Source organism: Microbacterium sp. NPDC089987, assembly GCF_044748505.1.
Taxonomy (GTDB): Bacteria; Actinomycetota; Actinomycetes; order Actinomycetales; family Microbacteriaceae; genus Microbacterium.
Map to the genome: position 1 here is coordinate 786,205 of NZ_JBIVGE010000002.1, position 52,632 is coordinate 838,836.

Genomic DNA, 52,632 nt, shown 5'->3' on the forward strand with positions numbered 1-52,632 from the left:
AGGAGTCCTGAGATGGCGACGACGCAGAGCGCCACGGTGCGCTTCTTCGCCGCGGCGCAGGAGGCGGTCGGTCAGGATTCGCTGACGACGGATGCCACGACGCTGGGCGCCCTCAAGCAGCAGCTGCTCGCCGAGCATCCGGCGCTCACCGGCATCCTGTCGCGCTGCGCGGTGCTGGTCGACGGCGCCCGTGTCGACGACGACTTCGCGCTCGCCGAGGCGAGCACGATCGACGTGCTCCCGCCCTTCGCCGGCGGGTGAACCGCGCTGCCTAACGGGGTCGCGGCTGTGGTCAGCCGCCGATGCCCTTCCACGCGGTCGTGCCGTCGGCCTCGACCTGACGCTTCCACACCGGCAGCTCGCGCTTGATCGCCTCGATCACCTCACGGCAGACGGTGAACGCCTCGTCGCGGTGAGACGATGCCACGGCGATGACGACGGCCGCCTCTCCCACATCGAGATGCCCGACTCGATGGCTGACGGCGACGACGGCATCCGTCCCCTCGGCAGCGGCCTCGGCGATGCGGTGCAAGGTCGACTCGGCATCCGGGTGCGAGGTGTACTCGAGCGCGACGACCGCATCCGCGGCATCCGGATCGTGGTCGCGCACCCGGCCCACGAACGTCGTGACCGCGCCGGCGGTGGTGCTGTCGACGGCGGCGATGTGCTCGTCGAGTGACAGCGGCTGCTCTGAGATGCGGGCGAGTCGGACGGTCATCGGTGGTCCTCTCCATCGAGTTGGCTGAGCACGTGACCGGCGACGGAGAGCACGACCGGCATGCCCTCGGCGACGGCCTTCGGCGAGCCGGGCAGGTTGACGATCAGGGTGTCGCCGACGACCCCGGCCAGGCCGCGGGTGAGCATCGACGCGGGGGTGGCGGCGAGGCCGGCGCGGCGCAGCTCTTCCGCGATGCCGGGCAGCTGCCTCTCGATCACGCGGGCCGTGCCCTCGGGCGTCTCGTCGCGCGGGCCGACTCCCGTGCCGCCGCTGGTGATGATGAGCCGGATGCCCGCATCGCGCAGCTCCCTGAGGGCCTGCTCGACGGCATCCGCGCCGTCGGGAATCACGGTCGCGTTCGCGCAGGCGAAGCCCGCGTCGCGCAGCGCGAGCACGGCGACCGGTCCGGCCGAGTCAGGCCGCATCCCGGCCGCCGAGCGGTCGGAGACGGTGAGCACGGCGGCGGCGGTCATGGCATCCACACTATCCGCGCTGCAGGTCGCCGGGCGGTCGCGTGATTATTCACGGCCCATGTTCGCCCGCGCGCAGACCGGCTCTGGGAGCATGGGAGCATGACCACCACTGCGGTCGCGTACGGACCTATCTCCAGCTACTCGCGCGTGCGCATCCTGCATCTCGTGCAGACGCGGCCCGAGCGCACGATCGGCGAACTCAGCGAGGCGACCGGTCTGCACGCGAACACCGTGCGCGAGCATCTGCAGCGGCTGATCGAGGGCGGCTACGTCATCCAGGCCACAGAGCACCGCACCACGCGCGGTCGCCCCCGCACTCTGTACAGCGCGGCGACCGGAGCTCCCGAGGCATCCAGTCCGATCGCGCGCGACAAGGTCGCCGAGGCCGCCCGGCGCGGAGACCTCATGCGGCGCATCCTGTCCGAGCCTGACTCGGAACTCGGGCGCGACGCGACCTACCAGCTCGACGCCCTGGTCGAGCATCTCGAGGAGAGCGGCTTCGAGCCGATCGTCGACGAGAGCCGCATGACGGTCGACCTGACGCCGTGCCCGCACGCTGCAAGCTCTCCCGAGCACCGCCCGATGCTGTGCCAGGTGCATCTCGGGCTCATGCAGGGCGTGCTGACGCAGGCCGGCGGACCCATCGCCGCCGAGTGCGTGCAGGTGACCCGGCGTGCCGAGGAGTGCACGGTTCAGCTTCGCGTCGTCGCCTGAGTCAGTTGAGCGGTTCGAGCGGCTCCATCACGATGCCGTGCGCCTCGAACGCCTGACGGCGCTCTTCGATCCGCCGGTGCATCTCGGCCTGCGCGTCGGCGACGAGGGCGGCCGGCAGCTCGAGGGATGCCGGACGCGGGTCTGCGTTGCCCGCGGCGAGGTACGCGTCGAGCTCGGGTCCTGACGTCCACGAGCAGATCAGCGCGTATCGTGGCTCGGTGCCCTGATGCCACACGGCATGCCAGAAGCGCTGGGTGTCGACGATGATCCGCGAGCCCGCAGGCAGCGGAAGGCGGATCTCGGTCGAGGGGTCGAAGCGGTCGGAGCGCAGGATGAGCAGCGAGTCGGGGTCGTCGGTGAGGTTGAGCCAGGCCCGCACGACCCAGCCGGTGCCCTCGGCGTTGAGCCGGTTGTTGTCGTCCTGGTGCAGGTTGTAGATCGCATCGGCATAGGTATTGGGCTGCAGCTCGATGACGCGGCAGCGACCGACATTGGCGCCCGGCTCGAGTGCCCGGGCCTGGAGCGTCGGCGCCTTCGCGACCTGAGAGCGGATCCACACGCCGTCCTTGTCGGTGCGCGGTGGTGTGTGGTTCCAGAACCCGTTGCACTCGATGTCGCCGGCGTGACTCGCCAGCGGGGCGAAGCGGGTGATGCCCGACGAGCGCCAGCCGACGTACTCGAGGTCGCGCCACTCGGCGGGGTCGCCCGACTCGTCGTGGCGGTCGAGCACGACGTAGCCCGTCTCGCTCAGTGCAGGGGAGGTGACAAACCCCATCGCGCGTCTCCGTTCCGGCATCCGATCTCGGGTCGATCCTATTCGGAACGGTCATCCGGCGACTCGGGGCCGACCGGGCAAAACCGTGCGGCCTACGCTGGGGGAATGACCCAGCCTAAAGGCGCGCTGCTCGTCGGCAGCGTGAACTACGACGACGCCGAGAAGACCATGCGCACCGCGGCGGCGGTGCTCGGCTCGCGGCTGAAGCGCATTCCGGATGGGGAGGTGGGGCGGCGCTTCCACTGGATCATGTTCCAGCCTGACGTGCTGGGCCAGGCCGAGGGGATCGAGCGGATCGGCGACGAGCCGGTCTGGCTGCGCGATCTCGACGCACGTCCGCTGCGCATCGCCGACGGGGTGGATGGCTCGAGCCTGCGCCTGCCGCCGCTCGGATATGCCGACGCGGCGATCGAGTCGTACGAGATCTTCCGTCGGCTGCGCACCGAGGGCGCGATCGCTGATGGCATCCGGTTCCAGGTGTCGCTGCCGACGCCCGTCGCGGTGATCGGGTCGTTCTTCTTCGGCGATGATCGGGATGCCATCGAGCCGGTGTACACCGCAGCGCTGCTGCGCGATCTCGACCGCATCGTGGCCGCGATCCCGGCCGCCGATCTGGCCGTGCAGTGGGATGTCGCGAGCGAGATCGGCATCATCGAGCGTGCCGCCGGGTATGGCCGGACGATGGATGCCTGGTGGGACGGCGACCCGTTCGACGGGCTGGTCTCACGGCTCGCTGCGCTGGTGGATGCCGTGCCCGACGCCGTCGAGGTGGGGGTGCACCTCTGCTACGGCGATGCGGGGGAGCGGCACTTCATCGAGCCGACGGACGCTGCGACGCTGGTGCGCTTCGCCAATGCGGTCATCTCCGCATCGGCGCGCGAGCTCACCTGGCTGCACCTGCCCGTGCCGATCGAGCGCGACGACGACGCGTTCTACGCGCCGCTCGGCTCTCTCGCGCCGGTCGCGGAGCTGTACCTGGGGCTGGTGCATCGTGAGGACGGCGTCGAGGGGGCGCAGCGGCGCATCGCCGCTGCGTCGCGGGTCGTGCCGGCTTTCGGCGTCGCGACGGAGTGCGGCATCGGCCGCGCGCCCGCCGGCACCACCGAGGGCATCCTCGAGACGCACGCTGCAGTCTCGTCGCCGCTCCCCGCTCCCTGACCCACCCCGGTCGTTGAGCTCACCCCCCCCTCGGTCGTTGAGCGAGCGAAGCGAGTCGAAACGTAGCCACCCGCGCCCCCCCCCGGTCGTTGAGCGAGCGAAGCGAGTCGAAACGTAGTGACCCGCGCCACCCGACCCGCACCCAGACGGCGCCGTTCCCTCCGTCCACGACGCGCCCGGCCTGCGCGACGGCCGTCTCGATTCGCGCACCTGCCCGCCGTGTCGTAAACTGATCCGCGGTGACGTGTCCGAGCGGCCGAAGGTGCAACTCTCGAAAAGTTGTGTAGGGTAACCCCCTACCGTGGGTTCAAATCCCACCGTCACCGCCACAGAAACCCTCGAGTGATCGGGGGTTTCTTCGTGTCCGCGGATGCGCGGCGGATCCGCTCATATGATGAGCGGGATGCTGCGCTCCGCGCAGACGCGGGCCGGCTTCTGAGGGGAACCGGGCTCGCGGCCCTTTCGTGCGCCCCGCGCACCTGACAGCCAGTCGTGCCCGGATGCTGGAGCATCTCGGTGTGCCGGCGGAGTGATTGAGACGAGATGACGAGCGCACCTGCCGCCGGATGGTATCCGGACCCGACGGATCAGCACCGGATGCGCTGGTGGGATGGTTCCGCATGGAGCGAGCAGACCCAGCAGCTCCCCGCGCCGGCGCCTGCTGCGCCTTTGCTGCCGCCGCCGTCGAGGGACTCGCTCATCGCGACCGGCGTCGGTCAGGCATCCCTCGCCGAACCGGTCAGGAAGAGGCTGCCGCTCTGGGCATGGATCGCGATCGGTGTCGCCGCGCTCGGGATCGGCATCCTGCTCTCGCCGATCTTCACCGTCCTCTGGCTCGTCGTGCTCATCACCGGCATCGTCGCGCTGGTGAAGAACACCCCGACGTGGTTGCGGTTCTCGAACAGGGGCACCGCTGCCGTCGTCACCGCCATCGCGGCGGTGTGCTTCCTGCTGACCGGCAGCGTCGCGAACGCGATGACCGGCCGCGGCGGGAACGAGGCCGTCCCCGCGGCATCCGCCACGCCGAGCAGGACTCCCGCTGCCATCACGCCGTCTCCCGAACCCGCCGAGGCCGACGAGGCGACCCAGGACAGTGACGCCGATCCAGTCGCCTTCACCGGGGACGCATCCACTGTCGCGGACACCTCCAGCACAGACGGCGCGACGGCGCTGGAGGTGCTCGCAACGCTTCCCGTGAAGGGTCGCGCCGCGAAGACCGGCTACGACCGCAACCTGTTCGGTCAGCGCTGGCTGGATGTCGACCGCAACGGCTGCGACACACGGAACGACATCCTGCTCCGCGACCTGGTCGCCACCACGCGGGCTGGCTCGTGCCGGGTCATGACGGGCATCCTGAACGATCCGTTCACCGGTCGGTCGATCAGCTTCACGCGCGGTCAGGGCACCAGCGAGCTCGTGCAGATCGACCATGTCGTCGCGCTCTCCGATGCGTGGCAGAAGGGCGCGCAGCAGCTCACCGCTGATCAGCGCGCGACCTTCGCGAACGATCCGCTCAACCTGCTCGCGGTCGATGGGTCGGCGAACGCGCAGAAGGGTGACGGTGACGCCGCCACGTGGTTGCCGAAGAACAAGAGCTTCCGCTGCGCTTACGTCGCGCGCCAGGTGGCCGTGAAAGCCACGTACGGGCTGTGGGTCACGCAGCCGGAGCACGACGCAATCGCCGCCGTGCTCAGTGCGTGCCCGGACGAGCCGGCACCGACGTCGACCTTCGCCGAGGTCGCGCCCGAACCGGCTCCGGCGCCGGTGGCGGAAGAGCTGGCGCCAGTGCCCGCCCCAGCCCCTCCCGTTCCGGTCGCCCCGGCACCGGCGGCCCCCGCGCCACCCGCTCCTGCGCCCGCAGCCCCCGCTCCCGTTGCGCCGAGCAACGTGTACTACGAGAACTGCACAGCTGTTCGTGCCGCAGGCGCCGCCCCGATCCGCGCTGGCGAGCCGGGCTACACCCGCAAGCTGGACCGTGACGGCGACGGGGTCGCCTGCGAATAACGAGGGTGCCTCTTCCTCGCCCATCGTGCGGGATCAGCCCCGAGCGATCGACGCGTAAGCTCGGACTCATGGCGGCAGGCGCGACGATCCACACCTTCGATGTGCAGCTGGCGGACGTCGACCGCGGTGTGTACGACGACCTGGCCCTGCGCCTCGCACGGCATCCGTCCGAGACCGAGGTGTACATGCTCACGCGGCTGCTCGCGTACTGCCTCGAGTACGTGGAGGGCATCGCGTTCACCGGAGGCGTCGCCGCGACCGACGAGCCGGCGGTGCTCGTTCGCGACCTCACCGGCCGCGTCACCGCGTGGATCGAGGTCGGTGCGCCGGACGCCACCCGCCTGCATTACGGCAGCAAGCTCGCCGACCGCACGGTCGTGTACACCCACCGCGACCCGGCGAAGGTGATCGCCAACTGGGCGGGCAAGACGATCCACGATGCGGATGCCATCGTGCTGCACAGCTTCGACGCGGGGTTCCTCGATGACACCGCCGCAGCGCTCGCCCGTCGCAACACGATGACCGTCTCGGTGACCGAGCGTCAGCTCTATCTCGAGCTCAACGGCAGGCATCTGAGCACGGCGGTGCACGAGCATCCGATCCGTGCGATCTGAGCCTCGCATGCCCCGGGAGGGGTTTCGGATATGACAGCGAAAGGCGGGCGAGCTCCGGAATCGGAGCCCGCCCGCCTTTCGGTGACGGATCAGTTGTTCGCGACGTTGTCGCGAGCGTCCTGAGCGTCGTTCTTGACCTCGTTCGCAGCGTACTGCGCCTCGTCCTTGACGGCGGCGACGGAGTCCTGCGCGGATGCCTTGACCGACTCGACCGACGAGGCCAGCGGCTCCTTGAGGTGCTCACCGACCTCCTTGGCGACGCCGGTCGCCTCATCGATCAGCGGCTGCGCCTGGTCCTTGACCGTCGAAGCGAGTTCCTTCTCCTTCGTCGAGGCGGGGAACAGCGATGCGAGCACGAGCCCTGCACCGAAGGCGATCAGTCCGACGGCGAGCGGGCTGCCCTCGGCCTTCGCCACGACGCGATCCTTCACGTCACCTGCCATGTCGCCCGCGTGTGCGCCGGCGTCCGACATCGACGAGCTGGCGTCGTCAGCGGCGCCCATCACTCGATCGCGCACGGACCCGAACGCGCCCCGCACCTTGCCCATCTGACGATCGACGATCTTCGACGGTGTCACCTTGTCTGCCAGGGCGTCGACGTCCATACCCAGGTCCTGACGGGTCCGCTCGATGTCGGAGCGGATCTCATCGGCTGAATTGCTCATCGGTTCTCCTCATTTCTCTTCAGCGTGTCCGGGATCTCCTTGAGGGTCTCCACGGTCTGCGGTGCTCCTTCGACCTCCTGCAGCTGGCCACGTCCGACCAGGAAGAGGACCAGCGCGATCAGCGCCCAGATGACGGCGACGATGACGCCCGACCATCCGCCGCCGATGAGGGTGCCCAGCGCCCACCAGAGCGCAATCGACAGGAAGAACACGGCCATCAGCGCGCTGTAGCCCGCTGCGCCCATCAGCCCTGCACCCTTGGCCGACTTCGCAGCGGTCTCCTTGAGCTCTGCCTTCGCCAGCGCGACTTCCTGCCGCATCAGCGTGGAGATGTCTCGCGACACCTCACCGAGAAGCTCGCCGAGCGACGACGAGGCTGCTCTCTGCTCAGATGGTGTGGGGTCGGTCATAGCCGTCCTCCCCGCTGGCATCCGCTCTGGTCGAGCGGGTCTGGGTGTACAGGGGCGTCTCGGCAGCCGACGTGGCCGTGTCGCTCACCGGCGTGGACACCGAGTGGTCCGGGTGCACCTGGGTGACCGGGGGCACGGGGGGCGCCGGCGGAACCGGCGGAGCAGGCCGCACGGCCGGCGTCTGCGCGGCCGCGTGCTTCTGGTCGGCTGCGTCGGATGCCAGTGCGCGCGTCAGTCTGCCGATGACGACACCACCGATCGCTGCGGCCAGGATGAAAGTACCCGGCTTGCGGCGGGCGTAGCGCTTCACCTCGTTCAGCACCGACCCCGGATCCCGGTCGCCGAGCCAGCTCGCCGCTGCCGAAACCCGTCCGGATGCCTGCTGGACGAGGTCAGCGGCGATTCCGCTGCCGCTCGAGTTGGTGGCCATCTCTCCGAGTTCGTCACCGACGGAGCGAAGACCCGTCGCCAGTCGCTGCTGCTGCGTGTGCGCCTGGTCCCGCAGCTCACGCTGCGTCTGCGCGTACAGATCCTTCGCCTGCATCTTCGCCTCGCCGACGACGCCTGAGGCTTCGTCCTTGGCTGCACCCAGCACATCCTTCGCGTGCCCGGTTGCGCTGTCCTTGAGATCGGATGCCTCGTGCTTCGCGGCATCGACCTTGCCCTGCGAGCCCGAAGGCTGCGAGCCCGAATCGTACGGCTGTGCGCCCGCGCCGTAAGCGGGCGTTCCCGAACCGCTCGGGCTGGTCGTCTCGAAATTGTCCGACATGAGTGCTCCTTTTCGCGGACCGATCGGAGGATCGGTGCACCATGTCTAACCCCGCCTGGTGGCCTGGCCACGCCCCTTGCACTCCCTTTGCTTACGGTGTACATCCCGTGGGTGGGCGAGGTGGTCCCTCCGCGGCCGATCGCCCTATGTCAAGCCTCCTGCGCAGACGGCGTCGGTCTGCTCAGATGACATCACCGTCGAGAGGAGCAGCGAGATGTCGCAGAACACCGCTCAGCAGAACCAGAGCGCTCAACAGCAGGCGAAGCAGCCGAAGTCGGTGCTGGCAGGTCCATACGGTCACCCGTTCCATCCGATCCTGATCACCCTCCCGATCGGCAGCTGGGTCGCGAGCCTGGTCTTCGACATCATCGCCCTGGTGTCCGACGACCCGGAACCGTACGCGCGAGCGGCGTGGATCCTGATCGTGATCGGCCTCGTCGGCGCTGTTCTGGCGGCCCTGTTCGGCTTCATGGACTATCTGCAGCTCGCCCGCGGCACCACCGCGCGCAAGACGGCGACCATCCACATGGTGCTCAACCTCGGCGTCACCGCGCTCTTCGCGATCAGCCTGGTGGTGCGTCTGACCGGAGATGAGGATGACGTGAGCATCGCCGGTTTCGTCCTGTCGATCGTGGGACTGGCGGCTCTCGGTCTGTCGGGTTACCTCGGCGGAAAACTCGCATACCGGTACGGCGTGCGAGTGGCAGATGAGGGCACGCAGCGGGAGGGCTTCCGCTGAAGCCGAGACGGCTGCCGCTGAGGTTCAGACGGCTTCCGCCGAGGCTCAGCGGGAGAGCCGGCGCAGGAGCACCGCCGCACCCGCAGCGGCGAGCAGAAGACGCAGTCCGGTCGCGCGCCATCCGCCGCTGACCTGCCCGGCCGAGCCGGTCGACTCGAAGACGTTGCCCGTGGAAGCGCTCGGCGCTCGACCGTGTAGCTCGACGTGCTTCATCAGCCACCGCGCAGCTGAGCCGTGCAGGCCCGGCGCGAAGTCGTGCACGAGCAGCGCGGCCTTCTGCGTGCGGCCGACGAACGTGACGAAGCGGCGGAGCCCCGGCGCGCGCGCGATCGCGCGCGCCACTCGCCCTGCTGAGGAGACCGGCGGCAGCGGACGCACCAGACGGCCGGTGAAGTTCGCGGCGTGCTGGTAGATCGGAGTGTCGATCGACGCCGGGAGGACGAGATGCACCCGGATGCCACTGCCCCGCAGCTCCTGCCGCAGCGACTCGGCGAACCCCAGCGTCGCGTACTTGCTCGTCACGTAGGGAGAGATCGTCGGCGAGCTGGCCCGTGAGTAGAGGGATCCGACGAGGACCAGCGAGCCGGCGCCCTGGCGCCGGAAGTGGGGCAGCACAGCGCGTGCGCCGTGGATCTGGCCCATCAGGTTCGTCTCGATGACCTGGCGGAACACGTCGGACGGAAGCTGCTCGAAGGTGCCGTAGGCGAAAACGCCGGCGTTGCCCACCCACACGTCGATGCGGCCGAACGCCGCCACCGCCGCATCGGCGAGGCCGACCATGGCTTTCTCGTCCGAGACATCCGCCGGCACGACGAGCACCTGTCCGCCCTGATCGCGGCACTCCTTCGCCACCGTCTGCAGGGCCGCGCCGCTGCGTGCGCAGATGACGAGCTGCGCTCCCTGCCGGGCGAACCGGCGCGCCGTCGCCCGCCCGATGCCGCTGGAGGCACCGGTCACGACCACCACGTCACGCTGTCGACGCGTCATGATCGCACGGGTGACAGGTCGGGGAGATCGTGGACGCCGAACTCATGGCGGAGCGCGCTGAGCGCCGCCAGCCAGCCGGGCATCCCCGTGACGCCCGGTCCGGGCGCCGCGGACGCGGAGGCGAGGTAGACGCCGGGGATCGGGGTGCGCCACGGATCGGGACTCAGCACCGGCCGGCGGAACAGCTGCCAGAGGTTCGGCGCCCCGGCGGCGATGTCTCCGCCCGGGTAGTTCGGGTTGTGCTGCTCCACCTCTCGAGCGTTGCGCGAGCTGGTCGCCAGGATGGTGTCGCGGAAGCCAGGCGCGAAGCGCTCGATCTGGTTGATCACGGCGTCCTTGCGGTCGGCCGTGCTTCCCGCCGGTACATGCGTGTACGTCCACAGCGTGTGCTTTCCTGCAGGGGCGCGGCTCGGATCGAACAGCGTCGGCTGGGACACCAGCACGTAGGGAGTCTCGGGGAGCCGTCCGCGGTGCACCTGATTCTCGGCATCCGCCACTTCGGCCCGCGTGCCGCCGACGTGCAGCGTGCCGGCGCGGCTCAGTTCGGGGTTCCTCCACGGCACCGGCTCGCTCAGTGCGAAGTCGACCTTCGCGACGCCGTCGCCGTAGCGGAACCGCTCCAGCGCGCGTCGGTATCCGGCTGGGATGACGTCGGCCGCCAGGCGCACGAGTGCCTGGGGCGTCACGTCGAGCAGTGTCGCCCAGGCCGGCGGGAGGGCGCTCAACGACTCGACCTCGTGATCGAGAATCAGCTCGCCGCCGTGGCGACGCAGATCGTCGACCATGGCATCGGCGATCGCCTGACTGCCGCCGATCGGGATCGGCCAGCCCTGCGCGTGCGCATAGGTGGTCAAGGCCAGCCCGGCACCCGCACCGGCGATGCTCGGCTGAGCGAGGATCGTGTGCGCTGCGACACCGGTGAGCATGGCAGGTGCGACATCCTCCCGGAAGCGCGCGTTCCAGGCGGGGCTGCCCTGCTCGAGCGAGCGCAGTCCGAACAGGATCGCAGTGACCAGGTGCTGCGGGATCTGAAGCAGAGAGGATCCGGTGAAGTCGGCGACCTTCGTCGCCCGCTCGACCAGCGGCCGAAGGAGTCGATGGTACGCCCTGCCGTCCACCCCCAGTGCATCGGCCGTGCGATCGAGGTCCCGGTAGGCGATGCCCGCGCGACCGCCGTCCAGCGGCTGTGCGAACGACACCTCGGGGGTGACGAATTCGACGCGATCCCGCAGCCCGAAGTCGCGGAAGAAGCGCGACTCGAAGGCCATCGGATGCACGGCGGAGCAGACGTCATGCTGGAAGCCGGGCAGGGTGAGCTCGCGTGTGGCGGCTCCGCCGCCCGGCTGACTCTCGCGCTCGTAGACGCGGACCCGGAGCCCTGCCCTGGCGAGGGTCACAGCGGCAGCGAGCCCGTTCGGCCCGGCTCCGACCACGACGACGTCGGGGTCGTCCCCGCCGGAGCGACGCCGGTCGGTCACGATTCCCGGGCCTCTGCATCCGGAGCCGGTCCCGGTGAGGGTGACGGTGACGGTGATGGAGACGGTGCTGGCGAGCCGCGCCGGGCTCGAACGGCCGCCCGGCCCTCGGCGAGGTAGCCCAGACGGTGCAGCGTCTCGGCATTGCGCCAGCGCACCAGCACGTCCATGATCGGACGCGGGACGAACCGGCCCGGTCCGGCGACCGGCACCTCCTGGATGCGCACCAAGGATTCATCGCCCTTCGAGCGCACCTCGAGCGTGACGCGCGCCTCGCCTATCGGCCACCCTCGCGCACGCAGCACCATCCTGCGCGGCGGGTCGTACTGCTCGACGATGGTCTTGTCGTTGATCAGCAGCGGCCAGACGCCGAATGAGTGATGCAGCTCGGATCCCTGCTCCGGCCAGGTGGAGGCCACGGCGCGCATGCGCGAGGCGCCGACCACCCACGTCGGGTACAGCCACCCGTCTGCCAGTGATTCGAACACGTCTTCCGGAGTGCAGTGCAGCACCCTCACGTTCTGAGCCATTCGTCGCTCCTCCCTGATCGGGCCGATGCTTCCCTCGGTCCAGCGCTTCGCTCGATCCGACGTTACGGTGCTCTGACGTATCAGCAGAGCGGGTTGCGCTCAGCGCTTTCGCGTGTTCACGATCGCTCGTGGCGAAGCAGCCCTCCGCCTGTCTCGTCCGGTTCGGGGCCGGTTGCGGCGCGCTCCTTCTGCCATGGCCGAGTCACAGCGCGTGGAGTGTGCGACGTGCCTCGTCTACGGCCTTCTCGGCCGTCGACAGCTCCTCGGCTGTCTGGCGTCGGCGATGGCCGGCAGCCTCGGCATCCCGCCGTGCCCGTGTCGCGTCCTCGCGTGCTCGAGTCAGCTCCTGCTCCAGCTCGGCGATGCGCTCGTCGAGGTGGTCGACGCGGTCCGAGGCATCCTTCGCCTCGTCGTCGGCACGACGAGCAGCTCTCTCGGCGCTGTCGTGAGCCTTCTCCGCCTCGCGCAGCGCGCGCTCGGCATTGCGCCGCTGCCGCCGCGCGCCCACCTCGTCGGTCCCGGGCTTCGCCTCGACGGGGGCTTCCGGTCGTCCCCCTCCGACGACGGAGTCGGCATCGAACGACCCGGTGGGCTCGAGATCGCGCACCAGACGTCCGGATGCCACGGCCGCCGCCGCATGGGGATCGAAGAACGCCGCCGAGATCGTCTGACGCACCGCCTCGAGCGTGGCGTCCGTCACCCGGGCGCCCTGTGCCGTGGCGAGCGATGCCGCCTCTGTCGCCAGCTGATTCGTCAGCGCCCGACGCTGCCGCCCGAGCTGTGACAGGGTCGCCGCATCCAGATCCTCCTGGGCCTCGCGCAGTTCAGCTGCGAGCTCCAGCGCCTGGCCGAGCCGGGCGGCGCGCTCATAGGCGAAGAGATTCACCACCCACGCGGCCACGCTGGGCTTGCGCAGGGCGCGGATCGCCGCCGAGAGCGCCGCGTCACCGGCGTCCTTCGCGCGCGCGTTGCGCGTCGCGATGAACTGCTCCGGTGCGGCGGCGTACAGCTTGGCGGCGATCCTCTCGAGGTCACCCGCTTCGCTCATGCGAGCGACCCTATCGCCTCAGCGATCAGTTCTTCGTGGCGTCTTCTGCCGCCTGCATGGCGGCGTCGCCCTCTTCGGGAGACTCGGCGCCGGCGCTCGCCGCGGGGTCGTCGCCGGACGCCGGCTCGCCATCCGTCGTCGGCATCTCCTGGCTGTCGAACTGCCCGTCGGGCAGCGCCTCGTCAGCCGGCTGGGGGTCGCCGTGCGCGCCGCCAGCAGCCTCAGAGGAGTCTGCTGCGGCGTCGTCGTGCAGGTCGTCGGGGTTTCCGTTGTGCTGAGTCATGCCCCGAGTATCAGCTGATCAGCGCGATCAGGGCAGGGCCGTGACGACCGGCACCTCGAGCGGTATCATCCGCGTCGGCTCGACAGGATGGCACGCGGCGCCGCCACAACGCTGTCGGGCACCCGCCGCACGTCGATCAGCGCCAGCATCATGCCCGCCGCGACTCCGCCGAGACCGCCGAGCACCATGTCGCCGATCGTGTCCTGGTAGCCGACGTGGATCTGATCGCTGATGAAGACCGACCCGAACCACTCGATCATCTCCCAGACCGCGCTGAGCGCGAGAGCGATCAACGGCGCGAGCACCAGGGGAGTCCGCGATCGAGGGCGAGCCGATGTGGTGATGCCGACGACGTCGGCACGTGTGAGGATCTCCGCCGTGAGGATCGCCAGCATTGCGGTGCAGGCGAAGTGCACCGCAAGATCCCACCACGAGATGGCGGCGTAAAGATCGAACACGTTGCTCCACGCGGCGGCGAGGACGGTCGCGCCGGCGGCGACGTCGAACCAGGCTCGCATTCCCAGCATCCGCGGCAGCATGAGCGCGGGCAGCGCCAGCGCCGCGATCCCGGCATCCGTAGGTTTCAGCCAGATCACGGCCGCGATCACACCGAGGATGCCGATGACGCGCAGCGCATCGGCCGTCCACTCCGCCGCCGTGTGCGGCGGCCGCAGGAAGTCCTCTTTCACGCGACATCCTCTCCGAAGCACAGAACCGCCTGCACGGGCAGGTGATCCGACGGCCGATGACCGCCGGGAGCGCGGGCGTTGACGGCGACCGTCCGCACGCGCACATCCCGCGTCGTCATGATCCAGTCGAGCTGCCGTCCGCCGACGCGCGGGCGCCGGTATCCAGGGTACGTGCCCCACCGCGGGCCGGCCTTCCGCTCGGCGGCATCCCGGCTGTCGACCAGAGCATCGCCGGCCTGCAGTGCGCGCACGGCGGTCGAGCCGGCTCCGGCGTTCAGATCGCCCGTCACCACCGCAGGCAGCCCGCGCTCGGCGACGAGCTGACCGATGCTCCGCGCCGAACGCAGCCGCGACGACGCGGAGAGGTGGTCGAGATGGGTGTTGATCGCGAGGAATCGCTCACCCGAGCTGCGCTCGGCGAACTCGGCCCAGACCAGGATCCGCGGGATGAGGTTCCCCCACCCGGTCGACCCCGCTCGGTCGGGCTGGTCAGACAGCGCACGCTGCCCCCAGTCGCGCAGTTCGAGACGGGCCGCGTCGTAGAGGATCGGACTGCCTTCGCCGCGTCCGCCCGTGGCCCGCCCGGTGCCGATCGTGCGGTGATCGCGGCCCAGCGCCTCCCGCACGAGGGGCATGACCGAAGGCAGCGCCTCCTGCAGGCTGAGGAGCGTCGGCTGCTCCGAGGCGAGCAGCTGGCGCACCGCGGGAGCGCGCCACGACCACCGGTCGGCCCGACGGTGCAGCACTCCGTCCGCGGCACGGCGAATGTTGAACGTCATGACGTGCACGTCGGGCGCTGCGGTCGGCCCGATCAGGGCATCCGCACCCTCGTCCGGCCGGTGAACCGCCACCGTCACCCGTCCCAGTTCTGCTGCGGGGTCTGGCACGTCTCGCGGAAGACGAACTGCGAAGGCAGCTTGCGCTGCGAGCTCGACCAGTCGATGGCCGGGCGCCGCTGCTCCGGCGGCAGGTAGCCGAGGCGGTACACGGCCATCAGCTCGAGGTCGTCTGGCACGTGCAGCAGCTCGATGATCTCGTCCCACCGGCCCGGCGCCTCCATCGGGAACGAGATGAACTGGATGCCCATCCCGAGCTCCACGGTCGTGAGCCAGACGTTCTCCATCGCGGCGCCCATGCTGAACACCGAGTAGAACGACGACAGCTCACCGGGACGGTACTCGCTGCGATCGAGCATGACACCCAGCAGCAGCGGAGAGCCGGCGACGAGCTTCGCGTTCTCGGACCCGAGCGTCTTCGGCACGCCGAGGGAGTTCATCAGCTTCTGCCCGCGCGAGGTGAACACCTGACTCGTGAACGGCCGCAGCACCGCGGGCAGCTTGTCGAACAGCATCCCGCTGCGCTTCTGCTCCATCTCGGCCTGACTGAACCGGAAGTACGGCTTGTACCGTTCGAAGAACGTGCCGTTCGACATCACCTCGGTCATGCTCTCGCCCGAGATCTTCGCGATCCGGTCGATCGTCTCGCGCTGCTCGATCACCACGAAACGCCACGGCTGGCTGTTCAGCTGCGAGGGCGCCCGGCTCGCAGCCTCGATCAGCAGCCGCTGGTGCTCTTCGCTGACCGGGTCGGGAAGGAACGGCCCGTTCGTGGTCTTGCGGCGGCGGATGACGTCGAGGAATTCCATGCTGCTCCTATCGGCTTCGGCGGGAGGTGATGACGCCCGCTGCGACGAAAGGCGCTGCGGTGAGTGCGATGGCGGGATGCCTGCGGGTGTGCGTGCCCGCGTACGGGATGACGGCGAGGGGCGCGAGCGCGGGGGCGAGGGCGAGAGCCGCGCGCCGGTCGCACCGGATGCCGGCGATCAGGGCGAGGATCGTGGTCGACACGGTCGCGATGTACAGCGCGTGGTGCACCCAGCGGAAGCGTCGCGTGTCGATGAGCCGCGTCGCGACGGCGGCTCCGAGAGCGCAGTTGGCGGTGTAGCAGATGCCGGATGCCAGGAATGCGGCCGACGCCGAAGACCGATGCCTTCGTGCTCGCCGCCTGCGTGTCATGGGATCAGCACATCATGTCGCGCGCATCCTGCGCGAGGGGTTGCGCTCTTCGCGCTTGGCCCGCAGTCATCCGAGGGAGGAGAACACGCGGAGGAAGGTGAATCACGCCGGGATTCGCCTGCTCTCGCGTGTTCCCCTGCGCTCAGTGAGGTGGGTGGATAGTGGGAGCCGGGTCGACGGCGGGGGCCGGGTCAGCGGGTTCGGCGGGATTGCGCCGGATGCCGATCCACGACACCACGCCGCCCGCGGCGAACAGCGCCGCGGTGACGATCGCAGCGCTGTGGAAGCCGTCGAGGTCGAGCGACCCGCCCACGATCGTCGAGAGCAGCGCGACCACCAGCAACCCCGCGACGCGCGAGACGGCGTTGTTGACAGCAGAGGCGATGCCGCTGCGGCGCTCGTCGATCGCGCCGAGGATCGCCGAGGTCAGCGGCGCCACGGTGAGCGCGAGTCCGAGTCCGAGCACGATCATCGACGGAAGCACCTGCCACCAGTAGTCGAAGTCGCGGCCGACGGTGAGCAGCAGCAGGGCTCCGACCGCCATCAGCAGCGGGCCCACGGTCATGAACAGCCGCGGCCCCAGCCGCCCTGCCCAGGCGCCGGCGCGCGACGACAGCAGGATCATCAGCACGGTCACCGGAAGGCTCGCCAGCCCCGCCGCCGTCGCACTGAGGCCCGGCCCCTGCTGCAGGTACACGCCGATCACGAAGCCGTTCAGCGAGAGCGCCGCGTAGATGAAGAGCGTCGAGATGTTGCCCCATCCGAAATTGCGCACCCGGAACATGGACAGGGGCAGCAGCGGATGCCGCGACCGGGCTTGGCGCCACAGGAAGACGGCCAGCAGCGCGGCACCGGCGAATCCGGGCATCCAGATCGCCGGCGTCGCCCAGCCCAGCCGCTCCTGCTCGATCAGCGCGAAGACGACGGCGCCCAGGCCGAGCGCGCAGAGGATCCCGCTCACCCAGTCGACCCGGACATCGCGTTCGTGCTCCGGCAGGTCCAGCCGACCGAGCAGCACCAGGGTCACGGCGATCGGCAGCACGTTGATGAGGAAGACGAATCGCCACGACAGCAGGTCGACGAACAGACCGCCCATGAGGGGGCCGACCAGCTGCGCGCCGGTGGTGAACGCCGTCCACACGCCGATCGCCCTCGACTGCAGTTCGCCGCGCATCGTCGCGGTGATCAGCGCGAGAGAGCTCGGCACGAGCATCGCGCCCGCGGCTCCCTGCGCCGCGCGGGCGACGATCAGCACCAGCGGATCGGGTGCCGCAGCCACGGCGACCGACGCGATGCCGAACGCGATGAGCCCGATCCGCATCACGCGCACGCGGCCATAGGCATCCGACAGCGACCCCGCCAGCAGGATCAGCGCGCTCAGCGTAATCAGGTACGCGTCGACCACCCACTGCTGGGTGGCGATGCCGCCGCCCAGCTCTCGACTGATCGCGGGCAGCGCCACGGTGACCACGGTGCCGTCGAGGAAGGTGACGAACGACGCCAGCACGGCCGCCGCGACGACGAGTCGCTGCACGCTGTTGAACGCGGGCGCAGGGGTGGGCGTGGGCACAGGGCGACCCTACTCCCGCCATCGACCTGCGGCGCGGGCAGGCGTACCCTGGCCGCAGGCGGGACGACCAGCCCCGTCAGAGGACCCCGGCGTGAAGCCGAAGACGAGAGCGGTGCGAGATGGATTCGATGATGATGGATGCGATGGCGTCCGAGATGAAGACGTCCGGCATGGAGATGATGGACATGTCGGTCATGCAGGCCTGCATCGACGCGTGCGCGGCGTGCGAGCAGGCGTGCACGGTCTGCTCGACGCAGATGATGGACTGCAGCGTCACCTGCATGAACTGCGCCGACATGTGCGGCACGATGATGCGCTCGATGCTGCGGATGCAGGGCATGACCGCATCCGTGATGATGTCGATGCTCGACGCCTGCATCGCGATGTGCGCGATGTGCATGGACGAATGCCAGGCGCACGCCGAGCACAGCGACGTCTGCCGGATGTGCGCTCAGGCCTGCAAGGCGTGCATGGAAGCCTGCATGCAGATGCGCGACGCCATGACGAAGATGGCCTCCTGACGGTCGCCGTCCCTCCTGGACCGTCGCTATCCCTCCTGGACCGTGGCCGTCCCTCCTGGACTGTGGCCGTCCCTCCTGGACCGTGGCCGTCCCTCCTGGACCGTGGCCGTCCGTCCTGGACCGTGGCCGTCCGTTCTGGGTCCCTGAGCCTGCCGAAGGGTCAGCGCGCGACGTTGTAGAGCGCTCGGCCGACGGCGAGCACGTCGTACGCGGTATGCAGCGCGACCGGCGTGCCCGCCGGCGCCTCCAGCGCCGCCCCGCCGGCGCTCCACACCGAGAGCAGGTCGCCGTCGAGAGTGCGCAGACGCAGAACGCCGGATGCCGCATCCGCCGTCTCGACAACGGCATCCGTCCAGCCGAGCGGCGTCGCCGACGCCATCCGAGCCTGGATCAGATGCAGTGCGTGACCGGGTGCGTACGAGGAGCACACGTCGCCGTGATCGCACATGCACGCCGCACGCTCGCGCACCTCGAGGGGCGAAAGGCGGGTCGGCGGCGTGTTCACGGTGGGTCTCCTCACGGTCGGGATGAACCGAGAGTACGTCCGGCTCGGACGCGCGTCGATCAGCGTCGACACGGGGCGAAACACAGCTCCGGTGCTCGCGTCTCCCGTCAGCGCGCCTGCGCCTCGACGATCGCCCTCTCGAGGTCGCCCCACCTGGTGAGTGTGACCATCCGCCCGTCGACGAAGAACGTGGGTGTGCCCTCGACGCCGAGGAAGGTGCCCTCGGACTTGTCGCGCCGCACGCGTTCGGCAGTGGCGGGGTCGGCGACAGCCTCGTCGTAGGCGGCCATGTCGAGGCCGATCTCCTCGGCGAGCGCGCGGAACGCCTCCGGGTTCGGCTCGGCGGCCTCGCCCCACTCCGCCTGCGTCTCGGACAGACGCTGGTACATCGCCTCGAACTCGCCCTGCTGGGCGGCGGCCTCGACGGCGAGCGCGGCGTCCATCGAGTTCACGTGACCAGGCAGCGGGAAGTAGCGCACGGCGTAGGTGATCTGCCCGTCGTACTTCTGTCGCAGCTCCTCGACCACGGGGTGGAACGCGGCGCAGGCCTCGCACTCGAAATCGAGGAACTCCACGACGGTCACCGCATCGGCTCCGCCGTCGTCGAGCACGTGCGACTCCTCGCGCAGCACCTGCGGCTTCGGGTCGTTCTCGGACTCCGCGCGCTGGGCCACGGCCCACACGAGCACGCCGACCAGCAGCACCATGATCAGGCCGCCGCTGATGATGACGGCCTTGACGGAGTTCTTCATGACTCGATCCTGTCAGCTCTCGTCCGCGGCGTTCCGGGCGTGGGCGAGCGCCGCCGGGGCAAGGGCGCGCGACAGCCGGGCGAACTCGCGCACGCTGCGCTCGCCGGGCCAGTCGTCGGGCAGAAGAGCCGCCGGCAGGCCGGGGTCGACGTAGGGCAGCACCCGCCAGCTGTCGATCAGCCGCACGTACGCGGCGAACGGCTCGGCCTGCTCGAGATCGGCGAAGGATGCCAGGAACCGTTCGTGCTCGGCGCGCAGCGCGTCCAGATCCCACCAGCGCGCAGCGGCGCCGGCGAGGGGCTCGGCCGGGATCGGGTCGCTCGTGCGGAAGAGGGTGGCGTAGCTGCGCGCATCCAGCTCTGCCAGCAGCTGCTCGGCCTCGTCGGCGAGGTGTCCTGGCAGGATCCACAGCCCCGCGGCGACGGCGCCCGCACCCAGGAACTGCAGTCGGCGGCGCAGCTGATGCCTGAGGTCGCGCCGCGTCTCGGGGATCGTCGCCGAGACGAGCAGCCACTCGTCTCCTGCCGTCATGGTCCGCACCGCGAAGATGCGCCGGTCGCCGCGCTCGAGCATGGGCAGCGCCGCCGGGTTGAGGGCGTAGCCGCCATCGGGCGCGGCGAGCAGCAGACCGCGCTGCTTGAGGCGGGTGATCGCCGTGCGCGCACGGGCCGCGGGTATCCCCAGGTCGCCGGCCAGCCGCACCAGCGCGGCCGACGAGATGCGGCCGCCGAGAGGCCGCAGGTACAGACCGATCAGGGTGCGCAGCAGCGAGGTGGTGCTGCCCGGTCGCGCCTCGATGTCATCGAGCACGGCCGCCCCATCTTCGCCGACACCCCCAGTTCGCGCCGAGACCCCCTCGTATTCACGTTCACAGGTGGGGGTCTCGGCGGCAGGTAGGGGTGTCGGCGAGTGGGGGGTCATGACTGCAGGGCGTCGCGCACGGCGATCACGCCGAGCAGGGTCTCCTCGTGCGAGGTGCTCAGGGGCGACAGCCCGAGCCGGATGCCGTCCGGGAAGCGGAAGTCGGGGATGATCCCGTCGGTCCACAGCTGCTTCGTGACCTCCTGGAAGGAGTCGTGCCCGATCGTCACGTGACCGCCGCGGCGCGACGCCTCGCGCGGCGACAGCAGCCGCACGCCGAGCGGTGCCAGCACGGCGTAGTACGCGCGGATCGCGAACTCGGTGAGCGTGATCGACTTCGCCCGCAGGGCGGTGACGCCCTCGAGCTCGATCAGATCGAGCATGCCCTGCATCGCGAGCATCGACAGCACCGGCGGGGTGCCGCTGAGCAGCTGCCGGATGCCGGAGACCGGGGCGTACTCGGGACCCATCGCGAAGATGTCGGCGGCTCCCCACCAGCCGTGGATCGGCTGCACGACCGCACCGTGATGCTCGGCGCGGAGGTAGCCGAACGCGGGTGAGCCCGGTCCGCCGTTCAGGTACTTGTAGGTGCAGCCGACAGCCATGTCGACTCCCCACTCGTCCAGCTTCATGGGCACGACGCCGACCGAGTGGCACAGGTCCCAGAGCATCAGCGCCCCGGCATCCTTCACCACCTGGGTGATCTCCGGCATCTGCGCGAGCGCGCCCGAGCGGTAGTCGACGTGGCTGAGCACGACGAGAGCCGTGCGCTCGGAGACGACCGAGGCCACCTGCTCGGCGGTGACGCCGAGGACGGGATCGGGCTCGACCCAGCGCAGCGTCGCACCGGTCTCGTTCGCGACGCCCGCGGCGATGAAGCGGTCGGTGGGGAAGTTGCCCGCCTCGATGACGATCTCGTCGCGGCCGGGCCGCGCGGCGACACCGGCGCGCGTGAGCTTGTAGAGGAGCACGCTGGTGGAGTCGGCGACGACGGTCTGGCCGGGCGCGGCGCCGAGGGTGATCGCGCCGATGCGATCGCCGAGCTGCATCGGCAGCTCCATCCACTGCTCGTCCCACGAGCGGATCAGGCGCGTGCCCCAGTCGTCGCGGATGAAGGCCGCCGCCTTCTCGGGCAGATCGCGCAGCGGGCGCCCCAGCGAATTGCCGTCGAGGTAGGCGGTGACCCCGGGAGCGTCGGCGAACTCGGCGATGTGATGGGCGAGCGGGTCGGCCTGGTCGAGCTTGCGGGCTTCGGCGAGCAGGTCGGCGGTGATGTCGGTGTCGGTCATGTCACGGCTCCGTGATGTCGGTGTCGATGTCGGCTGGTGTGAGGCGGCGAGCCCGGTTCGGGTCGCCGTCGGGGAGAAGCAGCAGGGGACCGCTCGCGAGCGGGTCGGCGGGGGAGAGGGATGCCAGCAGGTCGAGCCCGTCGAGACCCGCGGCGCGCAGCGCCTCGATCTCCGTCTTGCGAAGGTCGACGGGAGCATCGCCGTTGCCCATGTCGGTGCCGTAGAGGATCTCTCCGCCAGCGGCGATGAAGCGACGCACGTTGTCGATCGCCAGGGCGAGCGTGTCGCCGTCATGGATGGCGAGGGTCGAGATCCAGGATGCGGATGCCGCTTGCGCTGCGATCTCGGCATCGCTCAGACGCTCGCTGAACGGGGCGTGCGCGAGGCGCGTGGCGCCCAGGCGCACCGCGCGCTGGGCCTGACCGGCTCCCTCCGCGTGTGCGACGACGGGCAGATGGTGCACAGCCGCCTGATGCACGACGGCGCGGAAGGCGTCGTCGTCGAGTACAGGTCCCGCGTCGCTGTGAGCGACGATCTTGATGAGCGAGACACCAGCCGCAGCGAGCTCATCGACCGTGCGCGCCGCGTGCTCGGCATCCGGGATCTCCCGCACCGAACCCGCCGGAGCCCACGCGCGATCCGACGGGTACCCGCCCGGTGCGGTCAGGAAGGGGCCGGCGTACCGGACGATGGGTCGGCGTCGCTCCCGAGAATCGGCGCTCACGGACTCGAGATCGGCCGCCGCCTCGTCGTCCGGGTCGGAATCTCCGAAGTCGTGATCCGATACCTCGGCGATCCATGCCGGGTCCGCGCCGAGGTCGACCACCCGCCCCAGTCGTGACTCGGCCAGCAGAGTCGTGTCGACCAGCTGGAGATGCACGTGGTGGTCGGTGAAGAGACCCGTGATCACGCCGTCCAGGCGCGGCGTCCCGGCAGGAGCCGGCCCTTCGACAAGCTCAGGGGCCCATCGCAGCTCAGGGGCCCAATGCAGATCAGGTGCGCCGTCGCGCAGCGTGAGGGTGCCCTCGCGCATCCCTTCGCCGTCGTAGAAGGTGACCGCCCGCATTCAGCGGCCGATCTCGGTGCGCACGCTGTACAGCTCGGGGAAGAAGGTGAGATCGAGCGCGCGCTGCAGGAAGCTCACGCCGCTCGAGCCGCCCGTGCCGACCTTCATGCCGATCGTGCGGGTGACGGTGCGCAGATGGCGGAAGCGCCAGAACTGGAAGTTGTCCTCGACGTCGACGAGCTCTTCGCACGCCTCGTAGAGATCCCAGTGCTCATGCGGGTTCTCGTAGATCTCGCGGATCGCCGCCACCAGCTCGGGGTGCTCGCGGTACGGCTGACGCACGTCGCGCTCGAGCACCGCTGCGGGGATCGGCAGGCCGCGCCGGGACGCGTAGCGGAGGAACTCGTCGTAGAGGGTGGGACGCTCCCACTCGGCGGTGAGCATCGCGAGATTCTCGGGATGGTCGCGGAACAGCCCGAGCATCCGCTCGTTCTTGTTGCCGAGGGCGAATTCGACCGCGCGGTACTGCACCGACTGGAACCCGGACGAGTTGCCGAGGTCACCGCGGAACTGCGCGTACTCGGTGGGTGTGAGGGTGGCGAGCACCGACCACTGCTGGGTCAGCACCTCCTGGATGTGCTTCACCCGGGCGATGTGCTTGAGCGCCGCGCGCAGATCATCGCCGGCCAGCCGGTCGCGGGCGGTGCCCAGCTCATGCTGCACGAGCTTGAGCCACAGCTCGGTCGTCTGGTGCTGGATGATGAACAGCATCTCGTCGTGATGCTCCGGACGGGAGACCGGATGCTGGGCGCTGAGCAGCCGGTCGAGGTCGAGGTACGAGCCGTACGTCATCCGGCCTCTGAGGTCGGTGACGATGCCCTCTTCGAGGGTGCGTTCATTGTCGGCGGTGGCCATGCTGGGAACGTATCAGTTTCGTGCCGGTCGTCACAATCATGAAATTGCCCGCTAGCACTGTGAAGGCGCGCTCGACAAGGGGCACCGGGTCAGCGGGAACGATCGAGGCGCAGCGGATATTCTTCCCAGCATGGGAGACAGCATCAGCTCACAGCGGTTCACTCGGCAGGATCGGGCACGGTTCCGGGAGCAGGTGCAGCGCGGGCTGGAGGCGCTCGAGCTCATGCTCGGCGACGGCTGGTTCGAGGAGGCATCGCAGCCCCAGCTGGGGATGGAGATCGAGCTGAACCTCGTCGACGGCGAGCGCAACCCGGCCATGACCAACGAGCAGGTGCTGGATGCCATCGCGAACCCGGCCTTCCAGACCGAGCTCGGGCGGTTCAACGTCGAGATCAACGTCGCCCCGCGACCGCTCGGCGACGACAGCCTCGCCGAGCTGGAGAAGGTGCTGAGCTCGGCGTTCGCCGCGGCAGACGAGCGCGCGCACAGCGCGGGCAGCGATCTGGCGATGATCGGCATGCTGCCCACTCTCGACGAGACGCACTTCACCGAGCGCTGGCTGTCGAGGGAACCGCGCTACAAGATGCTCGGGCAGCAGATCCTCGCCGCGCGCGGCGAGGACATCGAGCTGCGACTCGACGGGGTTCCCCTCACCGACACCTCGGACGCGGAAGACCTCGACATCATCTGCGACACGATCGTGCCCGAGGCCGCATGCACCTCGATGCAGCTGCACCTGCAGGTCAAGCCCGAGGAGTTCGCCGCGCACTGGAACGCCGCGCAGGCCATCGCCGGTGTGCAGGTGGCGCTGGCGGCGAACTCGCCGTTCTTCGCCGGCCGCGCGCTGTGGCATGAGACGCGAATCCCGATGTTCGAGCAGGCCACGGATACGCGTTCGCAGGAGCTGAAGAATCAGGGCGTGCGCCCACGCGTGTGGTTCGGCGAGCGCTGGATCACCTCGATCTTCGACCTCTTCGAGGAGAACTCACGGTACTTCCCTGCGCTGCTTCCGGAGAGCTCCGACCAGGACCCGCTGGAGACGCTGCGATCGGGCACCGCGCCCGACCTGAGCGAGCTGCGGATGCACAACGGCACGGTCTACCGCTGGAACCGTCCCATCTACGACACGCAGGACGGCGGCTGCCACCTGCGGCTCGAGAACCGGGTGCTGCCGGCCTCGCCGTCGATGGCGGATGCCCTGGCCGACACCGCGTTCTACTACGGGCTGCTGCACTCGCTCGCGCGCAGCGAGCGCCCGCTGTGGAGCCAGATGACCTTCGACGCGGCGCACGAGAATCTGCACGCCGCGGCGCGTCAGGGCATCGAGTCGCAGCTGTACTGGCCCGAGCTGGGCTGGGTCGGACCGCGCGAGCTGGTGCTGCGCCGACTGCTGCCGCTCGCCGAGGAGGGGCTCGAGGCCTACGGCGTCTCGACCGCGGCGCGCGAGAGGTATCTCGGGATCATCGAGCAGCGCTGTGTCACCGGCCGCAACGGCGCCACCTGGCAGCGGGCGAACGTCGCGGCCAGGGAAGCGGCGGGCGAGTCCCGGCCGCAGGCGCTGCGCGGGATGCTCGATGACTACCTGCAGCGCATGCACTCCGGCGAGCCCGTGCACACCTGGCAGCCCTGAGCCCGCCCCCCTGGGTCCTTGAGCTCGCCCCCCTGGGTCCTTGAGCTCGCCCCCTGGGTCCCTGAGCCTGCCGAAGGGCCGTCCCTGAGCTCACCCCCTGGGTCCCTGAGCCTGCCGAAGGGCCGTCCCCGAGCTCACCCCCCTGGGTCCCTGAGTCTGCCGAAGGGCCGTCCCAGCCCTTCGGTCCCTGAGCCCGCCCCCCTGGGTCCCTGAGCCTGCCGAAGGGCTACGCGAGGATCTCCGCCGTCGTCGCGAGGGTGATCTGCGGCGGGTAAAGGCCCATCACGTGCAGTGCGGCGGCGTGGTTCTCGGCCGACGATCCCGCGCAGGCGTCGGTGGCGACGGTGAGGTGCGCGCCGGCATCCGCCCCGGCCAGCGCTGTCGACAGCACGCAGCAGTCGGTCGAGACGCCGGCGAGCACGACATGCGCGCCGCGTCCGACGATCGTCTCGAGCTCGCCGCCCCACTTGCCGAAGGTCGGCAGGTCGAGGGTCGGCTGCGCTGACAGGCTCCCGGCCTCGGGTACGAGGTCGAACAGCTCGTCGGTCGGCGGCTGGTCGGCGAACGGCCAGGCCGTGAAGTACTCGCCCCACGATGTGGAACGGTCGGCGGTGGGCATCCACCTGGTCACCAGCACTCGCTCGCCGAACCGCTCGGCGAGCCGCGCGATGTTCTCCATCGCCCCAGCGAAGAACGGCGAACCCCACTCCGACTCCGGCGAGGCGAAGATGTTCTGCGGGTCGATGACGACCAGCCACTCGTCGCTCACGCCTGCTCCTGCCGGCGGATCCGCCCGGCGCGGGCGAACCAGGTGACGACGAACGAGAGCACCAGGGCGACGAAGACGCCGAGGTTCGCGTACGCCCACTCGCCGTCCTTGCCGCCGATGAGCGGCAGCAGGTAGCCCTGCCAGTTGTTCCACGCGGCGTCATCGGCGAAGAGATTCACGACCAGGCCCCAGCCGATGATCGACGTGACGATCATGGTGCCGATCGAGGTCCAGTCCCACGCGCCGTAGCGTCCGGTCGGGTCGAACAGCGCGGCCTCGTCGTAGTCGCGTCGGCGGCGCAGGATGTCGGCGATGAGGATGCCGGCCCAGGATGCCAGGGGAACGCCGAGCGTGATGAGGAACGACTGGAACGGGCCGAGGAAGCCCTGATCGCCGAAGACCACGAGGATCGTCACGACCGTGAGGATGACGCCGTCGATGCCGGCGGCGGCCGGCCGCGGGATCCGGATGCCCAGGCTGAGCAGCGTGAGGCCGGAGGAGTAGATGCCGAGCACCGCGCCCGAGACGAGGGCGAGCACGGCCGTCAGCAGGAACGTCACGAGCACCCAGATCGGCAGGATGCTGGCGAGGGCGCCGATCGGGTCGTTCCCGACGGCATCCATGAGCTTCTCGTCTGAGCCGGCGAGCAGCAGGCCGAAGACCACGAGGATCACGGGGGCGATCGCCCCGCCGAACGTGTTCCAGAACACGATCGCGCCGTCGGATGCCGTGCGCTTCTGGTAGCGGGACCAGTCGGCGGCGATGTTGATCCAGCCCAGTCCGAACCCGGTCATGACCATCACCAGCGCGCCGATCACCTGCGCCGCACTGCCGCTCGGCCGCGTGAGCACCGCGCCGAGGTCGATGCTCGGGGCGGCGAGGATCACGTAGAGGATCGTGACGACGCCGGTGACCCAGGTGAGCACCGACTGCAGCTTCATGATCGTGTGATACCCGAGCACCGAGGCCGTGACGATCAGGGCCGCGACGATGATGGTGGCGATGATCTTCAGGGTGACGCTGTCGCCGTCCCCGCCGAGTCGAGTGATGACGGTGGCGGTGGCGAGCACGGCCATGATCGCGAGGAACGTCTCCCAGCCGATCGAGGTGAGCCACGAGACGATGCCGGGCACCTTCTGCCCGTGCACGCCGAACGCCGCGCGCGAGAGCACCATGGTCGGCGTCGACCCGCGCTTGCCGGCGATGGCGATGAGTCCGCAGAGCAGGAACGACACGACGATGCCGATGATCGAGACGACCGTCGCCTGATAGAACGAGATTCCGAAGCCGAGCACGAACGAGCCGTACGACATGCCGAAAACCGAGACGTTGGCGGCGAACCAGGGCCAGAAGAGGTCGCGCGGCTTCGCCGTGCGCTGGGATTCGGGGATGATCTCGATGCCCGCTCGCTCGATGAGCGCGGGCGACGTGATGTCGGTCATGCCCTCATCCTGGCACCGCAGTCCGCATTGCGGGGCGAAGCGACCCTGGTCAGCGTCCGAGCAGCTCGGAGATGGCGGAGATCGCCCCGTCGGCGACGCGGAAGTACGCCCACGTGCCGCGCTTCTCGCGCTCGAGGAACCCGGCTGAGACGAGCACCCGCAGGTGATGCGAGACGGTCGGCTGGCTCAGTCCGAGCGGTTCCGTCAGATCGCACACGCAGGCCTCGCCGTCGGCGTGGGCGGAGATCATCGAGATCAGCCGGAGACGGGCGGGGTCGGCGAGCGCCTTCAGGGACTGGGCCAGCGACTCCGCGTTCTCGACGGAGATCGGCGCCCGCGTCAGCGGCGCGCAGCAGGAGCGCAGATCGCGCAGCGGGATGAGCTCTGAGGTGGGCACGGTTCGATTCTGTCCGACATATTGACGTTGGTCAATATATGCGTCACGATCGCAGGGTGAGATATCGATGAACGTCGATGAAGGGAGGTGCGAGATGGACGACTGCTGCGAGATCCTCGACGACGGAACGTGCGTTGCGGACTGCTGCTGACACGTCGACCACCATGCGCTGCGGGCCGGCCTCCTCCGGCCGGCCCGCGGCGACGGTCAGTGCTCGAGTGAGTGGATCAGTCCCTCGATGCGGCGGCGGATCTCGTCGCGGATCGGGCGTACAGCCTCGATCGACTGCCCGGCCGGGTCATCGAGCTCCCAGTCCTCGTAGCGCTTGCCGGGGAAGATGGGGCAGGCGTCCCCGCATCCCATCGTGACGACGACGTCGGCCTGCTTCACCGAGTCGACGGTGAGCAGCTTCGGCTCGCCGGCGCCGATGTCGATGCCGACCTCGGCCATCGCGTCGACGGCGACGGGGTTCACGGCATCCTTCGGCGCAGAGCCGGCGGAGCGCACGTCGATCCGGTCGCCGGCGAGGTGCTGCAGAAAGCCCGCAGCCATCCGAGAGCGGCCTGCGTTGTGCACGCAGACGAACAGGACGGTCGGTCGCTCGGTCATGCGGGTGCCTCTCAGCCGGCGAAGAACGCGCGTGCGACGCGCGACAGGTCGTAGAGATCGCTCACGCCGGCGAGTTCGCGGGCGGAGTGCATCGACAGGATCGGGATGCCGACATCGACCGTCCTGATGCCCAGCCGGGTCGCCGTGATCGGGCCGATCGTCGATCCGCACGGAACGGCGTTGTTCGACACGAACTCCTGCGAGCGGATGCCGGCCGTCTCGCACCAGCCGGCCCACGCGGCGGATCCCACGGCGTCGGTGGCGTATCGCTGGTTGGCGTTGATCTTGAGGATCGGGCCGGAACCGAGCACCGGCTGCACGACCGGGTCATGTCTGTGCGGGTAGTTCGGGTGCACCGAATGCCCGACATCGCTCGACAGGTGCCACGACGCGGCGAACGCGCGACGCTGGTCGCTGGCGTCGGCGCCGAGCGACGCGTGCACGCGCACGAGCACGTCTTCGAGGAACGGGCCGGCAGCGCCCGAGCGCGACTGGGAGCCGAGTTCCTCGTGGTCGAAGGCGGCGAGCACCGGGATCGTCCCGTCGGCAGTGCTGGCGGCCTCGATCAGCGCGATCACTCCCGCGTGCACCGAGGCCAGGTCGTCGAGGCGACCCGAGGCGAAGAACGCGTCGTCCTTGCCGAACACGGCGCCGCGAGCGGCATCCGCGACCACGGCGTCGAACCCGCGGATGTCGGCCGCATCGACACCGGCTGATGCCGCGAGCTCGGCGAGGATGTCGGCGGACTCGGCGTCGCCCAGGCCCCACACCGGCTGGGTGCCGGTCTGCTTGTCGAGCGCGAGACCGTCGTTCACACCGCGGTCGAGGTGGATCGCGAGCTGCGGCAGCCGCAGCAGCGGGCCGGTCGCCGCGAGCACGATGCGGCCGTCGGCGAGCGCGAGGCGCCCGGCGAGGCGCAGCTCGCGGTCGAGCCACGAGTTCAGCAGGGGCCCGCCGTAGACCTCGACGGCCGCTTGCAGCCAGCCGCGCGAGCCGGTGGTCGGCTTCGGCTTGAGCTTGAAGCCGGGCGAGTCGGTGTGCGCACCCAGCACGTGCACGGGCGTGGTCGCTGCAGCATCCGCGGGAACAGCCCAGGCGATCGCCGCACCATCGCGCACGACGACGAACCGGCCGCCTGCCTGCGCGGGCCATTCCGCGGTCTCGTCGAGGCGGATGAACCCGGCCTCTTCGAGGCGACGCGCGACCTCTTCGGCGGCGTGGTAGCTCGACGGCGAGGCGGCGACGAAATCGGCGAGATCGGCGGCATGCGTGTGGGCGGGGGAGACGGCAGGCATGATCACGAGCCTAATCCGCCTGCTCCGTCACGGCCCGCGCGGGGCCGGCGCGGGGCCGGCGCCGGGGGAGCGGTTAGGGTGGTCTCGGATGTCCGGTATCGCCATCGCTCTCGCGCTCGCCGCAGCGGTCGTCCACGCGGCATGGAACATCATCGCGCACGACGTGAGTCGGGCAGGCGCCGCGTTCCTCTGGTGGGGTGCGGTTGCGAGCACGGTGATCTGGGCAGGTGTCATTCCGTTCACCGGCGGGCTCGGCACCGACGATCTGGCGGAAATCGCCCTCGGCATCGGGGTCTCCGGTGTGCTGCACGTCATCTATATGACCGTGCTCCAGCGCGGGTACCGCGCGGGCAACCTGTCCACCGTGTATGCCACTGCGCGCGGCACCGGGCCGTTCCTCTCCGTGATCATCGCGATGCTGCTGCTCGGAGAGCGTCTGGAGCTCGCCGCGCTCGCGGGTGTGCTGCTCGTCATCGCGGGAGTGGTCGCGATCGGACTGGTCGACAGGCGGCCCTCGTCGGAGAGAACAGGCCTCGACCCGGCGATCGTCTTCGGGCTGCTGACCGGTGCGGCCATCGCGGCGTACACGATCTGGGACGCCTTCGCGCTGCGGAACTGGCACCTCTCGCCCGTCGCCTTCATGGTCGGAACGGCGGCTGCGGAGATCCCCTTCTTCACCGTCGCCGTCTCGGTCGGGCGCGGATGGCACGCCGTCGGCGCGCTCTGGAAAGTGCAGTGGCGGCGCATCCTGGCTTTCGGGCTGCTCTCGCCGCTCGCCTACATCCTCGTGCTGCAGGCCATCACGATGGCACCGGTCGCGCTGATCGCACCGCTGCGCGAGGTGAGCGTGGTGCTGGTGAGCCTGTTCGGCGCGTTCGTGCTGCGCGAATCGCGGCCGGCGTGGCGGGTCGCGGCGTCGGTCGTGGTGGTCGCCGGGGTCGTGCTGATCGCGGTGTGAGTGCGCTGCTTCTCGGCGAGCGGTCAGCCGCCGACGGCGCGGAGGTACTGGCCGTCGGCCGAGATGCCGGAGCCCGCGACGGTGAACCGCACGACGTCACCGAGGTAGCGGTCCTGCGACGCCTCGAAGACACGGCCGTCGGCATCGCGCGAGACGCGGCTCAGCCGCAGCAGCGGGGTGGCGACGGGCACGCGCAGCAGCCGGGCATCCTGCTCGTCCGCGGCCATCGCGTCGATCTCGTGCTGCAGCCCGACGATCGGATGCCCGTGCTCGGTCAGATACTCGGTGATCGACACCGCATCGGTGTCGACCTGGAAGAGCAGGCGGCCGACCTGCTCGGTGTAGTTCAGATGCTCGACCATGGCCGGTCGGCCATCGAGCATCCGCAGCCGCAGCACACTCACTATCTGCTCGTCGGGCGAGACGCCGAGGGAGTCGGCGAGTTCGGCCGCGCGGCGCAGCGAGACCTGCTGCGTGTGGGCTCCTGGCTCCACCCCCAGATCACGGGCCCAGCGGGTGAACGGCACCGACATGTCGACCGCCTGCGTCACCTTCTTCGAGACCACCCGAGCCGGGCGTCCCCGTGTCGTCTCCACAAGTCCTTCCGCCCGCAGGGCCGCGAGGGCATTGCGGACAGGGCCGCGTGAGGTCTGCCATCGCTCGGCGAGCTCGGCTTCGGTCGGCACGTCATCGCCGGGGCGCAGAAGTCCCGACGCGATCCGCTCGCGCAGATCGTCGGCGATGTCGATGTACACAGCGTGGGGCACATAGGCATATTACTTGCGCAGGTCTCGCGCGCGCGGCCGGTTTCTTCGATGCTCACCCGGGCGAACCTTTGGTGAACGAGCGGCGAACACTGTCGAGATAGGTACATTTCTCGGCATCCGGCCTGTCAGAGTCTCTGTCGGACACCTCCCCGACACCCCTGAAAGGTCCTCATGAAGCTTCGCGCTCTTCCCGTTCTCGCCGGTGCCGCCCTGCTGGCGCTCGGCCTCGCCGCATGCTCCGGCTCCGCCGGCGCGGCGCCCGGCAGCGGCGCGCCCGCCGACGAGACCAGCGGATACGCGGTCGACGAGAACACCCTCGTCTTCGGCGTCGTGCCCGACTCGGTGGACACCGAGACCAACTATCAGCCGCTCATGGACTACATCGCCGAGAAGACCGGCAAGTCTGTCGAGTACCACGAGTCGACCGACTACGCCGCGCTCATCGAGGCCGCCATCGCCGGCAAGGTCGACGTCGCCTCGTTCTCGGGCTTCACCTACGTCACCGCCACGAACAACGGCGCGAAGCTCACCCCGATCTCCTCGATCGTCACGAAGGAGGGCCAGGAGCCGGGCTACTACTCGCAGGCCATCGCGCCCAAGGACTCCGACGTCGAGACCATCGCGGACTTCGCCGGCAAGAAGGTCTGCTTCGTCGACCCGTCGTCGACGTCGGGCTACCTCTTCCCGTCATACAACCTGCTCGATGCCGGCATCGACCCCGAGAAGGACATCACGCCGGTGTTCGCCGGCAAGCACGACGTCAGCGTCACCAAGACCGGCGAGGCCAAGGAATGCGAGGTGGGCTTCGCCGAAGACAGCGAGGTCGCCAAGTCCGACAGGGTGAAGGTCGTCGCCGAGACCATGGTTCCGGGCGCGCCGCTCGTCTACAGCGAGACCCTTCCCGAAGAGGTCCGCGCGGTGCTGGTCGACTCGCTCGCTGAGGTCACGATCGACGACATCATCGCCGCCGGCATCGACAGCGCCGACTCCGACGCGTTCCGCTCGGTGTTCTACGCCACCAAGCCGGTCGATGACGAGTACTACGACCTGATCCGCGACATCTGCAAGAAGACGAACGCGACCCAGTGCCAGTCCTGACCGACGAGCGCCGCGCGAAGCGCGTTGCGCACGTCGGAACGGTCATCGAGCGACGCGGCGTAGCCGCGGAGTCGAGATGCGGGGGCGTCACGTTCTCACGTGGCGCCCCCACCCCACGCCAGCACGAAGAGAGATCACCATGACTGAACCCGTCGTCCGCATCGAGGCGCTCACGAAGCGCTTCGACTCGACCACCGCGCTGTCCGACGTCGACCTCACCGTGAGCCGCGGCGAGATCGTCGTGCTGCTCGGCCTCTCCGGCTCGGGGAAATCGACGCTGCTGCGTCACGTCGACGCTCTCGAGACCCCGACCAGCGGCAGCATTCACGTGCTCGGCGAGAACGTGTCGGCACTGCGCGGCGGCGCCCTGCGCACCCTGCGCAGCCGCGTTGGCTTCATCTTCCAGCAGTTCGAGCTGGTCGGCTCGCTCACCGTGCTCGAGAACGTGCTGGCCGGCGCGCTGGCAGGTCTCCGCGGCCCCCGTCTCGGACTGTTCACCTACTCCCGCGCGCACAAGCTGCGCGCCCTCGGCCACCTCGATCGCGTCGGCCTGCTCGATCGCGCCTACCAGCGCGCCGACACCCTCTCGGGCGGCCAGCAGCAGCGCGTCGCGATCGCCCGCGCCCTCATGCAGAACCCCGAGGTGCTGCTCGCCGACGAGCCCGTCGCCTCGCTCGACCCGGAGTCGAGCTCGCAGGTCATGGCGCTGATCCGCCAGATCGCCGCCGACGACGGGCTGACCGTGCTGTGCAGCCTGCACCAGGTCGATCTCGCGATCGACTGGGCCGACCGCATCGTCGGCCTGCGCCATGGCGAGGTCGTGCTCGACACCACGACCTCGGGCCTCGACAAGGCCCAGGTCATGGAGATATACGGCCGCGTCGCCACCAGCACCGCAGAGATCCGGGCGCTCGAGACCGAGCTGCGGGTCGTGGAGCCCGTGGCATGAGCTCCGTTCTCGACAGGGCAGGCAGCCCCTCGGCAGGTCCGGATGCCCGGGGCCGGGCGGCAGCGGAGGCGGATCTGCTCGTGCGCGCCCCGCGACGACGGACCAGCCCCGAGCGTATCTGCGCCGCACTGACGCTCGTCGCCATCACGGTGATCGCCGTGGTGTCGCTGATCGACCTGAACATCAGCCTCGCCGGCATCGCCGACAGCCTCGGCAACGCGCAGAACTTCTTCACCCGCGTGGGCGGTCTGCGCTTCCCGGAGCCCGCCGAGCTGCTCGAACTCACCGTGCTCACCGTCGGTCTCGTGCTCACCGGCACCCTGCTGGCGGCTGCGCTCTCGGTGCCGATCGCGTACCTCGCTGCCGCCAACACCACCCCGCACCACACGCTGCGCGGAATCGCACGCTTCATCGGCGTCTTCACCCGTGCGCTTCCCGACGTGGTGCTGGCGATGGTGTTCGTGCTGATGTTCTCGCTGGGCACGCTGCCCGGCATCCTCGCCATCGGCATCCACTCGATCGGCATGATCTCGAAGATGTTCGCCGACGCGATCGAGCAGATCGACGAGGGCCCCCGTCTCGCCATCCGCGCAGCGGGCGGCACGCGCTCGCAGGAGTTCTTCGCCGGAGTGCTGCCCCAGGTGCTGCCCAGCTGGGTGGCCACCGTGCTGCACCGCAACGACATCAACCTGCGCGGCTCGGTCGTGCTCGGATACGTGGGCGTCGCGGGCCTGGGCCTGGAGATGTCGCACGCGTTCAAGTCGCTGAACTACGGCCTCGGTCTCGGGTACGCCCTCGTCATCTTCCTGCTCTGCGTCGCGATGGAGATCATCTCGAGCGTCGTTCGAGTGGCGATGCTGGGGGAGGAGGATGCCGGGAGGGGCGTCTTCGTGAAGCTGTTCTCACGTGGTTCGATCCTTCGACAGGCTCAGGAACCCAAAAGGGGGCACCGATTTGGGACCGTCGAGCAGGCGCTGCGGCGGCCGTGGACGGCAGCGCGCGTGCGCAGCACCGCCGCCGGCTGGATCGCCGTGCTCGTGGTCATCGCCTCGGTCGTCGTGAGCGAGATCGTGTGGAGCGACCTCCTCACCTTCTGGGCTCGCATCCCCGAGGTCGCCGCCCAGTTCTGGCCCCCGAGCTTCGGAAGCTACGGCTTCGAGGTGATCGGCGCCGCCATGCTCGACACGATCCGCATCGCGCTGGCCGCCACCCTGATCACCCTCGTGCTCTCGCTCGTGATCGGATCGCTCGCCGCCCGCAACGTGGCGCCGAACCGTGCAACCCACCGCGGCTTCCGGCTGCTGCTGGTGATCGTCCGCGGCATCCCCGAGCTGATCCTCGCGATCGTGCTGATCATCATCACCGGCCTCGGCCCCCAGGCGGGAGCCATCGCGCTCGCCTTCGGCGGCGTCGGTCTGCTCGGCAAGCTCATCGCCGACTCCTTCGAGGAGGTGCCGCGCGGGCCCGAGCGCGCACTGCTCGCCACGGGCGCGACGCGCCTGCAGATGTACGCCGCGGCGACGTTCCCGCAGGGTTCGCGTGCGCTCATCGGGCACACCTTCTACATGCTCGACACGAACGTGCGCGCAGCCACCCTGCTCGGCATCGTCGGCGGTGGCGGGGTCGGCTACTACCTGCTCAATGCGGGTCAGGGTTCGAACTACCCGCTGGTGGCCAGCATCGTCATCATGATCCTGGTCACCGTGCTCGTCGTCGAAGGCCTCGCGATGTGGATGCGGAAGGTGTTCCGATGAGCGCGGCACACGCTGATGTCGTGGTCGTCGGCTCCGGCATCGTCGGTCTGGGCGCGGCCTACGCGGCGGTGCGGCGTGGACTGCGCGTGATCGTCGTAGACCGCACCGAGACCCCGGTCGGCTCGAGCATCCGCAACTTCGGTCACCTCTGCATCGGCGCGCAGACGGGTGAGGCGAGACGGTATGCCGACATCGCTCGCGAGCACTGGCTGCGACTGGCGACCGATGCCGGATTCCGGCTCCGCGAATCCGGCACCCTCATCGCCGCCCGCCATGACGACGAGCTCGCGCTGCTCGCGGCCGCCGCCGACGACGTCCGAGACGACATACGGCTGCTGGATGCCGATGACGTGCTGCACCGTGCGCCGCTGCGCGCCGACGCGGTGCGCGGGGGAGCGCTGATCGCACCCGACCTGCAGGTCGATCCCCGCGAGGTCGTACCCGCGCTCGTGCGCCACCTGGCATCCCTCGGGGTCGTATTCCGGTTCCGCACCGCGGTGACCGGCGTCGTCACCGGCCGCGTCGAGACGACGCGCGGCACCATCCGCACCGGACACGTCATCGTCGCCGTCAACCATGACATCGATCAGCTGATGCCCGAGCTCGCCGAGAGGGCCGGGATCGTCCGGTGCGCGCTCGACATGATGCGCGTCGCGGCCGACCTGCCAACCCGGCTCGACGCGCCGCTGCTGACCGGCTGGTCGCTCGTGCGGTACGGCCGATTCGCGGCGCTCGAGGAGGCCGCGGCGGTGCGCACGCGGCTGCATGCCGATCGCCCTGACCTCGCCGCTCTCGACCTGAACCAGATGTACACCCAGCTGCCTGACGGCACGCTGATCCTCGGCGACTCGCACGCCAAGGCCGTGCAGCCTTCGCCGTTCCAGCCGGAGGCCGCGTTCGATGCGTTCGTCGACGAGGCGATCGCGCTGTTCCAGACCGACGGGTTCCGCGTGCTCGAGCGCTGGCAGGGCGTGTACGCCGCAGGGCCGCGGGAGTTCCTGCGCGAGACCCCAGCCGAGGGCGTCACCGTGATCGCGGCGACCACCGGCATCGGCATGACCTGCGGTCTCGGCCTCGCCGAATCGGCGATCGCCGACGCCCTCACCACCACATCCACGACACCCGCCACGGAGGCACTCTCATGACCAGCATCGAACTCGTCGTCCTCGACATGGCCGGCACCACCGTCCGCGACGACGGCGTCGTCGAGCAGGCGTTCCAGCGCGCCGCCGAGCGAACCGGAGTCGCCCACCGGATGCCCTGGGATGACGCCCTGCAGTACGTGCGCGACACGATGGGCCAGTCGAAGATCGAGGTGTTCACCCACCTCTCCGGCGGCGACCGCGCGGCCGCCGAGCGCGCGACGGCTGCGTTCGAAGGCGCCTACGACGAGATCGTCGCCGAGCAGGGCGCCGAGGAGATCCCCGGTGCGCGCGAGGCGATCGAGCAGCTCAAGGCCGACGGCATCCGCGTCGCCCTCACCACCGGGTTCGCACCCGTCACGCGCGATGCGCTGCTGGATGCGCTCGGCTGGCACGACCTCGTCGACGTCGCTCTGTCGCCGATCGACGCCGGCCGCGGGCGCCCGCATCCCGATCTCGTGCTGTCGGCGCTGATGCGCACGGGCACTTCGTCGGTGCAGGCCGTCGCCGTCGCCGGCGACACCGTCAGCGACGTGCGCTCGGGCCTGCGCGCCGGTGCCGGCTTCGTCGCTGGAGTGCTCACCGGCGCTCATGATGAGGCCGCGATCCTCGATGCGGGAGCGCATGCCGCCCTGCCGAGCATCGTCGATCTGCGGGCTGCGTTGGCCGCTCGCGAGCTGCTCGCACCCACCGCGGCGCGCTGAATGGGCGCGCCGACCGCTCGGCTGCTGACGCGCCGACCTGACTCGCCGGACGGCAGCCGCACCGACATCGTGCTGCGCCCCTCGGCCCTCGCGATGGTGTTCGTCGGTGAGGGGCATCCGCACGAGACCATCGCCGTGCCGGGTGTGGCTCTCGCCGACGACGACGTGCTCATTGCGGTCGAGCTGTCGACGATCTGCGGCTCCGACGTGCACACCGTTCGCGGACGCCGATCCGCCCCGGCGCCGCTCGTACTCGGGCATGAGAGCGTCGGACGAGTGATCGGGCTGGGCAAGGCGGGCGCGGATGCGGAAGACGGCACGCCGCTGCGCATCGGCGACCGCGTGGTGTGGTCCGTCACCGTCTCGTGCGGGGAGTGCGACCGCTGCACCGCCGGTCTCAAGCAGAAGTGCAGGCACCTGGGCAAATACGGGCACGAACGCGTCGCCCCGCATCGCGAGCTGACCGGCGGCTTCGCCAGCCATGTGCAGCTGCGCGGCGGCACGGCCATCGTGCGCGCGCCCGAGACGCTGCCCGCCGCGACTCTCGCCCCCGCCTCGTGCGCGACCGCCACCGCGCTCGCGGCGGTACGCCGAGGCGCGGCGGGCCGTGACCTCGACGGTGTGCGCGTGCGCGTGTACGGCGCAGGCCTGGTCGGGCTGTCCGCGGCGGCGATCGCCGCCTCGCAGGGGGCTATCGTCGATGTCGTCGACCCGCACCCGGACCGGCGGCGCCTCGCGGAGCGCTTCGGGGCCCAACCGGATGCCCTCGCCGCTGAGCCCCGGATCGTGATCGAGGCATCGGGGCGAGCAGTCGCCGATGCGATCGGCGCGGTCGCCGTGGGCGGCGCGGTGGTGCTGATCGGCAGCGTCTTCCCGGCCGATCCCGTGCCGCTCGATGCGGAGTCGATCGTGCGTCGGATGGTGACGATCACCGGCGTGCACAACTACACGGGTTCCGAGCTCGCCGCGGCTGTCGACTTCCTCGCCGGACCGGGGCGGGCGCTCCCGTTCGCCGAGATGGTCGGCACCGTGCATCCGCTCGCCGACCTCGACCACGCGATCGCGCTCGCCGCTGCGCCGGACGCCGCTCCGCGCATCGGACTCGTCGCCCGCTGAGCGGCATCCGGCCCGACGTCAGGCGGCCGGCAGCGGGTACCGTCGTCGCAGCACCCATCGCTGGGCGAGCGTCCACGTGACGGTCACCACGAGATAGATGGCCGCGGCCAGGGGAACGAACACCGCGAATACCGCCGTCAGGTAGTGCAGCGCGTTCATCACGCCGAGCATGCCGGGCGTCGCCAGCGGGCCTTCCGTCGGCACCTGCGGACGGAACACGCGACGGGTGACATCGGCGACGATCATGATCACGGCGAGCACCACGGCCCAGACGAGGGCGGTGGGCGCCTCGAGGCCCGCACCGACCGCCGTGAGCAGCGACTCGCCGAGTGGGGCCCCGAGCAGGTCGTGGGCGAGCAGGGCGTTCGGGTGCCCCGCGATCTCCGGGCGCAGGAACAGCGTGTACAGCACGCCTACGACAGCCGCCTGCACCGCGAGCGGCAGGCAGCCCGCCAGCGGTGATGCCTGCTCGTCGCGGTACAGGGCCATCGTCTCGCGCTGCAGCCTTTCGCGATCCTTCCCGTAGCGCTGCTGCAGGGCCCGCAGCCGAGGGGCGAGTCGCGCGCGCAGCTGCTCGGCTCTGGCCTGCGAGACGCCGACGGGTATGAGCACTGCTCGTACCGCCAGGGTGATGAGCACGACCGCGAGCGCGGCGGCAGCGGAACCGGCGAGCGGTTGGAGAGAGACGGAGAGCGTGAGCAGCGCGGAATAGGCGGCGTCGAGAAGAAGGGTCAGTGGAGGAATGGCGAAGATGTCCATGAGCGTCCGTTCGCAGAGAGGGTGGGGTCGGCCGGAGGCCACGAGACCCGCCCCTCAGCGAGTGCAGAGGACGGATCAGGCGGCGGCCGCAGCCCCGGGCGCTCGCGGACGAGGGTGCCCGTCGGCATCCGGATCGCTCTGCGCGAGCAGCGTGGACACGTCGATGGCACGTCGTGGATGCGGCGCAGACCTCGCGCCGAAGCGCGGTGTCAGCAGCGCGAGCGCGATCGCGAGCACGGTCGCGGCGACGAGGATCGCGGCGATGCCGAGCATCCCACCGCCCATCAGCGCATCGGGAAGGGGCATGGCGCCGAGCGCCACGAGCAGCGTGCGCAGCAGCATCCCGATCGCGTCGACCATGCGCCCCTCCTTTGTGCCCGACGCTACCAGTCGCCGGATCGTCGCGGACAGACGAAGGGCGAGAGGACTGTCGTCCCCTCGCCCTTCGCACCCTCCGGGGGCTCAGCCGTCCCTGACCTCGAGGTCCCCGTGCTGCTCATCGGAGTCGCTGTCGGAGTACTCGGGCCGGGCGGGCTGCGGCGGCTGGTCGTCCAGCTCACCGCCTTCACGGCCACCGAACGGGCGGCCGTGGTCTGCGAACTCCTCGCGGCCGAAGACGAGGATCCAGTCGGCGACGGTGAAGCGCGCCCCGGTGCGCAGGATCTCACTGCGATCTCCGGCGATGCCGTCGGACGGGTTGGCGTTCATCAGACCGTCGCCATGCAACGTCAGGACGTACTCGTCGCGCTCGTCATGCACGATCGTCGCGTGCACCGCATCTGCGCCGGCGATGACGAGCGAGCACTCCGCGCCCGAGCCGATCGTGGTGCGTTCCTCGGTCAGCTCCAGGCGGCCGCGCTCGCCCTCCGGGGTCGTGATGCGAAGATGCGGTTCGCCCGCGCCCCGCTCGGCGTGAGTGGTGGTGGGCTGCTCGCCGTCGGAGTTCGCGAGCTGGTCGATCTGATCCTCGACAGCGGGTGCGCTGTGCGCGGGCGTCGTGCCGGTCGTCGGGTCGGTCATGTGGTCCTCCTGTGTGGGGGTGGGTCGGGCGGCGGATGCCGGCGGGCGGCGTCAGCGGGGGATGACTCCCGTCTCGATCAGGTGCTTCCGACGGTAGACAGCCGGGTTCGCGGCGGTAATGGGGTTGACAGGCCGCCGGCGGCTCGTCAACCCCGTTCTCTTCCCGGTGTGCGGTCGCCAGCATCCGAAGTGGGGATGGCCTGATGAGAAGGAGGAGCGGATGTCGCAGCAGCACGAGTCGAGGCAGGACGCCTTCGGCCCACGGGTCATGTTCTGGATGTGGATGGGCGCGATCGTCGTCGGCTTCGCCGCGATGTTCGTCGTGGTCGGGAGCGGGCGATGAGCATGAAGAGGTTTCTTCGCGACAACGGGCTGAGCCTGTTCTTCTTCGCGCTGTTCGCCCTCGCGCTGCTCGGGCAGTCGATCGCGGGGCTGCTGCGCACCAACCAGGAGCTGCAGGCACACGGGCAGGCTCTCGAGACCTATCTCTCGTTCGTGTTCTCGAGCGACTTCGTCGTCGACGTCGCCGAGAACTGGCAGAGCGAGTTCCTGCAGTTCCTGCTCTTCATCGCAGCCACCGTGTGGCTCGTGCAGCGGGGCTCACCGGAATCGAAGAAGCCCGGCGACGAGGGCGTCGACACCGACGAGAATCAGATGGTCGGGGTCTACGCGCCGGCCGACGGGCCTCGCTGGGCGCGTGTCGCGGGCTGGCGGCGGACGGTGTACGAGAACTCGCTGGTGCTCGTGATGGGCGCGATCTTCCTGCTCTCGTGGCTGATGCAGTCCCTGAGCGGCGTCGTCGTGATGAACGAGGACAACGCGCGGCACGGAGAAGCGCCGATGTCGTGGGGCCAGTACGTCATGTCACCGGAGTTCTGGGATCGCACGCTGCAGAACTGGCAGAGCGAGTTCCTCGCGGTGGGCTCGATGGTCGCGTTCTCGATCTTCCTGCGCCAGCGCGGGTCGTCGGAGTCGAAGCCGGTCGGCCTCCCGCATGCGACGTCGGCACAGGAGTCGGAGTGACCACGCGCGCCGTGGGGCGGCTCAGCTTCGGCCTTGCAGGTGCTCCGGCAGCATCTTGAGACCCCCGCTGGTGTTGGCGGAGTTCGCCAGCGCGGTGATCCACTCGGCGCTGAGCTCCGGCGGCTCCGGCGCTTCGAAGACGAACTGCAGCGGAATCGACGGATGCAGCCAGATGGTCGTGCGCCCTGTCGGCTCATCCACGGGATGCTGCCAGGACAGGGTGAACGATTCATTGCGGCGCAGCTTCATCGCGATCACGACCTTGAGGTGAGCGAGCGCCCGATCCTCGATCTCGATGGGTACGGTATTGCCGCCGTAGAAGAGCAGGCCCATCTGACTAAGCTATCCCCAGGCGATCGGCAGACGCCAGAGTTCGGATGTCGGAGAGGTTCACTTCCTTGGGAAAGTTCGTTTATGAGGGCTCGGTCAAGACCGAGATCGAGGACCGCGCCCTGACCCACCTGCAGCTCGTGATCACGGCGAAGCTGCGCCGCGGTGAGCCGTTCCCGTTCAGCTGGCGCGAGGACGCGAGCGTCGGCGGCGGACGCACGACCGTGTGGGTGCAGCCCAGCAGCTCGCTGGTGTTCAAGTACTTCGGCAGCCGTCAGCCGGCCATCAACCGCGCCTGGATCGAGGCCCTCGCCTATACGGCGAACACGCCGACCGGCCTGCACATGGTGCCCGAGCCGCCGGACGACCCGAACGCCGGCCTCGAGGGCTGATCGCCCAGGCCTTGCACGGCCCTGACGCCAGGGTCAACCCCGTGCGACGGCATCCGCCGTCTGTCTAATCTGCTGTCCTCCGACGAGAGGACCGCAGACGATGACGCGCATCGGATTCCACGCCTCCCATGAGCAGCACGCCCCGGGCAGGCTTCTCCGAGACATCACGCATGCGGAGCGCATCGGATTCGATGAAGCGATGTGCTCCGACCATCTGGCGCCGTGGTTGACAGCACAGGGACATTCGGGCCACGCCTGGTCATGGCTCGGTGCGGCGCTCGCCCTCACGAGCTTCCCGATCGGTCTGGTCACCGCGCCGGGCCAGCGCTACCACCCTGTCATCACGGCCCAGGCGCTCGCCACACTGGCCGACATGTTCCCGCGCCGGGTGTGGGCAGCGCTCGGCAGCGGCGAGGCGCTCAACGAGCACATCACCGGCGACGAGTGGCCGCCCAAAGAGCAGCGAGACGAGAGGCTGCACGCCGCGGCAGACGTGATGCGGCGCCTCCTGGCCGGCGAACAGGTGGATGCAGAAGGTCCGGTGCGCGTGCACGAGGCGAAGCTCTGGTCGCTGCCGGAGACGCCGCCGCCGCTGCTCGCCGCGGGCATCAGCACCAGGACGGCGGAGCAGGTCGCGGCCTGGGCCGACGGTCTGATCACCGTCGGCGCCGATCCGGAGGCGACGTCGCAGACGCGAACGGCGTATCGGGATGCCGGAGGCCGAGGCGACGCGCTGCTGCAGATCCACATCAGCCTCGAGGACACCGACGAGCAGGCCCTGGCCGCAGCGCGCGAGCAGTGGGCGCAGGCGACGGTGCCGCCCCAGTTGATGTGGGAGCTGAACCACCCGGAGCAGTTCGAGGCGCACGCCGATCCCACCGACGAGAAGCTCCGAGCCGCCGTGGTCGTGGGGTCCGACGCGGCCGATGTCGCAGATCGGATCGCCGCCGTGGCATCCGGCTTCGACCGCGTCTTCCTGCACCAGGTCGGTCGTGACCAGCGCGCGTTCCTCGACCGCTGCGAGCGGGAGCTGCTGCCGCTGCTGCGGGAGCGGCTGTGAACGGGGCCGACGCAGAGCCCCTCGCCTCGACGACGTCACGTCAGTGGCCGCGCGCCTCTCATCGAGGGGAGCGCGGCCACTGTGCAGCTCGAGGCGGTCAGCGACTCGGCTGACACCAGGTGCCGTCGCTCACTGAGCGGTCTCCTCGTGCACTTCGCCGGAGGGGCCCTCGGTGCGCAGGTCGGTCGGTGCGTCACCCGAGTGAAGCTGCTCGTCGCCCTCGGCGAGGTCGCCCTGACCGTCCTCGCCCAGCTCGGCGTCGAGCGGCTCGTCCCCCTGCGAGTCGGGCTGCAGATCCGGTCGCCCGGCGACCGCGGCATCCGCCGCCGGAACCTCCGAGGTGGAGTCGTCGTCGGGAGTCATGGAATCGCTGCTCATCATGCAGTCCTTTCGTCGTGGACGTTCAGCCTGCGTGATCCGGGACGGTCCTCGCACGCCCCTTGACAGCATCCGGCCCCGCCCGCCTCGCGCGTGCGCCGGGCTTCCCGAACTGTCAACCCCCTGGCCGCACGGCTCGCTCCGGGGGAGAGTGAGCACACTGGCACACGTGCCGGCACTCCCCACCCAACTTCAGATAGGCGCACGATGAGCGACAACACCCCAGATCCTCGCCACCAGCACCACGATGAGAAGTTCCCTGCTCAGCAGCAGACCCAGCCGGGCCTGACCGAGGAGACCGGGCCCACGCCCGATCACGGAGAGTCGTCGTACCAGGGTCACGACCGGCTCGCCGGGCGACGCGCGCTCATCACCGGAGGCGACTCCGGCATCGGCCGCGCGGTGGCCATCGCCTTCGCCCGCGAAGGTGCGGACGTCGCGATCGTGCACCTGCCGGAGGAGCAGAAGGATGCCGACGACACGATCGCGAAGGTGACCGACGCCGGTCGCCAGGGTCTAAGCATCGCCGGCGACCTGCGCGACGAGCAGTTCGCGGAGGAGGCCGTGACCCGTGCCCGCGAGACGATGGGCGGCCTCGACATCGTGGTGCTCAACGCGGCGTACCAGCACGACATCGAGGGCTTCGAGTCGCTGAAGACCGACGAGATGCGCCGCGTGTTCGACACCAACATCCTCGGCACTCTGTTCACCGCGCGTGCGGCTTACCCGCACCTCGAGGAGGGCGCGAGCATCATCGTGACCGCCTCCATCCAGGCCTACGACCCGTCACCGGGTCTCATCGACTACGCCATGACGAAGGCCGCCCAGGTGGCTTTCGTGAAGGCGCTCGCAGCAGAGGCGGGGGAACGCGGCATCCGCGTGAACGCCGTAGCACCGGGGCCCATCTGGACCCCGCTCATCCCGGCCACCGGCTGGGACGACACGAAGGTCGAGGAGTTCGGCAGCGACACTCCACTGGGCAGGGCCGGCCAGCCGGCCGAGCTCGCCGGAGCGTACGTCTACCTGGCTGCAGCCGAGTCTTCGTACACCTCGGGCACGGTGCTCGCGGTAACAGGAGGTAAGGCGCTATGACTGTCATGCTCGACGACCCCATACCAGCCACCCCTCACGGGGACTGGGAGCTCACACCGCTCGGTCGCAACAGCTGGCGTATCTGCGACCCGGCGCGTCGTCACGCCGACGCGGACTGCCTGATCGCGTATGTCGACCGCTCGCCGACCGGCGTGCTCGACGTGCTCTGGCTGCGCACGCCGTGCCCGCGGACGACGCGGTTCCGCGGCTTCAAGCAGCTGTTCGAGGCGCTCGACCTGGCTGTCGCGAACGCCTCGAACCGCGCGCAGAAGCCGTCGCCGATCCCCGGGCGGCCGCCGCTGCGGAGCGTCAGGAGAGAGTGAAACACGCGGGCAGCGGAGCGTAGCCTCGAAGCATGAGTGATCTGCGCGAACTGCTGGGCATCCAGCATCCCGTCGTCCTCGCGCCGTTCGGCGGGCTCTCGTCGATCGAGCTGACCGCGGCGGTGAGCGACGCGGGGGGCCTCGGCTCGTACGGTCTCTACGGCTACGACGGCGATCGCATCCGTGCGACCGCTGCCGCGCTGCGCGCCGCCACCGCAGCGCCGTTCGCCCTGAACATCTGGCTGCCGACCGGTGACGAGGCCGAACCCGGCGCCGAGCACGACCGGTACGCCGCCGCGCTCGCCGACTTCTTCGACGAGGTCGACATCGAGCCGCCCGCGCGCCCCGAGCAGTACCTTCCCCGCCTCGACGAGCAGCTGGAGGCCATCTGGCAGGCGGCGCCCGCCGCGCTGAGCGTGGTCTTCGGCGTGCCATCGCGCGGGTTGGTCGAGGAGGCCCGCAGCCGGGGCATCCGTGTGATCGGCACCGCGACGACCGTCGCCGAGGCACGTGCGCTGCAGGCGGGGGGAGTGGATGCCATCGTCGCCACCGGCGCGGAGGCGGCCGGGCACCGGGTATCGTTCCTGCGGCCCGCAGAGGAGTCGCTCGTGGGTCTCTTCTCGCTGCTGCCGCAGGTCGTCGACGCGGTGCGTGTGCCCGTCATCGCCGCCGGCGGCATCGCCGACCGGCGCGGCGTCGCGGCCGCGTTCGCGCTCGGCGCGTCGGGCGTGCAGGTCGGCACGTCCTTCCTCGCGACCGCCGAGTCGGCGGCGAACGACGCGCACCGGGCGGCGATCCGCTCGACCGCGGCCGACGAGAGCGTGCTCACTCGCGCGATGAGCGGACGCCTGTCGCGCGGGGCTCCCAACCGCGCGGTGCGCGAGATCGAGGCATCCGGGGCCGTCGCGCCGTTCCCCGCGCAGAACTGGCTGACGGGGCGCTTCCGCGCGGTCGCCGGTCAGCGCGGCATGGGCGAGCTGCAGTCGCTGTGGCTCGGCCAGTCGGCGCCCCTCGCTCGGGGGCGCACGGCGGCTGCGGTGTTCGCCGAGCTCCTGGCCGGGCTGCCCGGCTGAGGCGAACAGCGGTCCGTCCTCGCTTCGTCAGAGGATGACGGTCGACCGCCCGTGCACGATCACGCGGTCCTCCGCATGCCACTTCACCGCGCGGGCGAGCACGAAGCGCTCCACGTCGGCACCCCGCCGCTGCAGCTCCGCCGCGGACTCCGCGTGCGTGACCCGCGTGACGTCCTGCTCGATGATCGGGCCCTCGTCGAGGTCGGCGGTCGCGTAGTGCGCGGTGGCTCCGATGAGCTTCACGCCGCGCTCCTTGGCGCGGGCGTACGGGTTCGCGCCGATGAAGGCGGGCAGGAACGAGTGGTGGATGTTGATCACCGGGGCGCCGAGGCGCTCGATGAAGCCGTCGGTGAGGATCTGCATGTACCGGGCCAGCACGACCAGGTCGACGTTGCCCTGCAGCAGCTCGAGTTGGCGGGCCTCCATCGCGGCCTTGTCCCCGGCGGGGATGTGCATGAACGGCACGCCGAACGAGCGCACAGATTCGGCGAGGTCGGGATGGTTCGAGATCACCATGGTCACGTCGATGTCGAGCTCGCCGCGCTGCGTGCGCCAGAGCAGCTCCATCAGGCAGTGGTCGTACTTCGAGACGAAGATCGCCACGCGCTTGCGCTTGGAGGTGTCATGCAGCGACCACTCCATGCCGAAACGGTCGGCGACCTCGGTGATCGACGCCTCGAGCTCCGGACGCTTGGCCGCGAGGCCGTCGAGGTGGAGCACGGTGCGCTGGAAGAACCGGCCGCCCTCCTCGTCTGTCGAGTGCTGATCGAGAGAGATGATGTTCGCCCCGTGCGCGGCCAGAACTCCGGCGACGGCCGCGACGATGCCCGGCTGGTCGTCGCAGGCGATGAGAAGGCGTGCGGTGTCGGTCTGCGGCATGGATGCTCCTGAACTGGGGTGTCTGTCGATTCTGCCCGCATCCTGCGGGCGCCGCCCAATCGTTACCCTTGACGCATGGGCCCCACCGAGGAACTGCTGCGGGACGCACGCGCGCGTCTCGTCGGCGTGTCGCGCGAAGCGCTCGGCCGGGAGCGCACCTCACGGTGGCGCGCTGACCGCATCGTGCGTGCAGGATCGGCCTGGCATCTCGGCGTGCTGCTGCTCGCAGATGCCGACGTTCTGTCGACCGCCGAGATCCTGCGCGCCGCCGAGCCCGTGCGCCGCGGGTACACCGCCGAGTCGGCACGTGCGAGGGCCGAGCGGCGGGCGCAGGCGCGGCGCGGCGGCTTCGCGGAGGGCGAGGTGGTGCACGTCGGGTGGCAGGTGCTCGACGTCGCGGCGGTCGATGCGGGCGGGACGTCCGGCCCGCTCGCCATGGTGGACGGGGTGCCGAGCGTGCGCTGGTCACCGGGTGGTGCCCTCGTGCCGCTGCGGGGCTATCTCGACGAACGGATCGCCCTGGCGCTGGGCGGTTGAGCCCACCTGGGCCCCTGACCCCACCTGGGCCCCTGAACCCGCCTGGGCCCCTGAGCCTGTCGAAGGGCCGACCTCAGCCGCCTAGGAGCCCAGGGAAACGGGCGAGCAGGTCATCGCCATCGACGGATGCGCCGAGGATCGCCCGCTCGGTGCGCTCGTAGTCGCGCGGGTCGAAGTAGCCGGATGCTCGATACACGGCCATGCGATCGGCGAAGTCCTGAGGGGAGGCCTCGGGATGGAACTGCGTCGCGTACAGCCGCTCGCCGACGCGGTAGGCCTGCACCGTGCAGGCGCCGTTCGTGGCGAGCAGCACCGCTCCGGGAGGGGTCTCGCGTGCCGACTCCTTGTGCGCGGTGAACACCGACAGCGACGGACCTCCGGGGCCGAACAGGGGATCCTCGAGGCCGGCGCTGGTGAGCTGCACGGTGGTCGCACTGGCCTGCTCGGGCTGATCGGTGTGCACGCTGCCGCCGAGCATCCGCGTCACGACTCCGATCCCGTAGCAGGTGAACAGCGCGGTCGCATCGCCGTCGAGCGATCGACGGGCGATGCGCTCGAGGTCATGCTCGACCGCCAGCTGGGGCTCGCCCTTCTCGGCATCCGTCACGTTGAACGGCGACCCGCCGATGACGAAGCCGTCGTACTGCTCCCACTCGACCGTCTCGAGCGAGGCATGCAGCAGATCGATGCGGTCGAGTGTTCCCAGGCCGAGCCCGCGACGGAACGAGCGGTGCTCGGCATCCGCCGCGCTCCGCTCGGGTCGAACGCAGACGTACAGCACCGAGGGCATGCGCCGAGTCTATTGGCCTGCATGCCGAGCCCCGCGCCGACGCCTCAGCGTGACGAGTTCGCTGTGCGCCCGCGCACGATGCCGATGAACACCTCGACGTCGGCGGTGGTCACCTCACGCGGCCAGGCCAGCGCGACCGTCGACGTGCGTCCGCCGAGCAGCGGGCGGTAGTCGACGTCCTTGCGATGGTGCAGCCGGGCGAGGGACATCGGCACCACGAGGATGCCGACCCCGGATGCGACGGTCGCGACGGCGTCTTCGGTGGTCGCGATCGTCGGGAACGACGGCGTCTGCGTGGGCAGATCGAGCGGGCCGAGAACGTCGTCGCCGGGCGTGATCAGCACCTGCCCGGCCAGGTCGTCCGCCGTGAGCCGATCGGTCGCCATCAGGAAGGAGTCGACGGATGCCACGACGACGGGAACCTCGTCGTAGAGCGGGATCACGTGCAGGTCGTCGCGGTCGTCGAGCGGCAGACGCACCAGAGCGGCATCGAGGTCGTCGAGGGCCGCACGCTGGTCGGCGACGGCGATGGGGACGAGCTCGATGTCGACGTGCGGCATCCGCTCCTTCCAGGCGTCCACCCACCTGCCCGGCGTGGCGCCGGGGATGAGGCCGAGGCGGAAGGAGCGTGGCGTCTCGCGGGCCGGCGGTGTCGGCGCGGGCTGCGGTGCGGGGCGCGGAGTGCGCTTCGGCGCCGGCTTCTGCGCCGGCTTCTGCGCCGGCTTCTGCGTCTTCGCGGGGCGCGGCCGCCCGCCCTTCGGAGCGCGGCGGCGGTCGTTCTTCACCGGTTCAGCGTACCTGCCGTGTCGCCCCGGGCGGTCGTATGGCCGCTCTCGCCGCCTCGGCGCGCGACATCACCTCTGCGGACGGATCGCGACGCAGCAGCGTCCCGCGTGCGGCTCGCCGTGCGCCTGCAGCTGGTCGCAGCGCAGGCCGTCGAGCACACCGCGCAGCAGCGACAGGTTGGCGGAGCAGACCAGCTCGGTGTGCTCGCGGGCGAGCGAGTCGAACGGGCAGTTCGCGAGGATGAGGGCGACGCCGTTCTCACCGGATTCGCGTCGCGGCTCGTAGCCCTGGGCGGTCAGCACCGCGGTGAGGCGGTCGGTCTCGTCGTGGTCCCCGGCGTCGGTGGTGGATGACGCGATCGATCGCCCCTGCTCCTGCGAGACCGCATCGAGGGCATCCCGCAACGGCATCCCGTCGGCGGCGCGCTCGATCGCGCCTGCGAGCACGTGCCCGACCAGGTCGTAGCGGCGTTCCGGGAGCGAGACGCTCACGGTGCCGTCGGCCCGCCGATAGAGCTTCGACGGGCGGCCGGCGCCGGGGCCGGTACGACCGCTCAGCCGCCGGAACTCGGTGTCGAGAAGACCGGCCTCCACGAGGCGGTCGAGGTGGAAGCGCGCCATGTGCGTCGGCACGCCCACCGCGGTCGCAGCGGCTTCGCGGGTGACCGCATCCGGCTGGCTGACGACGTGTTCGTAGAGCGCCTGCCGAGTCTCGTCGGCGAGGGCACCGATGCTCGACGCCCGTGCGGTGATGTCCATGGCCGACCCTCCGCGGTATCTGTTTCTATTTCAGATTCTAAACACTTTTAGAGTGATCTCTGACCGAGTCTCGCCAGGCGCAGAAGAGCCCGCCGGTCCATGCAACCAGGCGGGCTCGGGTGAAGGGGTCAGGCTGCGAGCCAGAGTCCCTTCCGGTCGGTGATGACCGTCAGACCAGGGGCGACGCTCTCGTCGTGCCCGATGCGGGTGCCTCGCGCGACCTGCGCTCCCGCGCCGATGTCCGTGCGGACGCCGATCCACGCGCCGTCGCCGACGGCTGCCCCCGCGCCGATGTGCGCGTGTGCGTCGATCGTCGCGTTCTCGCCGATCACGGCATACGGCTCCACCCAGGCGCCGCGCGCGACCCGTGCTCCAGCGCCCACTCGAGCGCCGGGTTCGACATAGGCGCCGGCCTCGATGAGAGCCTTCGGATGCACCTTCGCGCCGTGCGCGACGAGTCCGCGGCCGTTGACGTGCTTGCGGTATCGCAGCGTGGCGCCCTGGTCGTCCTCGATATCGATGTAGTTCTTGCCCACGTTTCCTCCCGTGCCCGGAGTCTTCCGGATATATCTACAACCAGGAGGGGGGTTGATTCATTCCCCGTTTGGGATTAGCTCACCGCTGGCAGTTCGGGCACCAGAACGTGATGCGCTCGCGGGTCGGATCGGCACCCAGCTCGCCTTTGCGGATGGGCGTGCCGCAGCGCCGGCACGAGCGACCCGAGCGACCGTAGACCCAGTCGGTGAAGCCGCGCCTGGCATCACCGGTGAAGGTGCGATCCATCCGGTCGCGGTTCGCCTGGATGGTTCGCACGCCGAGGTCGAGCAGTGCGGGGACATCGACCTCCGGCGTCGGCGTCTCGGGCCGGATGCCGCGCAGGAACAGCAGCTCCGCCGCATACTCGTTGCCGAACCCTGCGACGTTGCGCTGGTCGAGAAGGGCGACGTGAATCGGGCGCGTGTCGGCGCTGAGCCGTCGGATCGCCTCGTCGCGATCCCAGTCCTCTGCGAGCGGATCCGGTCCGAGATAGTCGACCAGCTCGCCCTCGTCGCGGGTGCGCACGAGCTTCACCTCGGCGATGTCGACGCCGACGGCTTCGTGCTCGGCGGTGCCGACGATCGCGCGCACCTTGAACGCGGGGTGACGCCACTTCTCGCCGGGGCGGTAGGTGAACCACGCGCCGTCCATGCGCAGATGGGAATGCAGGGTGAAGTCGCCGATCCGCATCAGCAGGTGCTTCCCGCGCGGAACGACATCGTGCACCGTCTGGCCCGTGAGGTCGGCGGTCGCGAGGCGTGGCACGCGCAGGTCGAAACGCGTCACCTCCTGGTCGCGCAGTGCGGCGTCGAGGCGCTTCGCCGCGCGGTAGATCGTGTCGCCCTCAGGCATGGCGCGCCGCCGTCGGTGTGCGATGAGCCAGAAGATCGCGCGCCAGCACGGTGGCGCCGGCGACCGCCGTCGGCATGATGAACACCGCGCCGAGCGGCACCATGAAGCACAGCTGGGTGGCCGCGCCGAAGCCGAGCAGGCGTGCCCGACGCTGCGCGAAGAGCCGCGAGCGCTCGACGCTCGGGATATCGCGGGCGTTCAATGCCCGGCCGGTGAGCTCGCGGGCGAGCAGCCGTCCGGTCAGCAGCACGCTCGCGACGGCGGCGAGCGGGGCGCCGACGAGGGGCACGAAGCCCACCGCGAGGGCCAGCAGGGCGACCAGCGCGCCGAGGGCGATCAGGCGGATGCTCTCGCCGAGCGCCACCAGGAATGCGCCGTCCCCCTCGGGGACATCGCCGCCGAGGTCGGTCTCGATGGCACGCCAGATCCGCTGGTAGAAGGGGTCACCGATCAGCAGGGTGAGCGCCGTGAAGGTGACGCTCGCCAGCACCAGCGCGGCGATCGCCGCGACCACGCCGATGGCGGTGCGCAGGGCATTCCGCCAGAACGCGTCCCACCCATCGGCGAACGGCGTCGCCCACGCGGTGATGCTGCCCAGGTTCAGCAGCAGCGGAATGATCGCGGCGGCCAGCAGGACGAGTGCGATGACGCCCGGCACGAGTCCGAGCGTCATCAGCCCCGGGCGCCGCCGCCAGTATCCGAAGCCGCGTCCGAGGTAGCGGACGCCGGTGAAGAACTCGCTGACCATGGGTGAAGTCAATCAGACGGCTTTGCGCAGGGCGTATCCGCGCGGCGTCGCCACGAACCCGGCTTCCTGCAGCGCGAGGGCGAAGGGCGTGCCGTACACGCCCTCGCCGTTGATCTTCTCCACCGTCAGGGTCTCGAGGCGGCGTGCCCTCGAGGTGGCGACCAGGTCGGCGGCGGCGGCCTTCAGCACGTCGGAGTCGTCGTCGAAGGCGAGAACGGTGCGCCCGCCCCGTTCGAGGTAGAGCACGAGTGCGCCGTCGACGAGAACGACCAGGCCACCTGCCTTCCGGCCGGGGCGGTGCGACACCGTCTCCAATCGCGGCCACGAGAGAGCGGCGCCATAGGGATTGGCCGGATCGGTCGCCGCGAGGGTGACCACATTGCGCGGGGGCGGGTCGGCGAGTCCTGCGAAGGTGCGCAGCCGGTCGACCGTGGTGGATGCCGCGAACTGTGCTGCGCCGAGCTTCTCGATCACGTACCCGCGACGGCAGTGTCCGGCTTCCTCGAACCCCGCGAGCACGCGGTACACCTGCGCGAAACCGCCGGGAACTCCCTCCGCCTGCACCGCTCCGCGAGTCACGACGCCGTAGCGGTCGAGCAGCAGCCCCGCGGTCACCGTGGCGCGGCGCGCGGCATCCGGATCAGTCTCCGGCAGCACCGCCCAGCGGCCACCCGTCCCGGCGGCGGAGGGCTGAGCAGTGGGGCGCGTGAGCGAGATGCCGCGGTACGTGCGGGTGCGTGGCGCCCGCCGCGCCGTCTTGTGCGCCTGCGATCCTCCGGCGATGAGCGCGCGGACGGGAGCGAAGGTGTCGTTGGTGATGTGCCCCTGCCATGCCAGCGACCAGAGCGCCTCGAGCACCGACTGCTGATTCTCGGTTCCGGTCATCGCCTTCAGCGCGCCGGCGAACGACGCGCCGCTGAGTCGCAGCACATCGAGCACCTTCTCTTCGAGGGAGCCCGCCGCCGGGGTCTCCTCGGGCATGGGAAGGGTGAACGGCGCGAGATCCGCGGGGTGCAGCGAGACCCAGCCGTCGCGACCCGGCAGCGAGCCGTGACCCGCCCAGACGACCTCGCCGGCGGCGGTGAGCTCATCGAGCAGCGCGGGGGAGTAGTCGCGCACCCGGCCGGGCAGAACCAGGGACTCCCACGCGCTGGCAGGGACCGGGACCCCGGCGAACTGC

The 52,632-nt window shown here is 70.1% G+C and carries 66 protein-coding genes and 1 tRNA gene (2 of these 67 cut by a window edge); 25 read left to right on the plus strand and 42 right to left on the minus strand.

Going from position 1 to position 52,632, the window contains the following annotated elements; genetic code table 11:
* Positions 1–11: the final stretch of an NTP transferase domain-containing protein gene (locus tag ACIPV2_RS11350; RefSeq protein WP_400841309.1), read on the plus strand. 877 nt of this gene lie to the left of the window's left edge; only the last 11 of its 888 coding nucleotides appear in the window; the start codon falls outside the window, past its left edge; its stop codon occupies positions 9–11.
* A 1-nt stretch (position 12) separates the two neighbouring features.
* Positions 13–261: a MoaD/ThiS family protein gene (locus ACIPV2_RS11355; RefSeq protein ID WP_400841311.1), complete on the plus strand. Its 249-nt coding sequence runs from the start codon at positions 13–15 to the stop codon at positions 259–261.
* A gap of 31 nt (positions 262–292) precedes the next feature.
* Here the strand turns inward: ACIPV2_RS11355 and ACIPV2_RS11360 are convergent, their stop codons facing one another.
* On the minus strand, positions 293–718 hold the full coding sequence (locus tag ACIPV2_RS11360; protein ID WP_400841313.1) for a molybdenum cofactor biosynthesis protein MoaE: 426 nt from the start codon (positions 716–718) through the stop codon (positions 293–295).
* Positions 715–1,191 (minus strand): molybdenum cofactor biosynthesis protein B, encoded by a 477-nt coding sequence (locus tag ACIPV2_RS11365; RefSeq protein WP_400841315.1) that lies wholly within the window; start codon positions 1,189–1,191, stop codon positions 715–717. Before ACIPV2_RS11365 ends, ACIPV2_RS11360 begins: the two co-directional genes overlap by 4 nt.
* Before the next feature lie 99 nt (positions 1,192–1,290).
* Here ACIPV2_RS11365 and ACIPV2_RS11370 point away from each other — a divergent pair, with 99 nt between their 5' ends.
* Positions 1,291–1,905, plus strand: a complete 615-nt coding sequence (locus ACIPV2_RS11370; RefSeq protein WP_400841317.1) for a helix-turn-helix transcriptional regulator — start codon at positions 1,291–1,293, stop codon at positions 1,903–1,905.
* Position 1,906: 1 nt separating this feature from the next.
* Here ACIPV2_RS11370 and ACIPV2_RS11375 read toward each other — a convergent pair whose 3' ends face one another.
* Positions 1,907–2,680, minus strand: coding sequence for a hypothetical protein (locus tag ACIPV2_RS11375; RefSeq protein ID WP_400841319.1), 774 nt, complete (start codon positions 2,678–2,680; stop codon positions 1,907–1,909).
* A 105-nt stretch (positions 2,681–2,785) separates the two neighbouring features.
* Here ACIPV2_RS11375 and ACIPV2_RS11380 point away from each other — a divergent pair, with 105 nt between their 5' ends.
* The 4 genes from ACIPV2_RS11380 (at position 2,786) to ACIPV2_RS11395 (ending at position 6,456) form a co-directional block, all read left to right on the plus strand.
* Positions 2,786–3,838: a hypothetical protein gene (locus ACIPV2_RS11380; RefSeq protein WP_400841321.1), complete on the plus strand. Its 1,053-nt coding sequence runs from the start codon at positions 2,786–2,788 to the stop codon at positions 3,836–3,838.
* Positions 3,839–4,076: 238 nt separating this feature from the next.
* Positions 4,077–4,167: transfer RNA gene (locus ACIPV2_RS11385), tRNA-Ser, on the plus strand.
* Between the two features lie 214 nt (positions 4,168–4,381).
* Positions 4,382–5,842 (plus strand): DUF1524 domain-containing protein, encoded by a 1,461-nt coding sequence (locus tag ACIPV2_RS11390; protein WP_400841323.1) that lies wholly within the window; start codon positions 4,382–4,384, stop codon positions 5,840–5,842.
* Between the two features lie 68 nt (positions 5,843–5,910).
* The gene (locus tag ACIPV2_RS11395) at positions 5,911–6,456 is read left to right on the plus strand and encodes a YaeQ family protein (RefSeq protein ID WP_400841325.1); all 546 of its coding nucleotides are present in this window, start codon (positions 5,911–5,913) and stop codon (positions 6,454–6,456) included.
* 89 nt (positions 6,457–6,545) lie between these two features.
* Here ACIPV2_RS11395 and ACIPV2_RS11400 read toward each other — a convergent pair whose 3' ends face one another.
* The 3 genes from ACIPV2_RS11400 to ACIPV2_RS11410 are packed head-to-tail and all read right to left on the minus strand — an operon-like array spanning position 6,546 to position 8,300.
* Entirely contained in the window at positions 6,546–7,121 is a 576-nt protein-coding gene (locus ACIPV2_RS11400) for a DUF3618 domain-containing protein (protein WP_400841328.1), read from the minus strand.
* Positions 7,118–7,531, minus strand: coding sequence for a phage holin family protein (locus ACIPV2_RS11405; RefSeq protein WP_101188770.1), 414 nt, complete (start codon positions 7,529–7,531; stop codon positions 7,118–7,120). Before ACIPV2_RS11405 ends, ACIPV2_RS11400 begins: the two co-directional genes overlap by 4 nt.
* Positions 7,509–8,300 (minus strand): hypothetical protein, encoded by a 792-nt coding sequence (locus tag ACIPV2_RS11410; protein ID WP_400841330.1) that lies wholly within the window; start codon positions 8,298–8,300, stop codon positions 7,509–7,511. Before ACIPV2_RS11410 ends, ACIPV2_RS11405 begins: the two co-directional genes overlap by 23 nt.
* A 214-nt stretch (positions 8,301–8,514) precedes the next feature.
* Here ACIPV2_RS11410 and ACIPV2_RS11415 point away from each other — a divergent pair, with 214 nt between their 5' ends.
* Positions 8,515–9,039, plus strand: a complete 525-nt coding sequence (locus tag ACIPV2_RS11415) for a DUF2231 domain-containing protein (protein WP_400841332.1) — start codon at positions 8,515–8,517, stop codon at positions 9,037–9,039.
* A gap of 45 nt (positions 9,040–9,084) precedes the next feature.
* Here the strand turns inward: ACIPV2_RS11415 and ACIPV2_RS11420 are convergent, their stop codons facing one another.
* From ACIPV2_RS11420 to ACIPV2_RS11470, 11 genes are all read right to left on the minus strand, one after another.
* Positions 9,085–10,026 carry an SDR family NAD(P)-dependent oxidoreductase gene (locus ACIPV2_RS11420; protein ID WP_400841334.1) on the minus strand — a complete coding sequence of 314 codons (942 nt, stop codon included), beginning with the start codon at positions 10,024–10,026 and terminating at the stop codon, positions 9,085–9,087.
* The gene (locus ACIPV2_RS11425; protein ID WP_400841336.1) at positions 10,023–11,504 is read right to left on the minus strand and encodes a phytoene desaturase family protein; all 1,482 of its coding nucleotides are present in this window, start codon (positions 11,502–11,504) and stop codon (positions 10,023–10,025) included. The genes ACIPV2_RS11420 and ACIPV2_RS11425 overlap by 4 nt, the downstream gene beginning before the upstream one ends.
* Positions 11,501–12,031 (minus strand): SRPBCC family protein, encoded by a 531-nt coding sequence (locus ACIPV2_RS11430; RefSeq protein ID WP_400841338.1) that lies wholly within the window; start codon positions 12,029–12,031, stop codon positions 11,501–11,503. The genes ACIPV2_RS11425 and ACIPV2_RS11430 overlap by 4 nt, the downstream gene beginning before the upstream one ends.
* A 202-nt stretch (positions 12,032–12,233) precedes the next feature.
* A complete protein-coding gene (locus ACIPV2_RS11435) occupies positions 12,234–13,079 on the minus strand; it encodes a transposase (protein WP_400841340.1) in 846 nt (281 codons plus the stop codon).
* 25 nt (positions 13,080–13,104) lie between these two features.
* Entirely contained in the window at positions 13,105–13,362 is a 258-nt protein-coding gene (locus ACIPV2_RS11440; protein WP_400841342.1) for a hypothetical protein, read from the minus strand.
* A gap of 65 nt (positions 13,363–13,427) precedes the next feature.
* Entirely contained in the window at positions 13,428–14,051 is a 624-nt protein-coding gene (locus ACIPV2_RS11445; protein WP_400841344.1) for a DUF2238 domain-containing protein, read from the minus strand.
* Complete coding sequence (locus tag ACIPV2_RS11450; RefSeq protein ID WP_400841346.1) at positions 14,048–14,902, minus strand: endonuclease/exonuclease/phosphatase family protein; 855 nt, start codon at positions 14,900–14,902, stop codon at positions 14,048–14,050. The genes ACIPV2_RS11445 and ACIPV2_RS11450 overlap by 4 nt, the downstream gene beginning before the upstream one ends.
* 2 nt (positions 14,903–14,904) lie before the next feature.
* Positions 14,905–15,696, minus strand: a complete 792-nt coding sequence (locus ACIPV2_RS11455; RefSeq protein WP_101188762.1) for a nitroreductase family protein — start codon at positions 15,694–15,696, stop codon at positions 14,905–14,907.
* A 7-nt stretch (positions 15,697–15,703) separates the two neighbouring features.
* Entirely contained in the window at positions 15,704–16,066 is a 363-nt protein-coding gene (locus tag ACIPV2_RS11460) for a hypothetical protein (protein ID WP_400841348.1), read from the minus strand.
* Positions 16,067–16,208: 142 nt separating this feature from the next.
* The gene (locus ACIPV2_RS11465) at positions 16,209–17,636 is read right to left on the minus strand and encodes an MFS transporter (RefSeq protein WP_400841352.1); all 1,428 of its coding nucleotides are present in this window, start codon (positions 17,634–17,636) and stop codon (positions 16,209–16,211) included.
* 76 nt (positions 17,637–17,712) lie between these two features.
* A complete protein-coding gene (locus ACIPV2_RS11470) occupies positions 17,713–17,976 on the minus strand; it encodes a hypothetical protein (RefSeq protein WP_400841354.1) in 264 nt (87 codons plus the stop codon).
* On the opposite strand from ACIPV2_RS11470, the gene ACIPV2_RS11475 reads away from it, so the two are divergent.
* On the plus strand, positions 17,975–18,157 hold the full coding sequence (locus ACIPV2_RS11475; RefSeq protein ID WP_400841357.1) for a hypothetical protein: 183 nt from the start codon (positions 17,975–17,977) through the stop codon (positions 18,155–18,157). The genes ACIPV2_RS11470 and ACIPV2_RS11475 overlap by 2 nt on opposite strands.
* A gap of 160 nt (positions 18,158–18,317) precedes the next feature.
* Here ACIPV2_RS11475 and ACIPV2_RS11480 read toward each other — a convergent pair whose 3' ends face one another.
* The 6 genes from ACIPV2_RS11480 to kynA all read right to left on the minus strand — a co-directional run bounded on the left by ACIPV2_RS11480 (position 18,318) and on the right by kynA (position 23,485).
* A complete protein-coding gene (locus tag ACIPV2_RS11480; RefSeq protein WP_400841359.1) occupies positions 18,318–18,662 on the minus strand; it encodes a hypothetical protein in 345 nt (114 codons plus the stop codon).
* A gap of 107 nt (positions 18,663–18,769) precedes the next feature.
* Complete coding sequence (locus ACIPV2_RS11485; protein ID WP_400841361.1) at positions 18,770–19,414, minus strand: DsbA family protein; 645 nt, start codon at positions 19,412–19,414, stop codon at positions 18,770–18,772.
* Positions 19,415–19,426: 12 nt separating this feature from the next.
* The gene (locus tag ACIPV2_RS11490) at positions 19,427–20,224 is read right to left on the minus strand and encodes a PaaX family transcriptional regulator C-terminal domain-containing protein (protein WP_400841363.1); all 798 of its coding nucleotides are present in this window, start codon (positions 20,222–20,224) and stop codon (positions 19,427–19,429) included.
* 107 nt (positions 20,225–20,331) lie between these two features.
* The gene (locus tag ACIPV2_RS11495; RefSeq protein ID WP_400841365.1) at positions 20,332–21,564 is read right to left on the minus strand and encodes a kynureninase; all 1,233 of its coding nucleotides are present in this window, start codon (positions 21,562–21,564) and stop codon (positions 20,332–20,334) included.
* 1 nt (position 21,565) lies between these two features.
* Positions 21,566–22,630 carry a hydrolase gene (locus ACIPV2_RS11500; RefSeq protein WP_400841367.1) on the minus strand — a complete coding sequence of 355 codons (1,065 nt, stop codon included), beginning with the start codon at positions 22,628–22,630 and terminating at the stop codon, positions 21,566–21,568.
* The gene (kynA, locus tag ACIPV2_RS11505; protein WP_400841369.1) at positions 22,631–23,485 is read right to left on the minus strand and encodes a tryptophan 2,3-dioxygenase; all 855 of its coding nucleotides are present in this window, start codon (positions 23,483–23,485) and stop codon (positions 22,631–22,633) included.
* 130 nt (positions 23,486–23,615) lie between these two features.
* Here kynA and ACIPV2_RS11510 point away from each other — a divergent pair, with 130 nt between their 5' ends.
* Positions 23,616–25,115 carry a glutamate-cysteine ligase family protein gene (locus ACIPV2_RS11510; protein ID WP_400841371.1) on the plus strand — a complete coding sequence of 500 codons (1,500 nt, stop codon included), beginning with the start codon at positions 23,616–23,618 and terminating at the stop codon, positions 25,113–25,115.
* A gap of 226 nt (positions 25,116–25,341) precedes the next feature.
* Here ACIPV2_RS11510 and ACIPV2_RS11515 read toward each other — a convergent pair whose 3' ends face one another.
* From ACIPV2_RS11515 to ACIPV2_RS11535, 5 genes are all read right to left on the minus strand, one after another.
* Positions 25,342–25,884, minus strand: coding sequence for a cysteine hydrolase family protein (locus ACIPV2_RS11515; protein WP_400841374.1), 543 nt, complete (start codon positions 25,882–25,884; stop codon positions 25,342–25,344).
* The gene (locus tag ACIPV2_RS11520; RefSeq protein WP_400841376.1) at positions 25,881–27,326 is read right to left on the minus strand and encodes a purine-cytosine permease family protein; all 1,446 of its coding nucleotides are present in this window, start codon (positions 27,324–27,326) and stop codon (positions 25,881–25,883) included. The genes ACIPV2_RS11515 and ACIPV2_RS11520 overlap by 4 nt, the downstream gene beginning before the upstream one ends.
* Before the next feature lie 49 nt (positions 27,327–27,375).
* A complete protein-coding gene (locus tag ACIPV2_RS11525; protein WP_400841378.1) occupies positions 27,376–27,723 on the minus strand; it encodes an ArsR/SmtB family transcription factor in 348 nt (115 codons plus the stop codon).
* Between the two features lie 207 nt (positions 27,724–27,930).
* Positions 27,931–28,332 carry an arsenate reductase ArsC gene (locus ACIPV2_RS11530; RefSeq protein WP_400841380.1) on the minus strand — a complete coding sequence of 134 codons (402 nt, stop codon included), beginning with the start codon at positions 28,330–28,332 and terminating at the stop codon, positions 27,931–27,933.
* An 11-nt stretch (positions 28,333–28,343) separates the two neighbouring features.
* A complete protein-coding gene (locus ACIPV2_RS11535; protein WP_400841382.1) occupies positions 28,344–29,627 on the minus strand; it encodes a M18 family aminopeptidase in 1,284 nt (427 codons plus the stop codon).
* An 88-nt stretch (positions 29,628–29,715) separates the two neighbouring features.
* On the opposite strand from ACIPV2_RS11535, the gene ACIPV2_RS11540 reads away from it, so the two are divergent.
* Positions 29,716–30,585, plus strand: a complete 870-nt coding sequence (locus ACIPV2_RS11540) for an EamA family transporter (RefSeq protein ID WP_400841385.1) — start codon at positions 29,716–29,718, stop codon at positions 30,583–30,585.
* A gap of 23 nt (positions 30,586–30,608) precedes the next feature.
* Here ACIPV2_RS11540 and ACIPV2_RS11545 read toward each other — a convergent pair whose 3' ends face one another.
* The gene (locus tag ACIPV2_RS11545) at positions 30,609–31,352 is read right to left on the minus strand and encodes a GntR family transcriptional regulator (RefSeq protein ID WP_400841387.1); all 744 of its coding nucleotides are present in this window, start codon (positions 31,350–31,352) and stop codon (positions 30,609–30,611) included.
* Positions 31,353–31,523: 171 nt separating this feature from the next.
* On the opposite strand from ACIPV2_RS11545, the gene ACIPV2_RS11550 reads away from it, so the two are divergent.
* The 6 genes from ACIPV2_RS11550 (at position 31,524) to ACIPV2_RS11575 (ending at position 38,115) form a co-directional block, all read left to right on the plus strand.
* A complete protein-coding gene (locus tag ACIPV2_RS11550) occupies positions 31,524–32,450 on the plus strand; it encodes a phosphate/phosphite/phosphonate ABC transporter substrate-binding protein (RefSeq protein ID WP_400841389.1) in 927 nt (308 codons plus the stop codon).
* A 139-nt stretch (positions 32,451–32,589) separates the two neighbouring features.
* Complete coding sequence (phnC, locus tag ACIPV2_RS11555) at positions 32,590–33,399, plus strand: phosphonate ABC transporter ATP-binding protein (protein ID WP_400841392.1); 810 nt, start codon at positions 32,590–32,592, stop codon at positions 33,397–33,399.
* Positions 33,396–35,153 (plus strand): PhnE/PtxC family ABC transporter permease, encoded by a 1,758-nt coding sequence (locus tag ACIPV2_RS11560; RefSeq protein WP_400841394.1) that lies wholly within the window; start codon positions 33,396–33,398, stop codon positions 35,151–35,153. Before phnC ends, ACIPV2_RS11560 begins: the two co-directional genes overlap by 4 nt.
* Positions 35,150–36,298 (plus strand): TIGR03364 family FAD-dependent oxidoreductase, encoded by a 1,149-nt coding sequence (locus ACIPV2_RS11565; protein ID WP_400841396.1) that lies wholly within the window; start codon positions 35,150–35,152, stop codon positions 36,296–36,298. The genes ACIPV2_RS11560 and ACIPV2_RS11565 overlap by 4 nt, the downstream gene beginning before the upstream one ends.
* Positions 36,295–36,999, plus strand: coding sequence for a phosphonatase-like hydrolase (locus tag ACIPV2_RS11570; protein ID WP_400841398.1), 705 nt, complete (start codon positions 36,295–36,297; stop codon positions 36,997–36,999). Before ACIPV2_RS11565 ends, ACIPV2_RS11570 begins: the two co-directional genes overlap by 4 nt.
* Positions 37,000–38,115 carry an alcohol dehydrogenase catalytic domain-containing protein gene (locus ACIPV2_RS11575; RefSeq protein WP_400841400.1) on the plus strand — a complete coding sequence of 372 codons (1,116 nt, stop codon included), beginning with the start codon at positions 37,000–37,002 and terminating at the stop codon, positions 38,113–38,115. It begins immediately after the preceding gene.
* Positions 38,116–38,133: 18 nt separating this feature from the next.
* Here the strand turns inward: ACIPV2_RS11575 and ACIPV2_RS11580 are convergent, their stop codons facing one another.
* From ACIPV2_RS11580 to ACIPV2_RS11590, 3 genes are all read right to left on the minus strand, one after another.
* Positions 38,134–38,874 carry a YidC/Oxa1 family membrane protein insertase gene (locus ACIPV2_RS11580; protein WP_400841402.1) on the minus strand — a complete coding sequence of 247 codons (741 nt, stop codon included), beginning with the start codon at positions 38,872–38,874 and terminating at the stop codon, positions 38,134–38,136.
* A 75-nt stretch (positions 38,875–38,949) separates the two neighbouring features.
* A complete protein-coding gene (locus tag ACIPV2_RS11585) occupies positions 38,950–39,234 on the minus strand; it encodes a DUF6412 domain-containing protein (protein ID WP_400841404.1) in 285 nt (94 codons plus the stop codon).
* A gap of 102 nt (positions 39,235–39,336) precedes the next feature.
* On the minus strand, positions 39,337–39,894 hold the full coding sequence (locus tag ACIPV2_RS11590) for an FHA domain-containing protein (protein ID WP_400841406.1): 558 nt from the start codon (positions 39,892–39,894) through the stop codon (positions 39,337–39,339).
* A 220-nt stretch (positions 39,895–40,114) separates the two neighbouring features.
* On the opposite strand from ACIPV2_RS11590, the gene ACIPV2_RS11595 reads away from it, so the two are divergent.
* Together ACIPV2_RS11595 and ACIPV2_RS11600 are read left to right on the plus strand one after the other, a co-directional pair.
* Positions 40,115–40,237 (plus strand): hypothetical protein, encoded by a 123-nt coding sequence (locus tag ACIPV2_RS11595; RefSeq protein WP_400841408.1) that lies wholly within the window; start codon positions 40,115–40,117, stop codon positions 40,235–40,237.
* A gap of 2 nt (positions 40,238–40,239) precedes the next feature.
* Positions 40,240–40,917 (plus strand): DUF6766 family protein, encoded by a 678-nt coding sequence (locus ACIPV2_RS11600; RefSeq protein WP_400841410.1) that lies wholly within the window; start codon positions 40,240–40,242, stop codon positions 40,915–40,917.
* 21 nt (positions 40,918–40,938) lie between these two features.
* On the opposite strand, the gene ACIPV2_RS11605 is transcribed toward ACIPV2_RS11600, so the two are convergent.
* On the minus strand, positions 40,939–41,250 hold the full coding sequence (locus ACIPV2_RS11605) for a hypothetical protein (protein WP_101188418.1): 312 nt from the start codon (positions 41,248–41,250) through the stop codon (positions 40,939–40,941).
* 65 nt (positions 41,251–41,315) lie between these two features.
* Between ACIPV2_RS11605 and ACIPV2_RS11610 the strand changes: the two genes are divergently transcribed.
* Positions 41,316–41,639: an ATP-dependent DNA ligase gene (locus tag ACIPV2_RS11610; RefSeq protein ID WP_101188419.1), complete on the plus strand. Its 324-nt coding sequence runs from the start codon at positions 41,316–41,318 to the stop codon at positions 41,637–41,639.
* 100 nt (positions 41,640–41,739) lie between these two features.
* Entirely contained in the window at positions 41,740–42,699 is a 960-nt protein-coding gene (locus ACIPV2_RS11615; protein ID WP_400841412.1) for a TIGR03885 family FMN-dependent LLM class oxidoreductase, read from the plus strand.
* 129 nt (positions 42,700–42,828) lie between these two features.
* Here ACIPV2_RS11615 and ACIPV2_RS11620 read toward each other — a convergent pair whose 3' ends face one another.
* On the minus strand, positions 42,829–43,077 hold the full coding sequence (locus ACIPV2_RS11620) for a hypothetical protein (protein ID WP_157823584.1): 249 nt from the start codon (positions 43,075–43,077) through the stop codon (positions 42,829–42,831).
* A 207-nt stretch (positions 43,078–43,284) separates the two neighbouring features.
* On the opposite strand from ACIPV2_RS11620, the gene ACIPV2_RS11625 reads away from it, so the two are divergent.
* Genes ACIPV2_RS11625 through ACIPV2_RS11635 form a run of 3 tightly spaced genes read left to right on the plus strand, consistent with a single transcriptional unit; the run spans position 43,285 to position 45,565 of the window.
* Positions 43,285–44,169: an SDR family oxidoreductase gene (locus ACIPV2_RS11625; protein ID WP_400841413.1), complete on the plus strand. Its 885-nt coding sequence runs from the start codon at positions 43,285–43,287 to the stop codon at positions 44,167–44,169.
* Positions 44,166–44,492, plus strand: a complete 327-nt coding sequence (locus tag ACIPV2_RS11630; RefSeq protein ID WP_400841415.1) for a hypothetical protein — start codon at positions 44,166–44,168, stop codon at positions 44,490–44,492. The genes ACIPV2_RS11625 and ACIPV2_RS11630 overlap by 4 nt, the downstream gene beginning before the upstream one ends.
* A 32-nt stretch (positions 44,493–44,524) precedes the next feature.
* Positions 44,525–45,565 (plus strand): NAD(P)H-dependent flavin oxidoreductase, encoded by a 1,041-nt coding sequence (locus ACIPV2_RS11635; RefSeq protein WP_400841417.1) that lies wholly within the window; start codon positions 44,525–44,527, stop codon positions 45,563–45,565.
* A gap of 27 nt (positions 45,566–45,592) precedes the next feature.
* Here ACIPV2_RS11635 and purU read toward each other — a convergent pair whose 3' ends face one another.
* On the minus strand, positions 45,593–46,444 hold the full coding sequence (gene purU, locus ACIPV2_RS11640) for a formyltetrahydrofolate deformylase (protein ID WP_101188425.1): 852 nt from the start codon (positions 46,442–46,444) through the stop codon (positions 45,593–45,595).
* 75 nt (positions 46,445–46,519) lie between these two features.
* On the opposite strand from purU, the gene ACIPV2_RS11645 reads away from it, so the two are divergent.
* On the plus strand, positions 46,520–46,981 hold the full coding sequence (locus ACIPV2_RS11645; RefSeq protein WP_400841419.1) for a glutaminase: 462 nt from the start codon (positions 46,520–46,522) through the stop codon (positions 46,979–46,981).
* A gap of 73 nt (positions 46,982–47,054) precedes the next feature.
* On the opposite strand, the gene ACIPV2_RS11650 is transcribed toward ACIPV2_RS11645, so the two are convergent.
* The 7 genes from ACIPV2_RS11650 to ACIPV2_RS11680 form a co-directional block, all read right to left on the minus strand.
* Positions 47,055–47,771 (minus strand): GMP synthase, encoded by a 717-nt coding sequence (locus tag ACIPV2_RS11650; RefSeq protein ID WP_400841421.1) that lies wholly within the window; start codon positions 47,769–47,771, stop codon positions 47,055–47,057.
* A gap of 44 nt (positions 47,772–47,815) precedes the next feature.
* On the minus strand, positions 47,816–48,556 hold the full coding sequence (locus tag ACIPV2_RS11655; RefSeq protein WP_400841422.1) for a LysR substrate-binding domain-containing protein: 741 nt from the start codon (positions 48,554–48,556) through the stop codon (positions 47,816–47,818).
* 69 nt (positions 48,557–48,625) lie between these two features.
* On the minus strand, positions 48,626–49,315 hold the full coding sequence (locus ACIPV2_RS11660) for a helix-turn-helix transcriptional regulator (RefSeq protein ID WP_400841423.1): 690 nt from the start codon (positions 49,313–49,315) through the stop codon (positions 48,626–48,628).
* Between the two features lie 128 nt (positions 49,316–49,443).
* Positions 49,444–49,851, minus strand: a complete 408-nt coding sequence (locus ACIPV2_RS11665) for a transferase (RefSeq protein ID WP_400841425.1) — start codon at positions 49,849–49,851, stop codon at positions 49,444–49,446.
* A gap of 79 nt (positions 49,852–49,930) precedes the next feature.
* A complete protein-coding gene (locus tag ACIPV2_RS11670) occupies positions 49,931–50,704 on the minus strand; it encodes a DNA-formamidopyrimidine glycosylase family protein (RefSeq protein ID WP_400841427.1) in 774 nt (257 codons plus the stop codon).
* Entirely contained in the window at positions 50,697–51,452 is a 756-nt protein-coding gene (locus tag ACIPV2_RS11675; protein ID WP_400841429.1) for an EI24 domain-containing protein, read from the minus strand. Before ACIPV2_RS11675 ends, ACIPV2_RS11670 begins: the two co-directional genes overlap by 8 nt.
* Before the next feature lie 12 nt (positions 51,453–51,464).
* Positions 51,465–52,632, minus strand: partial view of a DEAD/DEAH box helicase gene (locus tag ACIPV2_RS11680; RefSeq protein WP_400841431.1) — the 3' end only. Its footprint extends 3,569 nt past the window's final position; only the last 1,168 of its 4,737 coding nucleotides appear in the window; its start codon lies beyond the right edge, outside the window; its stop codon occupies positions 51,465–51,467.

Bases quoted from the DNA above. Each gene is read 5' to 3' on its own strand.
- ACIPV2_RS11355 (WP_400841311.1), top strand. From the start codon at position 13: ATGGCGACGACGCAGAGCGCCACGGTGCGCTTCTTCGCCGCGGCGCAG.
- ACIPV2_RS11585 (WP_400841404.1), bottom strand. From the start codon at position 39,234: ATGGTCGACGCGATCGGGATGCTGCTGCGCACGCTGCTCGTGGCGCTC.
- ACIPV2_RS11410 (WP_400841330.1), bottom strand. From the start codon at position 8,300: ATGTCGGACAATTTCGAGACGACCAGCCCGAGCGGTTCGGGAACGCCC.
- ACIPV2_RS11405 (WP_101188770.1), bottom strand. From the start codon at position 7,531: ATGACCGACCCCACACCATCTGAGCAGAGAGCAGCCTCGTCGTCGCTC.
- ACIPV2_RS11375 (WP_400841319.1), bottom strand. From the start codon at position 2,680: ATGGGGTTTGTCACCTCCCCTGCACTGAGCGAGACGGGCTACGTCGTG.
- ACIPV2_RS11630 (WP_400841415.1), top strand. From the start codon at position 44,166: ATGACTGTCATGCTCGACGACCCCATACCAGCCACCCCTCACGGGGAC.
- ACIPV2_RS11475 (WP_400841357.1), top strand. From the start codon at position 17,975: ATGACCGCATCCGTGATGATGTCGATGCTCGACGCCTGCATCGCGATG.
- ACIPV2_RS11420 (WP_400841334.1), bottom strand. From the start codon at position 10,026: ATGACGCGTCGACAGCGTGACGTGGTGGTCGTGACCGGTGCCTCCAGC.
- ACIPV2_RS11510 (WP_400841371.1), top strand. From the start codon at position 23,616: ATGGGAGACAGCATCAGCTCACAGCGGTTCACTCGGCAGGATCGGGCA.
- ACIPV2_RS11550 (WP_400841389.1), top strand. From the start codon at position 31,524: ATGAAGCTTCGCGCTCTTCCCGTTCTCGCCGGTGCCGCCCTGCTGGCG.
- ACIPV2_RS11415 (WP_400841332.1), top strand. From the start codon at position 8,515: ATGTCGCAGAACACCGCTCAGCAGAACCAGAGCGCTCAACAGCAGGCG.
- ACIPV2_RS11645 (WP_400841419.1), top strand. From the start codon at position 46,520: ATGGGCCCCACCGAGGAACTGCTGCGGGACGCACGCGCGCGTCTCGTC.
- ACIPV2_RS11395 (WP_400841325.1), top strand. From the start codon at position 5,911: ATGGCGGCAGGCGCGACGATCCACACCTTCGATGTGCAGCTGGCGGAC.
- ACIPV2_RS11560 (WP_400841394.1), top strand. From the start codon at position 33,396: ATGAGCTCCGTTCTCGACAGGGCAGGCAGCCCCTCGGCAGGTCCGGAT.
- ACIPV2_RS11600 (WP_400841410.1), top strand. From the start codon at position 40,240: ATGAAGAGGTTTCTTCGCGACAACGGGCTGAGCCTGTTCTTCTTCGCG.
- ACIPV2_RS11400 (WP_400841328.1), bottom strand. From the start codon at position 7,121: ATGAGCAATTCAGCCGATGAGATCCGCTCCGACATCGAGCGGACCCGT.
- ACIPV2_RS11615 (WP_400841412.1), top strand. From the start codon at position 41,740: ATGACGCGCATCGGATTCCACGCCTCCCATGAGCAGCACGCCCCGGGC.
- ACIPV2_RS11530 (WP_400841380.1), bottom strand. From the start codon at position 28,332: ATGACCGAGCGACCGACCGTCCTGTTCGTCTGCGTGCACAACGCAGGC.
- ACIPV2_RS11360 (WP_400841313.1), bottom strand. From the start codon at position 718: ATGACCGTCCGACTCGCCCGCATCTCAGAGCAGCCGCTGTCACTCGAC.
- ACIPV2_RS11485 (WP_400841361.1), bottom strand. From the start codon at position 19,414: ATGAAGAACTCCGTCAAGGCCGTCATCATCAGCGGCGGCCTGATCATG.
- purU (WP_101188425.1), bottom strand. From the start codon at position 46,444: ATGCCGCAGACCGACACCGCACGCCTTCTCATCGCCTGCGACGACCAG.
- ACIPV2_RS11575 (WP_400841400.1), top strand. From the start codon at position 37,000: ATGGGCGCGCCGACCGCTCGGCTGCTGACGCGCCGACCTGACTCGCCG.
- ACIPV2_RS11440 (WP_400841342.1), bottom strand. From the start codon at position 13,362: ATGACTCAGCACAACGGAAACCCCGACGACCTGCACGACGACGCCGCA.
- ACIPV2_RS11605 (WP_101188418.1), bottom strand. From the start codon at position 41,250: ATGGGCCTGCTCTTCTACGGCGGCAATACCGTACCCATCGAGATCGAG.
- ACIPV2_RS11370 (WP_400841317.1), top strand. From the start codon at position 1,291: ATGACCACCACTGCGGTCGCGTACGGACCTATCTCCAGCTACTCGCGC.
- ACIPV2_RS11635 (WP_400841417.1), top strand. From the start codon at position 44,525: ATGAGTGATCTGCGCGAACTGCTGGGCATCCAGCATCCCGTCGTCCTC.
- ACIPV2_RS11535 (WP_400841382.1), bottom strand. From the start codon at position 29,627: ATGCCTGCCGTCTCCCCCGCCCACACGCATGCCGCCGATCTCGCCGAT.
- ACIPV2_RS11670 (WP_400841427.1), bottom strand. From the start codon at position 50,704: ATGCCTGAGGGCGACACGATCTACCGCGCGGCGAAGCGCCTCGACGCC.
- ACIPV2_RS11625 (WP_400841413.1), top strand. From the start codon at position 43,285: ATGAGCGACAACACCCCAGATCCTCGCCACCAGCACCACGATGAGAAG.
- ACIPV2_RS11380 (WP_400841321.1), top strand. From the start codon at position 2,786: ATGACCCAGCCTAAAGGCGCGCTGCTCGTCGGCAGCGTGAACTACGAC.
- ACIPV2_RS11430 (WP_400841338.1), bottom strand. From the start codon at position 12,031: ATGGCTCAGAACGTGAGGGTGCTGCACTGCACTCCGGAAGACGTGTTC.
- phnC (WP_400841392.1), top strand. From the start codon at position 32,590: ATGACTGAACCCGTCGTCCGCATCGAGGCGCTCACGAAGCGCTTCGAC.
- ACIPV2_RS11675 (WP_400841429.1), bottom strand. From the start codon at position 51,452: ATGGTCAGCGAGTTCTTCACCGGCGTCCGCTACCTCGGACGCGGCTTC.
- ACIPV2_RS11660 (WP_400841423.1), bottom strand. From the start codon at position 49,315: ATGGACATCACCGCACGGGCGTCGAGCATCGGTGCCCTCGCCGACGAG.
- ACIPV2_RS11595 (WP_400841408.1), top strand. From the start codon at position 40,115: ATGTCGCAGCAGCACGAGTCGAGGCAGGACGCCTTCGGCCCACGGGTC.
- ACIPV2_RS11365 (WP_400841315.1), bottom strand. From the start codon at position 1,191: ATGACCGCCGCCGCCGTGCTCACCGTCTCCGACCGCTCGGCGGCCGGG.
- ACIPV2_RS11565 (WP_400841396.1), top strand. From the start codon at position 35,150: ATGAGCGCGGCACACGCTGATGTCGTGGTCGTCGGCTCCGGCATCGTC.
- ACIPV2_RS11500 (WP_400841367.1), bottom strand. From the start codon at position 22,630: ATGCGGGCGGTCACCTTCTACGACGGCGAAGGGATGCGCGAGGGCACC.
- ACIPV2_RS11520 (WP_400841376.1), bottom strand. From the start codon at position 27,326: ATGACCGACATCACGTCGCCCGCGCTCATCGAGCGAGCGGGCATCGAG.
- ACIPV2_RS11650 (WP_400841421.1), bottom strand. From the start codon at position 47,771: ATGCCCTCGGTGCTGTACGTCTGCGTTCGACCCGAGCGGAGCGCGGCG.
- ACIPV2_RS11470 (WP_400841354.1), bottom strand. From the start codon at position 17,976: ATGCCCTGCATCCGCAGCATCGAGCGCATCATCGTGCCGCACATGTCG.
- kynA (WP_400841369.1), bottom strand. From the start codon at position 23,485: ATGGCCACCGCCGACAATGAACGCACCCTCGAAGAGGGCATCGTCACC.
- ACIPV2_RS11390 (WP_400841323.1), top strand. From the start codon at position 4,382: ATGACGAGCGCACCTGCCGCCGGATGGTATCCGGACCCGACGGATCAG.
- ACIPV2_RS11620 (WP_157823584.1), bottom strand. From the start codon at position 43,077: ATGAGCAGCGATTCCATGACTCCCGACGACGACTCCACCTCGGAGGTT.
- ACIPV2_RS11455 (WP_101188762.1), bottom strand. From the start codon at position 15,696: ATGGAATTCCTCGACGTCATCCGCCGCCGCAAGACCACGAACGGGCCG.
- ACIPV2_RS11540 (WP_400841385.1), top strand. From the start codon at position 29,716: ATGTCCGGTATCGCCATCGCTCTCGCGCTCGCCGCAGCGGTCGTCCAC.
- ACIPV2_RS11590 (WP_400841406.1), bottom strand. From the start codon at position 39,894: ATGACCGACCCGACGACCGGCACGACGCCCGCGCACAGCGCACCCGCT.
- ACIPV2_RS11580 (WP_400841402.1), bottom strand. From the start codon at position 38,874: ATGGACATCTTCGCCATTCCTCCACTGACCCTTCTTCTCGACGCCGCC.
- ACIPV2_RS11460 (WP_400841348.1), bottom strand. From the start codon at position 16,066: ATGACACGCAGGCGGCGAGCACGAAGGCATCGGTCTTCGGCGTCGGCC.
- ACIPV2_RS11570 (WP_400841398.1), top strand. From the start codon at position 36,295: ATGACCAGCATCGAACTCGTCGTCCTCGACATGGCCGGCACCACCGTC.
- ACIPV2_RS11495 (WP_400841365.1), bottom strand. From the start codon at position 21,564: ATGACCGACACCGACATCACCGCCGACCTGCTCGCCGAAGCCCGCAAG.
- ACIPV2_RS11435 (WP_400841340.1), bottom strand. From the start codon at position 13,079: ATGAGCGAAGCGGGTGACCTCGAGAGGATCGCCGCCAAGCTGTACGCC.